58 protein-coding genes (2 of these 58 cut by a window edge) are annotated in these 56,134 nt (G+C 60.7%); 26 read left to right on the top strand and 32 right to left on the bottom strand.

Annotated features, from left to right (window positions below):
- Positions 1-842, top strand: partial view of a helicase HerA-like domain-containing protein gene (locus tag B3527_RS11640; RefSeq protein ID WP_206991362.1) — the 3' portion only. It extends 682 nt beyond the left edge of the window; 842 of the gene's 1,524 nt are visible here — the last part of the coding sequence; its start codon lies off the left edge, out of view; its stop codon occupies positions 840-842.
- A 6-nt stretch (positions 843-848) separates the two neighbouring features.
- On the opposite strand, the gene B3527_RS11645 is transcribed toward B3527_RS11640, so the two are convergent.
- From B3527_RS11645 to petA, 5 genes are all read right to left on the bottom strand, one after another.
- Positions 849-1,760: a hypothetical protein gene (locus B3527_RS11645; RefSeq protein ID WP_206991363.1), complete on the bottom strand. Its 912-nt coding sequence runs from the start codon at positions 1,758-1,760 to the stop codon at positions 849-851.
- Between the two features lie 74 nt (positions 1,761-1,834).
- Positions 1,835-2,713 carry an S-methyl-5'-thioadenosine phosphorylase gene (locus tag B3527_RS11650; RefSeq protein WP_206991364.1) on the bottom strand — a complete coding sequence of 293 codons (879 nt, stop codon included), beginning with the start codon at positions 2,711-2,713 and terminating at the stop codon, positions 1,835-1,837.
- A gap of 80 nt (positions 2,714-2,793) precedes the next feature.
- The gene (locus B3527_RS11655) at positions 2,794-3,786 is read right to left on the bottom strand and encodes a cytochrome c1 (protein WP_034810471.1); all 993 of its coding nucleotides are present in this window, start codon (positions 3,784-3,786) and stop codon (positions 2,794-2,796) included.
- Positions 3,787-3,804: 18 nt separating this feature from the next.
- A complete protein-coding gene (locus tag B3527_RS11660) occupies positions 3,805-5,262 on the bottom strand; it encodes a cytochrome b (protein WP_034810469.1) in 1,458 nt (485 codons plus the stop codon).
- Between the two features lie 16 nt (positions 5,263-5,278).
- Positions 5,279-5,818 carry a ubiquinol-cytochrome c reductase iron-sulfur subunit gene (petA, locus tag B3527_RS11665; protein ID WP_034810468.1) on the bottom strand — a complete coding sequence of 180 codons (540 nt, stop codon included), beginning with the start codon at positions 5,816-5,818 and terminating at the stop codon, positions 5,279-5,281.
- Positions 5,819-6,039: 221 nt separating this feature from the next.
- On the opposite strand from petA, the gene hemF reads away from it, so the two are divergent.
- On the top strand, positions 6,040-6,924 hold the full coding sequence (gene hemF / locus B3527_RS11670; RefSeq protein WP_206991366.1) for an oxygen-dependent coproporphyrinogen oxidase: 885 nt from the start codon (positions 6,040-6,042) through the stop codon (positions 6,922-6,924).
- 4 nt (positions 6,925-6,928) lie between these two features.
- Here hemF and B3527_RS11675 read toward each other — a convergent pair whose 3' ends face one another.
- Entirely contained in the window at positions 6,929-7,513 is a 585-nt protein-coding gene (locus B3527_RS11675; protein WP_290479976.1) for a hypothetical protein, read from the bottom strand.
- 66 nt (positions 7,514-7,579) lie between these two features.
- Between B3527_RS11675 and B3527_RS11680 the strand changes: the two genes are divergently transcribed.
- The 3 genes from B3527_RS11680 (at position 7,580) to B3527_RS11690 (ending at position 8,945) form a co-directional block, all read left to right on the top strand.
- Positions 7,580-8,128 (top strand): DUF2975 domain-containing protein, encoded by a 549-nt coding sequence (locus B3527_RS11680; RefSeq protein WP_290479977.1) that lies wholly within the window; start codon positions 7,580-7,582, stop codon positions 8,126-8,128.
- The gene (locus B3527_RS11685; RefSeq protein ID WP_290479978.1) at positions 8,128-8,334 is read left to right on the top strand and encodes a helix-turn-helix domain-containing protein; all 207 of its coding nucleotides are present in this window, start codon (positions 8,128-8,130) and stop codon (positions 8,332-8,334) included. Before B3527_RS11680 ends, B3527_RS11685 begins: the two co-directional genes overlap by 1 nt.
- A gap of 122 nt (positions 8,335-8,456) precedes the next feature.
- Positions 8,457-8,945: a TspO/MBR family protein gene (locus B3527_RS11690; protein ID WP_206991370.1), complete on the top strand. Its 489-nt coding sequence runs from the start codon at positions 8,457-8,459 to the stop codon at positions 8,943-8,945.
- On the opposite strand, the gene B3527_RS11695 is transcribed toward B3527_RS11690, so the two are convergent.
- The 4 genes from B3527_RS11695 to B3527_RS11710 all read right to left on the bottom strand — a co-directional run bounded on the left by B3527_RS11695 (position 8,935) and on the right by B3527_RS11710 (position 11,908).
- On the bottom strand, positions 8,935-10,146 hold the full coding sequence (locus B3527_RS11695; protein WP_290479979.1) for a CCA tRNA nucleotidyltransferase: 1,212 nt from the start codon (positions 10,144-10,146) through the stop codon (positions 8,935-8,937). The genes B3527_RS11690 and B3527_RS11695 overlap by 11 nt on opposite strands.
- Positions 10,133-10,618: a DUF6111 family protein gene (locus tag B3527_RS11700; RefSeq protein WP_290479980.1), complete on the bottom strand. Its 486-nt coding sequence runs from the start codon at positions 10,616-10,618 to the stop codon at positions 10,133-10,135. Before B3527_RS11700 ends, B3527_RS11695 begins: the two co-directional genes overlap by 14 nt.
- 75 nt (positions 10,619-10,693) lie before the next feature.
- Entirely contained in the window at positions 10,694-11,314 is a 621-nt protein-coding gene (locus B3527_RS11705; protein ID WP_206991371.1) for a CoA pyrophosphatase, read from the bottom strand.
- A 6-nt stretch (positions 11,315-11,320) separates the two neighbouring features.
- A complete protein-coding gene (locus B3527_RS11710; protein ID WP_242517400.1) occupies positions 11,321-11,908 on the bottom strand; it encodes a DUF1285 domain-containing protein in 588 nt (195 codons plus the stop codon).
- Positions 11,909-11,982: 74 nt separating this feature from the next.
- Here B3527_RS11710 and B3527_RS11715 point away from each other — a divergent pair, with 74 nt between their 5' ends.
- From B3527_RS11715 to B3527_RS11735, 5 genes are all read left to right on the top strand, one after another.
- The gene (locus tag B3527_RS11715) at positions 11,983-12,981 is read left to right on the top strand and encodes an AAA family ATPase (protein ID WP_290479981.1); all 999 of its coding nucleotides are present in this window, start codon (positions 11,983-11,985) and stop codon (positions 12,979-12,981) included.
- Between the two features lie 136 nt (positions 12,982-13,117).
- The gene (locus B3527_RS11720; protein ID WP_290479982.1) at positions 13,118-13,375 is read left to right on the top strand and encodes a hypothetical protein; all 258 of its coding nucleotides are present in this window, start codon (positions 13,118-13,120) and stop codon (positions 13,373-13,375) included.
- Positions 13,351-14,238, top strand: coding sequence for a DUF58 domain-containing protein (locus B3527_RS11725; RefSeq protein WP_290481910.1), 888 nt, complete (start codon positions 13,351-13,353; stop codon positions 14,236-14,238). The genes B3527_RS11720 and B3527_RS11725 overlap by 25 nt, the downstream gene beginning before the upstream one ends.
- Positions 14,235-17,096 (top strand): DUF4159 domain-containing protein, encoded by a 2,862-nt coding sequence (locus B3527_RS11730; protein WP_290479984.1) that lies wholly within the window; start codon positions 14,235-14,237, stop codon positions 17,094-17,096. The genes B3527_RS11725 and B3527_RS11730 overlap by 4 nt, the downstream gene beginning before the upstream one ends.
- The gene (locus tag B3527_RS11735; RefSeq protein ID WP_290479985.1) at positions 17,093-19,141 is read left to right on the top strand and encodes a hypothetical protein; all 2,049 of its coding nucleotides are present in this window, start codon (positions 17,093-17,095) and stop codon (positions 19,139-19,141) included. Before B3527_RS11730 ends, B3527_RS11735 begins: the two co-directional genes overlap by 4 nt.
- Position 19,142: 1 nt before the next feature.
- Here B3527_RS11735 and B3527_RS11740 read toward each other — a convergent pair whose 3' ends face one another.
- Positions 19,143-19,859 (bottom strand): hypothetical protein, encoded by a 717-nt coding sequence (locus tag B3527_RS11740; RefSeq protein WP_290479986.1) that lies wholly within the window; start codon positions 19,857-19,859, stop codon positions 19,143-19,145.
- Between the two features lie 341 nt (positions 19,860-20,200).
- Here B3527_RS11740 and B3527_RS11745 point away from each other — a divergent pair, with 341 nt between their 5' ends.
- Positions 20,201-20,734: a nuclear transport factor 2 family protein gene (locus tag B3527_RS11745; protein WP_290479987.1), complete on the top strand. Its 534-nt coding sequence runs from the start codon at positions 20,201-20,203 to the stop codon at positions 20,732-20,734.
- A 298-nt stretch (positions 20,735-21,032) separates the two neighbouring features.
- On the opposite strand, the gene B3527_RS11750 is transcribed toward B3527_RS11745, so the two are convergent.
- Positions 21,033-21,590: a hypothetical protein gene (locus B3527_RS11750; RefSeq protein ID WP_290488451.1), complete on the bottom strand. Its 558-nt coding sequence runs from the start codon at positions 21,588-21,590 to the stop codon at positions 21,033-21,035.
- A gap of 375 nt (positions 21,591-21,965) precedes the next feature.
- Between B3527_RS11750 and B3527_RS11755 the strand changes: the two genes are divergently transcribed.
- Entirely contained in the window at positions 21,966-23,915 is a 1,950-nt protein-coding gene (locus B3527_RS11755; protein WP_290480677.1) for an ATP-binding protein, read from the top strand.
- Positions 23,916-23,917: 2 nt separating this feature from the next.
- Here B3527_RS11755 and B3527_RS11760 read toward each other — a convergent pair whose 3' ends face one another.
- The 5 genes from B3527_RS11760 to B3527_RS11780 form a co-directional block, all read right to left on the bottom strand.
- A complete protein-coding gene (locus tag B3527_RS11760) occupies positions 23,918-24,589 on the bottom strand; it encodes a nitroreductase (protein ID WP_290479990.1) in 672 nt (223 codons plus the stop codon).
- Positions 24,590-24,667: 78 nt separating this feature from the next.
- Entirely contained in the window at positions 24,668-25,159 is a 492-nt protein-coding gene (locus tag B3527_RS11765; RefSeq protein WP_290479991.1) for a GNAT family N-acetyltransferase, read from the bottom strand.
- A gap of 91 nt (positions 25,160-25,250) precedes the next feature.
- A complete protein-coding gene (locus tag B3527_RS11770) occupies positions 25,251-25,895 on the bottom strand; it encodes a redoxin domain-containing protein (RefSeq protein ID WP_290479992.1) in 645 nt (214 codons plus the stop codon).
- Between the two features lie 41 nt (positions 25,896-25,936).
- Positions 25,937-28,030 (bottom strand): protein-disulfide reductase DsbD family protein, encoded by a 2,094-nt coding sequence (locus tag B3527_RS11775; RefSeq protein ID WP_290480676.1) that lies wholly within the window; start codon positions 28,028-28,030, stop codon positions 25,937-25,939.
- A 165-nt stretch (positions 28,031-28,195) separates the two neighbouring features.
- Positions 28,196-29,008: a SapC family protein gene (locus tag B3527_RS11780; RefSeq protein WP_242517403.1), complete on the bottom strand. Its 813-nt coding sequence runs from the start codon at positions 29,006-29,008 to the stop codon at positions 28,196-28,198.
- A gap of 105 nt (positions 29,009-29,113) precedes the next feature.
- On the opposite strand from B3527_RS11780, the gene B3527_RS11785 reads away from it, so the two are divergent.
- Positions 29,114-31,000: a DUF885 domain-containing protein gene (locus B3527_RS11785; RefSeq protein ID WP_290479995.1), complete on the top strand. Its 1,887-nt coding sequence runs from the start codon at positions 29,114-29,116 to the stop codon at positions 30,998-31,000.
- A 93-nt stretch (positions 31,001-31,093) separates the two neighbouring features.
- On the top strand, positions 31,094-32,797 hold the full coding sequence (locus tag B3527_RS11790; RefSeq protein WP_290479996.1) for a vWA domain-containing protein: 1,704 nt from the start codon (positions 31,094-31,096) through the stop codon (positions 32,795-32,797).
- A 1-nt stretch (position 32,798) separates the two neighbouring features.
- Here B3527_RS11790 and B3527_RS11795 read toward each other — a convergent pair whose 3' ends face one another.
- The 3 genes from B3527_RS11795 to B3527_RS11805 form a co-directional block, all read right to left on the bottom strand.
- Positions 32,799-33,146, bottom strand: a complete 348-nt coding sequence (locus B3527_RS11795; RefSeq protein WP_206991387.1) for a hypothetical protein — start codon at positions 33,144-33,146, stop codon at positions 32,799-32,801.
- Between the two features lie 97 nt (positions 33,147-33,243).
- Positions 33,244-33,579: a DUF2794 domain-containing protein gene (locus B3527_RS11800; protein ID WP_206991388.1), complete on the bottom strand. Its 336-nt coding sequence runs from the start codon at positions 33,577-33,579 to the stop codon at positions 33,244-33,246.
- 252 nt (positions 33,580-33,831) lie between these two features.
- Positions 33,832-34,467: a COQ9 family protein gene (locus tag B3527_RS11805; protein ID WP_051607847.1), complete on the bottom strand. Its 636-nt coding sequence runs from the start codon at positions 34,465-34,467 to the stop codon at positions 33,832-33,834.
- A 127-nt stretch (positions 34,468-34,594) separates the two neighbouring features.
- Here B3527_RS11805 and rpsU point away from each other — a divergent pair, with 127 nt between their 5' ends.
- Entirely contained in the window at positions 34,595-34,804 is a 210-nt protein-coding gene (gene rpsU / locus B3527_RS11810) for a 30S ribosomal protein S21 (RefSeq protein ID WP_156947899.1), read from the top strand.
- 136 nt (positions 34,805-34,940) lie between these two features.
- Positions 34,941-35,771 carry a class I SAM-dependent methyltransferase gene (locus tag B3527_RS11815; protein WP_290479997.1) on the top strand — a complete coding sequence of 277 codons (831 nt, stop codon included), beginning with the start codon at positions 34,941-34,943 and terminating at the stop codon, positions 35,769-35,771.
- A gap of 93 nt (positions 35,772-35,864) precedes the next feature.
- Here the strand turns inward: B3527_RS11815 and B3527_RS11820 are convergent, their stop codons facing one another.
- From B3527_RS11820 to B3527_RS11830, 3 genes are all read right to left on the bottom strand, one after another.
- Entirely contained in the window at positions 35,865-36,869 is a 1,005-nt protein-coding gene (locus tag B3527_RS11820; protein WP_290479998.1) for a hypothetical protein, read from the bottom strand.
- 100 nt (positions 36,870-36,969) lie between these two features.
- Positions 36,970-38,376 carry an ABC transporter permease gene (locus B3527_RS11825; RefSeq protein ID WP_206991392.1) on the bottom strand — a complete coding sequence of 469 codons (1,407 nt, stop codon included), beginning with the start codon at positions 38,374-38,376 and terminating at the stop codon, positions 36,970-36,972.
- Positions 38,376-39,341 carry an ABC transporter ATP-binding protein gene (locus B3527_RS11830; protein WP_206993276.1) on the bottom strand — a complete coding sequence of 322 codons (966 nt, stop codon included), beginning with the start codon at positions 39,339-39,341 and terminating at the stop codon, positions 38,376-38,378. The genes B3527_RS11825 and B3527_RS11830 overlap by 1 nt, the downstream gene beginning before the upstream one ends.
- A gap of 118 nt (positions 39,342-39,459) precedes the next feature.
- On the opposite strand from B3527_RS11830, the gene B3527_RS11835 reads away from it, so the two are divergent.
- Positions 39,460-39,720, top strand: coding sequence for a TraR/DksA family transcriptional regulator (locus B3527_RS11835; protein ID WP_290479999.1), 261 nt, complete (start codon positions 39,460-39,462; stop codon positions 39,718-39,720).
- A gap of 5 nt (positions 39,721-39,725) precedes the next feature.
- On the opposite strand, the gene B3527_RS11840 is transcribed toward B3527_RS11835, so the two are convergent.
- The 4 genes from B3527_RS11840 to B3527_RS11855 form a co-directional block, all read right to left on the bottom strand.
- On the bottom strand, positions 39,726-40,028 hold the full coding sequence (locus B3527_RS11840; protein WP_034815077.1) for an aa3-type cytochrome c oxidase subunit IV: 303 nt from the start codon (positions 40,026-40,028) through the stop codon (positions 39,726-39,728).
- 83 nt (positions 40,029-40,111) lie between these two features.
- Entirely contained in the window at positions 40,112-40,552 is a 441-nt protein-coding gene (locus tag B3527_RS11845; RefSeq protein WP_034815074.1) for a DUF1178 family protein, read from the bottom strand.
- Between the two features lie 12 nt (positions 40,553-40,564).
- Positions 40,565-40,822, bottom strand: a complete 258-nt coding sequence (grxC, locus tag B3527_RS11850; RefSeq protein ID WP_290480000.1) for a glutaredoxin 3 — start codon at positions 40,820-40,822, stop codon at positions 40,565-40,567.
- 30 nt (positions 40,823-40,852) lie between these two features.
- Complete coding sequence (locus B3527_RS11855) at positions 40,853-41,623, bottom strand: ComF family protein (protein WP_290480001.1); 771 nt, start codon at positions 41,621-41,623, stop codon at positions 40,853-40,855.
- Between B3527_RS11855 and B3527_RS11860 the strand changes: the two genes are divergently transcribed.
- Positions 41,622-42,536, top strand: coding sequence for a methyltransferase domain-containing protein (locus B3527_RS11860; protein ID WP_290480002.1), 915 nt, complete (start codon positions 41,622-41,624; stop codon positions 42,534-42,536). The genes B3527_RS11855 and B3527_RS11860 overlap by 2 nt on opposite strands.
- Positions 42,537-42,567: 31 nt before the next feature.
- Here the strand turns inward: B3527_RS11860 and B3527_RS11865 are convergent, their stop codons facing one another.
- The 4 genes from B3527_RS11865 to B3527_RS11880 are packed head-to-tail and all read right to left on the bottom strand — an operon-like array spanning position 42,568 to position 45,345.
- Complete coding sequence (locus B3527_RS11865) at positions 42,568-42,741, bottom strand: Flp family type IVb pilin (RefSeq protein WP_242517406.1); 174 nt, start codon at positions 42,739-42,741, stop codon at positions 42,568-42,570.
- Between the two features lie 17 nt (positions 42,742-42,758).
- Entirely contained in the window at positions 42,759-43,160 is a 402-nt protein-coding gene (locus B3527_RS11870; protein WP_034815068.1) for a (deoxy)nucleoside triphosphate pyrophosphohydrolase, read from the bottom strand.
- The gene (gene argJ / locus B3527_RS11875) at positions 43,157-44,407 is read right to left on the bottom strand and encodes a bifunctional glutamate N-acetyltransferase/amino-acid acetyltransferase ArgJ (RefSeq protein ID WP_290480003.1); all 1,251 of its coding nucleotides are present in this window, start codon (positions 44,405-44,407) and stop codon (positions 43,157-43,159) included. Before argJ ends, B3527_RS11870 begins: the two co-directional genes overlap by 4 nt.
- Positions 44,404-45,345: a peptidylprolyl isomerase gene (locus tag B3527_RS11880; RefSeq protein WP_051607846.1), complete on the bottom strand. Its 942-nt coding sequence runs from the start codon at positions 45,343-45,345 to the stop codon at positions 44,404-44,406. The genes argJ and B3527_RS11880 overlap by 4 nt, the downstream gene beginning before the upstream one ends.
- A 195-nt stretch (positions 45,346-45,540) precedes the next feature.
- Here B3527_RS11880 and secA point away from each other — a divergent pair, with 195 nt between their 5' ends.
- From secA to murB, 5 genes are all read left to right on the top strand, one after another.
- On the top strand, positions 45,541-48,288 hold the full coding sequence (secA, locus tag B3527_RS11885; RefSeq protein WP_290480006.1) for a preprotein translocase subunit SecA: 2,748 nt from the start codon (positions 45,541-45,543) through the stop codon (positions 48,286-48,288).
- A 4-nt stretch (positions 48,289-48,292) separates the two neighbouring features.
- Positions 48,293-48,796, top strand: a complete 504-nt coding sequence (locus B3527_RS11890; protein WP_290480007.1) for an AAA family ATPase — start codon at positions 48,293-48,295, stop codon at positions 48,794-48,796.
- Between the two features lie 77 nt (positions 48,797-48,873).
- Positions 48,874-49,098, top strand: a complete 225-nt coding sequence (locus B3527_RS11895; protein ID WP_034815061.1) for a hypothetical protein — start codon at positions 48,874-48,876, stop codon at positions 49,096-49,098.
- A gap of 115 nt (positions 49,099-49,213) precedes the next feature.
- Complete coding sequence (gene creD, locus B3527_RS11900) at positions 49,214-50,605, top strand: cell envelope integrity protein CreD (RefSeq protein WP_290480008.1); 1,392 nt, start codon at positions 49,214-49,216, stop codon at positions 50,603-50,605.
- A 34-nt stretch (positions 50,606-50,639) separates the two neighbouring features.
- Positions 50,640-51,590 carry a UDP-N-acetylmuramate dehydrogenase gene (murB, locus tag B3527_RS11905; RefSeq protein WP_290480009.1) on the top strand — a complete coding sequence of 317 codons (951 nt, stop codon included), beginning with the start codon at positions 50,640-50,642 and terminating at the stop codon, positions 51,588-51,590.
- Between the two features lie 15 nt (positions 51,591-51,605).
- Here murB and B3527_RS11910 read toward each other — a convergent pair whose 3' ends face one another.
- The gene (locus B3527_RS11910; protein WP_290480010.1) at positions 51,606-53,669 is read right to left on the bottom strand and encodes a TonB-dependent receptor plug domain-containing protein; all 2,064 of its coding nucleotides are present in this window, start codon (positions 53,667-53,669) and stop codon (positions 51,606-51,608) included.
- 225 nt (positions 53,670-53,894) lie between these two features.
- Between B3527_RS11910 and B3527_RS11915 the strand changes: the two genes are divergently transcribed.
- The 3 genes in view from B3527_RS11915 to ftsA are tightly spaced (each overlapping or abutting the next) and all read left to right on the top strand, a layout consistent with a single transcriptional unit that may run on beyond the window.
- Positions 53,895-54,803 carry a D-alanine--D-alanine ligase gene (locus B3527_RS11915; protein WP_290480011.1) on the top strand — a complete coding sequence of 303 codons (909 nt, stop codon included), beginning with the start codon at positions 53,895-53,897 and terminating at the stop codon, positions 54,801-54,803.
- Positions 54,791-55,669 (top strand): cell division protein FtsQ/DivIB, encoded by an 879-nt coding sequence (locus tag B3527_RS11920; protein WP_206991404.1) that lies wholly within the window; start codon positions 54,791-54,793, stop codon positions 55,667-55,669. Before B3527_RS11915 ends, B3527_RS11920 begins: the two co-directional genes overlap by 13 nt.
- Positions 55,669-56,134, top strand: partial view of a cell division protein FtsA gene (ftsA, locus tag B3527_RS11925; RefSeq protein ID WP_206991405.1) — the start only. The gene runs 830 nt beyond the window's last position; only the first 466 of its 1,296 coding nucleotides appear in the window; the start codon lies at positions 55,669-55,671; its stop codon lies beyond the right edge, outside the window. The genes B3527_RS11920 and ftsA overlap by 1 nt, the downstream gene beginning before the upstream one ends.

The following is a 56,134-nucleotide window of genomic DNA, read 5'->3' on the forward strand; positions in this document are numbered from 1 at the left end:
ATGGGCGCGGCATCGTGAACGTGCTGGATGCCACCCGCCTGATCAACAGTCCAAAACTCTACTCCACATTCCTGCTCTGGCTGTTGTCGGAACTGTTCGAGCAGCTTCCCGAGATTGGCGATCCGGACAAGCCGCGCCTCGTCTTCTTCTTTGATGAAGCCCACCTGTTGTTCGACGACGCTCCTGCGGCGTTGATGCAGAAGATCGAGCAGGTCGTGCGGCTGATCCGCTCCAAGGGTGTGGGCGTCTATTTCGTTACCCAAAACCCGCGCGACCTGCCGGAAAGCGTGCTCGCACAACTGGGCAACCGGCTGCAGCATGCCCTGCGCGCCTATACGCCCGCCGAACGCAAAGGCGTACGCGCCGCGGCGCAGTCCTTCCGCGAGAATGAGACTTTTGACACAGAGGAAGTCATCACCCAGCTTGGCGTTGGCGAGGCACTGGTCTCAACGCTGGACGCCAAGGGCGCGCCAAGCGTGGTACAATGGACCGTGATCCGCCCACCAGCCTCACGACTTGGCCCCGCAACGGACGCGGAGCGCAAATCGGTCCAGAATGCCAGTCCCGTCGCCGGAAAGTACGAGAAGTCAATTGACCGTGAGTCGGCCTATGAAGTGCTGGAAGCGCGCGAAGTGAAAGCCGCAAAGGAAGCTGAGGAACTTGCCAAGAAAGAGGCCAAGGCTCAGGCCGAGCTGGACAAGAAGAAAAAGAAAACGACCACGCGCCGTAGCTCCCGCCGGATGAGTTCGCTCGAGAAAGCGGGAAATCAGGCCGCCCGAACGGCCAGCCGGGAGATCGTCCGTTACATCCTGCGCGGCATCATGGGCACGTTCAAACGCTAGCGGGGATCAGTTGGGCAAGCGGCCGGCTTCGTCGGAGTCTTCCTCGGCATAGGCCTCGTCCTCTTCCGGCAGGTCGTCGTCCATCGCTTCAATCTCGGCCAGGGCGGCATCGACGTTTTCCGACGGCGTGATATCGGCTTCGCCCTCATAGGTGTCCTCGAAGTCCTCATCGATATATTCAGCTGCTTCGTCGGCTGCCGCGACGGCCATGACTTCCTCGGTCTTCGGCTTGCGCTTCCAGAATGGTGCATGCGGATCGGCTTTCCGGTCATACTGCATGCTGTAATATTCATGGGCGGTATGGGTCAGCGGGCGCGGCGTCAGGTGCAGACCGTACTGGCGCAGACGTTCAACGACTTCATCGCGCAGATGCATGCCCGGAAAGGAATTTGCCGAGAAGCCATGCGCTTTCATCCAGTCGCGCACGTGCCAGCTGCGCACAGTGCCCGCCTCTGAAGGACGTACACCGGCGTGCTCTTCCCACATATAGAGCGTCGCAATGCCGTTGATCGTCGCATCCATCGCGTCGTCGAGCGTTGCGCTGAGATCGCGCTTCTGGGCCAGCACCGCCCGCAATGCCATCTTGCGCGCCTCAAGTTCCTGATAGGTCGCGCCGATCACGGCGATCGCATTGCGATTGGTCTTGATCAGGGAAGCGTTTACACCGTCGAGCTGCGGATGCTGGACCGGCAGCAGGACATCTGGTCCGGCTTCCTGCGTGTCGACGATCTGGGCGACCTCATTCACCATGCGCTGGAGATTGATTCGCATCTCATGGCTGATGCCGTCGAGGGCGGAGATCGCGCCATCGCGTTCTTCATCCCTTAGCCGCCAAAGCTGCCAGGCGATCATCAATGCTGCTGCGATAAGCAGGCCGAGCCCGCCGGTGAAGAATGTGTAGAATTGCGCTTCACTCATTCTGAGATCCCCTCAACGCGTCCACCGTAAACCATGCTTCCCCCGCATGGCGACCGGTTAAGTGTTGGTAAACCTTAGCCCTTGAGCGCACGTCCTGCAATCACTTGAAGACGGTCGAGCAAATCCGGGTCGCGCGCCTGTGGCGCAGTAATCAACGCATAATCCAGACACGTATCCGTGCCGTTCGGATCCGACGTACGCTCCATTCCGGACAGGGCTTCAGCAAGCCGTACAACAGCCTTACGGGCCACCGCGCTGTTCTGGCCCATGATTTCCAGCACATTCGTCACCGATACCGCCTCGGTTTCTGCCCGCCAGCAATCATAATCGGTGACCATGCAAAGAATAGCGTAGGGCAACTCGGCCTCTCGGGCGAGCTTGGCTTCCGGCATCGCGGTCATGCCAATCACGTCGCAACCCCATTGCCGATAGAGTTTTGATTCCGCGAGCGAAGAGAATTGCGGTCCCTCCATGGCCAGATACGTGCCGCCGCGATGCATCTTTGATCCGACAGCCTCCGCCGCATCTGCTGCAAGCCCCGACAGGCGCGGGCAGACCGGGTAGGCCATGGAGACATGCGCCACCATGCCGGCTGCGAAGAAGGTTTTGTCGCGCGCAAAGGTGCGGTCGATAAACTGGTCTGCGGCGACGAAGTCACCGGGGGCGTATTCCTCTTTCAGGCTGCCGCAAGCCGAAATTGACAGGATGTCCGTCACACCCGCCGCCTTCAGTGCAGCAATGTTGGCGCGGTAAGGCACCTCGGTCGGCGTGATGCGGTGACCTCTTCCGTGGCGCGGCAGGAAGACCAGCTCCACCTCCCCTATCCGGCCGCGCACCAGCACGTCAGATGGCTTGCCCCAGGCAGTCTCGACCTGTTCCTCGCGGCGGTCTTCCAGGTCGTCAATTTCGTAAAGGCCCGAGCCTCCGATAATGCCGAGGGTCCATTTGCTCATGATCTGCTCCGGAAAAAGAAAACCCCGCCCTTGGATCAGCCAGGGACGGGGTCGTCAATTCAAGGTTCTGTCAGAACTGCCTAGTGCTCTACGTTGCGCCAGATGCGCTTGTAGGAGAACCAGAGCAGGATCGCGAGGATGCCAAAATACACCATCACGGCAAGGCCAAGCGATTTGCGGTTGGTCTGTTTCGGCTCACCTGCCCAAGCGAGGAATTGCGCAACATCATAGGCCATCTGGTCGATGGTCGCTTCGGTGCCGTCGCTATACTCGACGCGGCCCGGAACGAGCTGCGGCGGCATGGCAAGGAAGCCACCCGGAGGCGCATGGCGGGGATCGCCTTCGAATTGCGGAACCGTATCGCCCGGCATGTACGGATTGTAGTACTGGCCGGCATTCTGGATCAGGTAGCCTTCGTAATGGTCATCACCATGACCAATATGCAGCTTGGACGCGTCGATAACGGTCTGAACTTCGGCAGGCGTATCGTCGCTCGGATCATCCGGCGTGCCCCCGTCAGATGCTTCAGCGACAACGCGCTCTGAGAATACGTCCTCGTCCGGATAGCCTGCCAGCAGGCTGTACACATAAGACGCGCCATCATGGCGGGCCTTGTAGATCACTGACAGGTCTGGTGGCACAGCGCCGCCATTGGCCGCACGGGCCGCACTGTCATTCGCATATGGGCTGCGGAATGTGTCGGCGGGCGTCGCCGGACGGAAATCATAGTCACCGACTTCATTTGGCGTCGGGCTGAGGATTTCGTTCTGCGCGGCCAGAGCCTTCACATACGGGTTGTCGTTCGGGTTCGGATAGGCCTCGTCATAGAACGGGCCACCCGGATCGCCGAGGTTGCGGTAGCTGAGCAGCTTCATGGAGTGACAGGACGAACAGACTTCCTGGTACACCTGATAGCCACGCTGCAGCGAGGCCTGGTCGAACTGACCCGTCACGCCTTCAAAGGGCCAGCCCTCTTCCGGTTCGTGCGGGTGAGCAGCGCCGCCGGCAGCATGCGCTGACGCGGCGATCATGAGACCGGCAAGACCGGCAGTAAGAATGCGGAACGCTTTCATGATTTTCCCCAAAGCTCCCTATTCAGCCGGCACGGCCGACGCTGACGCCTTGTGGCGCTTCAGCACGGATTTATGGATCGATTCCGGCAATTCCTTCGGCTTCTCGGTCAGACCAAGGAAGAACAGAAGAACGAAGAAGCCGAAATAACAGAAGGTCAGGATCAGCGAGAAGTGACGGAACATGAAGGTCGGAGCCGGCACAGCCGACAGAGACGGGTTCGCGTCAGCTGGCAGGCTCTCCATGAACCGTTTCGCATCGATATAGGCTTCGCCACCACCCTTGTATTCGCTGGTCGCTTCCTGACCATCCGCCGTATAGCTGACCACCAGTTTCGGATCACCCTGCAGCGCCGGGATGACGGCATCGTCCGGGTTGGCCGCGCCGCACCAGCCGAGCAGCAGGCAGACGGCGACAAAGCCGAAGAAGAACTGCTTGGCCACCGGACGGTAGCGCATGGACTTCACTTTCGACGTGTCGAGCCAAGGCAGGATGAACAGGACCGCGATGGCTGCGAACATGAAGATCACGCCGAGCAGCTTGGCCGGGATCGGGCCGAGATCGAACGTGATGGCGCGCAGGATGGCGTAGAATGGCAGCAGGTACCATTCTGGCACGATGTGCGCAGGCGTCACCAGCGGGTTGGCCTCGATATAGTTGTCGGCATGGCCCAGCACGTTCGGTGCGTAGAAGACGAAGACGGCAAACATGATCAGGAAGATCACGATCGCGAAGGCGTCCTTCACCGTGTAATACGGGTGGAATGGCACGGTGTCTTTCGCAACGTCCTGAACCTCAACACCGGTCGGGTTGTTGTTGCCCGGCACATGAAGCGCCCAGACGTGCAGGATGACTGCGCCGGCGATCATGAAGGGCAGCAGATAGTGCAGCGAGAAGAAGCGCTGCAGTGTCTGGTTACCAATCGATGGTCCGCCGAGGATCCAGGTCTGGAGGCTCTCGCCGATCAGCGGGATGGCACCGAATAGCGACGTAATGACGTTTGCGCCGTGATAGGACATCTGGCCCCAAGGCAACATATAGCCGAGGAAGGCGGTGGCCATCATCAGAAGGTAGATGACACAGCCAAGGATCCACAGCACTTCGCGTGGCGCCTTGTAGGAGCCGTAATAGAGCCCGCGGAACATGTGAATATAGACGGCAAGGAAGAACATCGACGCGCCATTGGCGTGAATGTAGCGGAGCAGCCAGCCATACGGCACATCGCGCATGATACGCTCAACAGACGCAAACGCGCCGTCGACACTGGCCTCATAGTGCATGGCCAGGATGATACCGGTCAGAATCTGAATCACGAGACAGACGGCAAGGATGCCGCCGAAAGTGTACCAGTAGTTCAAATTCTTCGGGGTCGGGAAATTGATCGCCGTGTCCTGGGCAAACCGGACCAGCGGCAAACGCGTATCAAGCCATTTCGTGAAGGCATTGGTCGGCGTGTAGGAGGATTCGTGTCCACTCATCTGCGGTATCCTTCCCTTAAAGCGAAATGTTGATCACGGAGTCGGACACGTAATTGTAGTCCGGAACCGGGAGGTTTGTGGGGGCCGGGCCTTTGCGGATGCGGCCAGACGTATCGTAGTGCGAGCCGTGGCATGGGCAGTACCAGCCACCGAAATCGCCTGTATTGCCTTGCGCCGGACCAACCGGAACACAGCCAAGGTGGGTACAAGAGCCCGAGGTGACCAGAATGGCCGGGTTCAACGACCCGTCAGCCTTGGGACGCAGACGCGCATCATCGGTCTCGGGATCGCGCAATGTCGCGACATTCACCGAATCGGCCGCAGCAATCTCAGCCGCTGTGCGGTGGCGCACGAAGAACGGCTTGCCGCCGATCAGGACGCGGATCTCGCCGCCCAGAGGGATTTTGGACACATCGACATCCAGCGCCGAAGCGGCCTTTGTGTCAGCGGCCGGGTTCCACTGGTCAACAGCGGCCCAGGCAAACATGGCAGCGCCGCCAAAGGCGACCGCTCCAGTGGCGATGTGAATGAAATTGCGGCGATCGTCGTCGATCATCTCGCCGTGTTCGTGTGCAGGTGTGTCAGTCACGCTTATCCCGTCCCTTGCGAAGGCAGAAATCTGGGCCCGTCATACAGGAGCCCGCCCCCTTGCACATTGCGGCAAGTGGGCGCGGGTGCCTCCCCATAAACTACTATTGGCAGCGCGTTATCCTGACTTGGCGCCTGTGACAACAGGGCGCTTGCAAGTGTCGCAGTCCTCGCCCCATGTGTCGCGCCATGACAGATGGTGATCTCGAAACGAAGAAGACTCGCGCACGCGACTGGTTCAGGGTGTTGCAGGAAGACATCTGCGCGCGGTTCGAAGCGCTGGAAAATGCGGCGGAACGCCCCCTTTATTCAGGCGAACCGGGACGGTTCGAACTGACCGAGTGGAAACGCGGCGATGGCAGCGAAGACCTGGGCGGCGGCCGTATGGGCCTGATGCGCGGCAAAGTGTTCGAAAAAGTCGGGGTCCACTTCTCCGAAGTCCACGGCACATTCTCTGAAGCCTTCGCTGCCCAAATCCCCGGCGCGGACAAGTCAGATGGCCGATTCTGGGCCTCGGGCATTTCGCTGATCGCGCATCCGCGCAATCCGAAAGTGCCCGCCGCGCACATGAATACCCGCATGCTGGTGACCAGCCAGTCCTGGTTCGGCGGCGGCGGAGATCTCAATCCCCTGCTCGATTACCAGCGCGATCAAGACTTCGAAGACACGGTCGATTTCCACGCCGCCATGAAATCCGCCTGCGACACGCATCCGGGCGCCGATTTCACGCAGATGAAAGAGACCTGCGACACCTATTTCCATCTCGCTCACCGGGATGAGCCACGCGGCACGGGCGGCATTTTCTATGACCGCTTCAATTCGGGCGACTGGGACGCCGATTTCGCCTTCACACAGGAAGTCGGCAAGCAATTCGCGGAGATCTACCCGAAACTGGTCGCCCGGCGCATGAACCAGACTTGGAGCGAAGCCCAACGCGAGGAACAGCTGATCCAGCGCGGCCGCTATGTGGAGTTCAACCTGCTCTACGACCGCGGCACGACCTTCGGCCTGAAGACCGGCGGCAACGTGACGAGCATCCTCTCCTCCATGCCCCCTGTCGTGAAGTGGCCGTGAGGCCCTAGTCTGTCGCGCAATAATGTGCGTCGCCATCCGGCATTTCAATCGAGACTTTCCGCTCCTTCACAAGGGTGAAATATTCCTCATCCTGTGCCGGGCGCAGATAGATGGCGACACGGGGGTCCTTGAAGGGATTGGCACCCGGCTTCAGGCAGGGCCTCGTGGTGACGCTGACGGACAGGCTTTTCTGACCGGGTGCCTCCTTGAGGCTCAGCATATGCGCGCGGAAATCGTCCATGCGCGGCGCGTCCTTTGGGTGGATATGCAGCCGATGGATCATGAACCCTGCCTTTGCGCGCTTGTTCAGGAAACGGGTTGGCGCGTCCGGCACGGGGACAAGGTGGAACAGCTCTTCCCGGGTCTTGTTCCCCTCTTCCTGCCAGACTGACAAAACGAGCGTTGCTGCGTCCTCAGGCAAGTCGTAGTCATCCGGCGCGCGCACAGCGACCTCGACTTGGCTGGCATCCATGGTCGTCGGATCCAGCGCAGCGAGTTTCGGCAGGCTGGTCACCGGCACGCTTGCGCAGGCCATGGGCAGAAAAACACCTGCGCCGATGACGAAAATCCTTGCGATAATGGCGAACATGCAGATACCCTTCTTTCAATAACTAATTCACGTAAAACATGAATTTTTAATTGGCAAGGACGAATAATGAACACTCCCACACTCCTGCCTGACCGGACACGCCTCGTCTGCCGCGTCTTGAAATGGCTCGCACTCCTCATCCTCGTCCTGATGGTGGCAGCCTATTTCCTGCTGGACGTTTCATCCACCATCCTGGATTCGGCCTGGGAGGGCCTTCAGCCGCATGTCCGGGAGGACGTCTCTTATTCCGGGGGAAAGAAACTGCTCCTGCATGTCCTGGCAGCGATCGGCTATTTCAGCCTCACCCTGATCGTCATCGGCGCTGCGCGTGTCTTCAGCGTGTTCCAGAAAGGCGTGGTATTTGCGCCCGCCGCTGTCCGGGCAGTGCGCTTCCTGGGCCTGACCATTTTCCTGTTTGCTGCCGTGCAACTGATCCTGCCTACGCTGATGGTGCTCGGCCTGACCTATGACAATGGACCGGGTAACCGGGCACTCACACTTGGAATCAATTCCAATACCGTCATCTTGTTGATGATTGGCGCGGTGATTCTGGTAATCGGTCAGATCCTGACTCAGGCGACCGACATCGCCCATGAAAACGAGCAGTTCATCTGATGGCCATCATAGTCCGCCTCGATGTGATGCTTGCCTTGCGCAAGATGAAGTCCAAAGAACTGGCCGCGGCAATCGGCATTTCCGAGCAGAACCTGTCGCAGCTACGACAGGGACACGTCAAAGGCGTACGGTTCGAGACGCTGGACAAGATCTGCGCCGCGCTGGACTGCAAGCCGGGCGATATACTGGACCGGGACGAGGACTAGTCGCGAAATCCCGTCCGGATTTTGGGCACCGACGGAAAAAAGCGATGACGATCAGAGCATTGTGGCTCGAATTAACGTTTCGGAAATGACGAAAACTTCATTCGAAGGTATAAGCGTGGTCGATGGTCACCAGTGCGAAAGCCTTTCCCTGGGGGGCAGGGATACTGCTCCTGCTAGCGACGGTGACAGCCGCCGCAGCAGGAGCAGTGATTTCGGGCGGCAGTTCCGACCCCTGGTACGCTGCGCTCAGCAAACCTTTCCTCACGCCACCAGACGTCATGTTTGCCCTTGTCTGGCCAATTCTGTTCGTACTGATGGCGGCAGGCGCCCTGCTGGTGCTGGACCGGGCCGGTTCATTTGAACGTGCCGTCAGCCCGCTCGGCCTGTACTATTCGATGCTGGTGTTCAATGCGGGCTGGAGCCTTGCATTCTTCGGCATGAACGAGGTCGCGCTGGCGCTCGGCATTCTGGTGGCGCTTTGGCTGTTGATCGTGGCCATGATGCAGGACTTCTGGCGCTATTCGCACCTCGCCGCCTTGCTACAAATCCCCTATCTGGTCTGGATCAGTTTCGCCGGATACCTCAACGCGTACATCCTGTTCACGAATTGAGGCGCGCGACCAATTCGTCTCGAGTCAGACTGAAATCCGACGCCACCCAGCTCTGCTCCAACGCGCGCAGGACTGCGCCGACATCCGGACCGCTAAGCCCTGCTGCAAGGGCATCTGCGCCGCCCAGCGGAAAGTCCGGCTTCTGCCAGTCGACTGCCGCTGCCTTGATCGTCGTCAGGGCATCCGCTCCAGAAACCTGCGCGGCCTCGATCAAGGCGCGGTCCAGCACCGCACGTGGGCCAAAGTGGTAAAACAGACGACGCAGCGCGTCCGGTTGGACGTCAAGAACATGAGTTAGCGCAGGGTCGGCCCACTCGGCCAGTCGGCTGGCCTCGGCATTGGATAGCCGCAGATGCGCCGTGACACTGGTCACATCGCGGGCGCGACGGGGAAGCATGGCCATCAAGCGTTGCAACGGATCTGGCGCAAGGCCGGCCCCCTGCTCCACCGAAACAAGAGATGGTAATTCCGATGCGTTCGCGCCCGGCAGCACAGCTCCCAGCACGCCCGTCTCTTCCATGGCCAGCATGGCGTCGGACGGATCGGGCGCTTCCATCAGGCGTTTCAATTCCTTCCATATCCGCTCGGAAGCAATCTTTGCGAGTCCATCCTTTTGCCGCTCACATGCAGCAAGACCCTCCGCATCCATGCCCGCGCCATACCAGGCATTAAAGCGGAAGAAGCGCAGGATGCGCAGATAGTCCTCGCGCAGGCGCTGGTCTGCGTCGCCAATGAAGATCACCCGCCCATCAATGGCATCCTGCACCGAGTTCGGCACGATCTCATGCAGGCGGCCATCGGCGGCGGCGTAGATAGCATTGAGCCGGAAATCACGGCGCTCCGCATCCTCGGCCCAATCCTCGGTGAAAGCGACCACGGCGCGGCGGCCATCTGTCTCGACATCGCGGCGCAGGCTGGTGATCTCGTAGGGGCGGCCGTCATAGATGGCGGTGACGGTGCCATGCTCCAGCCCGGTCGGGATCGCGCGAATGCCGGCCGCTTCCAGCGCCGCGAGGGTTTCCTCCGGTTTTAATTGGGTCGCGATGTCTATGTCATCGACCGGCACGCCGCGCAGTTCGTTGCGCACACAGCCGCCGACGAAGCGCGCGCCACCAGGGCGCGCCACTTCCAGCGCAGCCATCACGGCGCGTGTGCCCGGCCAGTCCAGCCAGGGCGCGGTCGTCAGGTCAGTCCGTGTCATCGTCCGGCCGCACGATCTCCGGTGTGTCGGCATCGGGGTCCGGGGCCAGGATCACCGGCTCTTCCTCCCGGCGCACGGCATCTTCGGTATCCGGCGCCGTGGCGCGGATCTCTCCGGCATCATGGATATCCGTGCCGGGCCCGGTCGCGCCCGTGGCGGAACGGATACTGTCTCGCTCGCGCGGCACGCCGACATTGGTGACATCATGAACGCAAGGATAGTCGCGTGCCGGGATCAGCTTGCCATTCTCCATACGGGCCGGCTCGTGGCAGATGTCGCGTTCTTTCGGCTCCATCAGGATCAGAACGAACCAGGCCACGGTCGCAAGGCCAATGCCGCACAGGAACAGGATATTGATGGGCCATTTGCGTTTGCCCTCCTGTTCTGCATTCGACGTTGCCAGCAGGTAGAGCCCGAACACGATGAACGGGATCGAGAAGATGAATAGCTCAAAGACGATGCGTCCGGCCAAGGTGTCGTTCCCTCCGATTGTTTCACCTTAGATAAGGCGTGGATGGATTGAACAAACCCCTAAAACCGGGCCGGATCAATCGTCGTACAGTGTATGATACAGTTTCCGTATAATCCCGGCGGTCACGCCCCAGATGCGAAAGCCGCCATGCGGCATCTCGTAAAATTGCCGTTCCTTGCCCTTGTAGACAGCTCGGCCGACCTGATGGTTGGCGATATTCATCAGGAAATCGATGGGCGTTTCGAACACGTCCGCAACTTCGGTCGGGTCGGGTTTGGGCTCGAAATCGGCGGGCAGAATCCCCACGACCGGCGTGATGCGAAACATGGTGCCGGTGACATAGGGCGCGCCGCGACCCAGAACCTCCACCTCTGCCGGGTTCACGCCGACTTCTTCCTCAGCCTCGCGCAGGGCGGCGGCGACTTCGTCCACGTCGATCGGATCGATCTTGCCGCCCGGAAAGGCAACCTGTCCGGCATGATTGGCCATCGTGTCCGGGCGCAGGGTGAGCAGCGCGGTCGGACCGGATTTGCGCGGGATGACACCAAACAGCACCGCCGCCGGGCGGATTACCGCCAGTTCTTCTGGCGTCAGGAAGTCGAGGTCGCCATATTCGGTCAGCCGCCCTTCGCCATGGGGCGGGTCAAGCCGGTCTGAGACCCGCGTCAGGAAATCGTCCAGCCCGTTCCAGCTCATGCCGGATCAGGCCGCCGGTCCGAGAGGAAAGAAGACACCCTGGCTCCACACGCCCAGCATATCTGATCCGTCGGGTGCAGGTTCTGCCATATTGGCCAGTTCGTAGAAGACCGGCCGGGCAAGTTTGGCTTCGAGCTGTCCGCGCACCAATACATAGGGGGAAGGCTCTCCGGTCTCGGGATCGGTCTCGACGCGCAGCGGCGCGTCCGGCCCTGCCAGCGTCACATCGCCCAGATTTGTGACGAAGGCCAGTGTCTGTTGCGGTCCGGCCTCGCCCGCCCGCTCGACGCGCACAGCAAGGAAAGGCGCATCGGCCACATGCACGATCACTTTTTCGTAGGGCGTGACGAGCCAGACCGAACCGTCCTCATCCTTGCGCAGGATGCGCGAGAACAGCTTCACCAGTCGCTCGCGATTAATTGGGTCGCCTTCATGCCACCAACTGCCATCCGCGCGGATTTCCATGTTGATGTCAGCTGAGCGCTCAGGATTCCACAGATGAACCGGCGGCAGTTTGCCATCTACCTTGCCATCGGGAAGGATCGCTTTAAGCGTCTCTTCGAGACTGATTGTGGTTGTGGCACTGGAATTCACGTTTTGCTCCGCCATGATCCGGCCTTAGACATAGGTTTGTTTATTCAGATCGAAAACCCGGAGGCGCCCTTTTGATGGCCGATACTGACCAGGTAAGTGATGCAATCATCGCAGAAGCCGAATCCGCCGCCGAAACGCTGGCGCAGGTGAAAGCCGAAATTGCGAAGGCGGTATTCGGACAGGACCGCGTGGTCGAGTTGGCGCTCGCCGCCGTACTGGCCGGGGGCCATGCCCTGCTGATCGGCGCGCCCGGCTTGGCCAAGACACGCCTCGTCGAGGCGATGGGCACCGCGCTTGGTCTCGCCAACCAGCGCATCCAGTTCACGCCGGATCTGATGCCCTCAGACATTATCGGCTCTGAAGTGCTGGACGAAAGCCCGAGCGGGCAGCGCACCTTCCGCTTCCTCAAAGGGCCGATCTTCACCCAGCTGCTGATGGCGGACGAGATCAACCGCGCCAGCCCTCGCACCCAGTCTGCCCTGCTCCAGTCGATGCAGGAGCGCCATGTCACCGTGGCGGGTGTGCGCCATGATTTGCCGGCGCCCTTCCATGTGCTGGCGACGCAGAACCCGATCGAGCAGGAAGGCACCTATCCCCTGCCCGAGGCGCAGCTGGACCGTTTCCTGCTGAAGGTCGACGTGAACTATCCTGACCTCGACACCGAGCGCCGCATCCTGATCGAGACGACGACCGGCGATGACAATGTGGTCCGCCCGGCGCTGGACGCCGACCGGCTGATCGCGCTGCAGGGCCTCGTACGGCGGATGCCGGTGGGCGAGAAGATCGTCTCGGCGATCCTCGGCCTCGTGCGCGACGCCCGGCCGGAACAGACTACCGATGAGCGCGTCAAGCGCCTGGTCGATTGGGGCCCGTCCCCGCGCGCCGGTCAGGCGCTGATGCTGGCAGCGCGGAGCCGCGCGCTGTTGCGCGGGCGTCTGGCCCCAAGCATCGAGGATGTCGAGGCGCTCGCAGAACCCTGCCTCGGCCACCGCATGGCAATGCGCTATGACCCGACCGGCGAGGCACCAAGCCTGACCGACCTGATCAATGACCTTGCCCGGAAGGTGGCTTAGCGCTCTAGGAATGATTCCCGCCCGCGAACATCAACACGCATCCGCCTTGGTGATTGCGACTGTATGGCTTGTTTCCTGCGGGCAGCAGGCGACGCCTGCTGGAGTGACAAACTTCGATTCTTGCCTGATCATGCATATGTCAGCAATTGCTATGCTGGAGGGTGCTTCCAATGAAGCCGACGCGGCGCTGCTGGAGGCCGTTATCGCCAGCCAGAACGAACTGCTCCGGGATGACAAATTGGACGCGGACGAACTTGCCCAGCGCGCATCCACACTCTTGCACGCCTATTCAGGCGCTGCTGATGCCGCAATCGCTGAAGCCGAAGCCAACAGCACATCACCGCAGGCACTTGCCGCTGAAGCAATGGCATGCCGGAAAGCTCTGGCTCGATGACCCCGTCCGCCGATCTTCGCTCAGAAGCCGAGAGCCTTGCCCGGCAATTGCCCGGCCTGAACTTCAAGGCCGAGGCGAGCGAGGCTGCGCATATCGGCTCGGCAGGCCGTCGCCGCGCGGGCACGGGCGAGCATTTCTGGCAGTATCGCCGCTATGCGCAGGAAGACGCCGCCGACCGGGTCGACTGGCGCCGCTCCGCCAAGGGCACGGAATTGTTCGTACGCGAAACAGAACTGGAAACCGCGCGCACGGTGCTGTTCTGGAGTGATGATGCACCGGGTTTCCGCTGGAAGGGCGAGGGCGATTTGCGCACCAAGGCCGAAGAAGCCCAACTCCTGATGCTGGCCATCGGCATCATGATGTCGAAGGATGGCGAACGCATCGGCATGCTGGGCGCGGGCCGGACGGCCAGCTTTGGCAAAAAGGCCGTGGCGCGGCTCGCCGAAGACCTTGAGCGCGGCACGCATGGCCAGTTTCCCTCGCCGCCGAAATCAGCGGCAACGATTATTCTGGCGTCTGACTTTTACGCGCCGCTCGCAGACTGGCAGGCCCGCCTTGCGCCGCTTGCCGCGAAATGCCCGGAAGGCGTGCTGCTGGCGATCTCGGCACCCATCGAGGAAAGCTTCCCGTTTGAAGGCCGCACCAAGCTCAGCCGCCCCGGCACCGAGTCCGACCGTATCCTTGGCCGGGCCGAGACAATGCGTGAGGCTTACCTCCGCCGCTTTGCCGAACAGCGGGACGGATTGCGCAGACTGGCCACGCAAATGGGCTGGCGGCTGGTGACGCATACAGTCGGAACGTCCAGCCTTGAAGGCGCCGCCCGGCTGAAGGCGCAGGTCGAGACGTTCGGGGCCAAGGCATGACCTCGCTCGGCCCATTCCTGCTCGGCGCGCCGTGGGCGCTTGCCGCTTTGGCCGCGCTGCCAATCATCTGGTGGATCCTGCGGGCAACGCCCCCTGCCCCACGTCATGCGGAATTGCCGTCGCTACAATTGCTCGACGGGATCGAGCCGCAGGAAGAGACACCCGCGCGCACGCCGTGGTGGGTCTGGCTGATCCGTACGCTGGCGATTGCCGCCGCGATCCTCGGCCTGTCCCAACCCGTCTATGCGCCGGGCGCGCAGACCGAGACTGTGGAAGGCACCGGCAGTCTGCTGATCGTGGTCGACAATGGCTGGCCGTCTGCGCCGCGCTGGCCGGACCTCGTCAATGCCGCGACCGCAACGCTGGACACGGGCAATCGCGACGCGCCGGTCCATCTGTTGCTGACCGCGCCGCAACAATTCAATCCCGACCCGGCCGAGCGTATTTCCCGCGCCGACATGGGCAAGCGCTTGACCTCGCTGAGGCCGCAGGCCTGGGCTCCGGACCGCGCCGATGCGTTGCGGCGGTTGAATGACTCAAGTTTGAAGCCTGACCGCATCTTCTGGGCAAGCGACGGCTTGCAGGGCAAGGACGGCCAGGCCTTTGCCGCGGAGCTGTCAAGTTTCGCGCCGCTGACCGTCTATGCCGCAGCGCCGACGGGCCCGGTCGTGATTTCCGGCATTCGGTCGCAAACAGATTCTGTCAGCGTGACCGCCCGCCGCGCTTCCACGCGCGGCATCGCAACCGGATATGTATCTGCCATGACGATTGATGGTTCAGCCCTCGCGACTGCGCCCCTGGAATTTGCCGATGGGCAGACCGAAGCGGCCGCCGAGTTTACCATCCCTGCCGCAGCACTCGCCCGCGTTGCCCGGTTCAGCGTCACAGGCCAGCAAGGCGCAGGTACGGTCTGGCTATGGGATTCCGCCGATCGCTCACGCCGGGTGGGTCTCGTCGATGCAGGCAGCACGGCCCAGCCGCTGCTGTCGGACATGCACTATATCCGCAAGGCGCTGGAGCCTTTCGCGACGATATCCGAAGGCAGTATCGAGAACCTTGTGGCCGCGTCCCCGGATGCAATCATCTTGAGTGATATCGGGCAGATCCTGCCGCAGGATGCCGAATTGCTGCACGCTTGGGTCGAGGAAGGCGGCGCGCTGATCCGGTTTGCCGGTCCGCGCCTCGCCGCGCAGGGCGATGACCTGCTGCCGGTTGCGCTGCGCCGGTCTTCTCGCGCGCTCGGCGGAGCGCTGGCCTGGGATGAGCCGCAAGCCATGGCGGCGTTCCCGGAGACCTCCCCCTTTGCAGGCTTGCCCATTCCCGGTGACGTGCGCATCAAGCAGCAAGTGCTCGCGCGGCCGGGGCCGGAACTCGCATCGAAGACGTGGGCGCGACTGGCAGATGGTTCTCCGCTGGTGACCGCCGACATGCGCGGCGATGGCACGCTGATTCTGTTCCACACAACCGCCGGGCCGGACTGGGCCGACCTTGCCTATTCCGGCACGTTCTCGCAGATGCTGCGCCGGTCGATTGCAGCCGGACGTGGCGAATCCGTCGGCGATGCGGAGGGGGCTTACGCCCCTTTCCTGACCCTGGACGGCTATGGGCGCCTGTCGGCCGCGGGGGCCAATGCCGCGCCCTTGAAGGCCACCGATTTTGCAACGACCGAACCGTCTGAAGCTCACCCACCGGGGCTCTATCGTGGGCCAGCCGGATCGCGCGCCCTGAATGCGGGTGCCGGCAAGCGGCCGGAGCTGATCGCGAACTGGCCAATTTCGGCTCGTCTGCTGGGCGATGCCGAGGCCCGGTCGTTGCGCCTTGCAGGGCCGTTGCTGACCCTTGCTGCCGTATTGCTGGCGCTGGACCTTTTCATCGCCCTGTTCGTGGCCGGACGGCTGCGCCGGTTTGGCAAGGGCGCAGCGATGGCATGTGTGGTGGCTGGTGGCGCGCTGGTCGCGGTGCCGACACCGGATGCGGCGGCCCAACCCTTCCAGTATGAATTGTTGCCGGACGGCACCTATCGCCGAGTGGACAATAATCCGCAGACGATCCGACTGCCGCCCAACGGAAACGCGACCCAGAAGGAGATCGACGCGGCGCTGGAGATGCGCCTGGCCTATGTGGAAACACCTGACCGTTCGCTCAATGCGCGTACGCGCGCCGGCCTGTTCGGTCTGTCCAATATCCTGCGCCTGCGTACGTCCGTCGAACCGGCTGATCCCCATAGTGTCGATCTGGAGACCGACGCGCTTGAGCTGTACCCGCTGATCTATCTCAACATACCCGACTCCATGCCGCCGCTGTCGGACACTGCGATTGCCCACCTCAATACATACCTGCGCTCTGGCGGGGCGCTGGTGATTGATACGCGCGCAGGCGGAACGATTGGAACGCAGACCGATGTGACCCGCCTGGAGACCTTGCTGGAAGGGCTTGATGCACCGCCCTTGCAGACGGTGGGCGAAAACCATGTTCTGACGCGAACCTTCTATTTGCTGGACGACTTTCCGGGGCGCTATGCGCAGCGCAATCTCTGGATCGAGCAGGCGGGCGATGCCAGTGCACCGCGCGGCGACGGCGTTTCACGCCTCATTATCGGCGATGCCGACTGGGCTTCGGCCTGGGCCGTGGATGAACAGGGCCGCGACCTCTATTCCGTGGACGGCGGAGCGCAACAGCGTGAAATGGCGAGACGCTTCGGCGTGAATTTGGTCATGTATGTGCTGACTGGAAACTACAAGGACGACCAGGTGCACATCCCGGCTCTGCTGGAACGTCTCGGCAATGGCGACGAAGAGCAGCTGGATGAAAGCCCGGTCCGCCTGCCGACCCGCATTCCCGATGGAGGGCCGCAATGATTGACGCAACGCGCCTCGGCTTTGAGCCCTTTCTTGGCTGGCCGATCCTGTGGGCAGTCGTGGCGCTTGCTGCGCTGGCATGGCTCGCTTATGCGTTTCTGCGCGGCAAAGCGTGGCTAACGCGAGGGCTGGCGCTGACTTTGCTGGCTGCGGCATTATCGAACCCCTCACTCGTACAGGAAGAGCGTGAGCCCCTGCCCTCGGTGGCGGCGATCATTCTCGACCGGTCCGAAAGCATGGAGTTCGGCGAACGCAAAGCGACGGCCTCAGCGGCTTTCGCCGCGCTGAATGCTGAACTGGAAGCGGACCCATCCCTGGAAGTGCGCATCCTGGAGAGCGATCCGGGTGCGGATGGCACCAATCTCTATGGCGCGCTGGAAGGCCTGATGGCTGATGTCCCCCGCGACCGGATTGCAGGCGCCATCCTGATCACTGACGGACAGGTTCATGATTTGCCGGAACCGGACTCTGACGAACGCCATATCGGCCCTTTGCATGGGCTGATCGTAGGCGACCCCAACCGGGGTGATCGGCGCGTGTCGATTGTCGATGCCCCGGACTTTGGCATCGTGGGCGAAATGGCTGAATTGGTCGTGCGGGTGGATGATCCCGACCTGCCAGACGGTCGGCAGGTGGAGATTGAACTGTCTGTCAATGGCGGCACCCCGCGCCGGATGAATGTGACGCCCGGCGAGAATACGAGTGTACCGATCGAGATTGAACGACGCGGCGAAAATGTCATCGTGGTCGAGACGCCAGAGGGACGCGAGGAGCTGACACTGGCCAACAATCGCACGGCGGCGACCCTTTCTGGAGTGCGCGACCGGCTGCGCGTGCTGCTCGTCACCGGCAAGCCGAACCAGGCGGGCCGGGTTTGGCGCGACCTGCTCAAATCCGATCCTTCGGTGGACCTTGTCCACTTCACCATCCTGCGCCCGCCCTACAAGCTGGACTATACGCCGACCGAAGAGCTTGCCCTGATCGCCTTCCCGACCGAGGAATTGTTCGAGGAGAAACTGGAAGAATTCGACCTGATCATCTTTGATCAGTATGAGCGCCGGGGTGTGATCACCCAGTCTTACCTCGCCAATATGTCCCGCTATGTGACCGAAGGCGGCGCGCTGTTCATTGCAGCGGGCGAGCCGTTTGCCGGGCCGGGTAGCCTGGCGCGCTCGCCGTTGGCTTCAGTGCTGCCTGCCTCCCCTACGGGCGATATCTATACCGGGGAGTACACACCAGAACTGACCGAGCCGGGCCAGCGCCACGCCGTGACCATGCCGTTGGCCAGCCGCGAATGGGGCGGCTGGATGCGCTATATCGATGCCGAAGCCCAAGCCGGAGATGTGCTGATGAGCGGGCCGCGCGGCAAACCCTTGCTGATCGTGGACCGCGTGGGCGATGGCCGCGTCGGCATGTTGATGACCGATCAGATCTGGCTATGGGCGCGTGGGCATGATGGGGGCGGACCGTTTGCCGAATTGATGCGCCGCGTTGTCCACTGGATGATGAAGGAGCCGGAACTGGAAGAGCGCAAGCTGAATCTTGTGGCCGAAGGCGATACAGCGCGCGTGGAACTGCGTACGCTGCTGGATAGCGCACCGCCGCTGGTGGTCGAGACGCCGGAAGGCAGCTTCCTCGAGCCGCAATGGCGCCAGGACGGGCCGGGCCGGTTCGTGGCTGAGGCGCCGATTGACCAGCTCGGCCTCTACCGCGCCGAAGCGGGCGGGCTGGAAGCGGTCGCCCTGAATGGGCCGGCCAATCCGAAGGAATATGCAGACCTTCAGTCCACGACCGAAGTTTTGCAGCCTTTGGCCGACGCGACCAGTGGCGGCGTCTTCCGCCTGAATGCCAGCGGCACGAATTTGCCGGACATTCGGCGCACCAGCGCGCGGGGAAATTCGGCGGGCGGCAACTGGCTCGGCCTGCGAGAGCGCGGCGCTTATGCCGTGCGGTCGTCTAGCAGCCAGCCTCTGCTGCCGGGGGTGATTGCGGCGGCGCTGCTGATTGGCCTGCTGCTGCTCGCCTGGCGCCGTGAAGGGCGGTGATCTAGGGGATCACCACGCCGATCACGGCACCGACGGCGAGGCCGGAACTGGCAAACTCGGTCACCACGCCCTGATTTATCTCGCGGGCAAAACTGTCCGCGTCGGATATGTCGTAGCGCGCGTAGAGGCCGATTTCGGCCTGCTGGCCAAGTGGCCTTGCCGCGCCCAGTTCGAGGCCTGCATGGGATCGATCGCCGGACTCGTCCCCGGCATCGACAAAGCCTGCGCGGGCAAGGACGTAGGCATCCCATGCACCGGATTTCCAGGAGGGGCCGGCGGAGACTTCGGCGCCGAAATCGCCCAGCGTGGCATCGTGAAACACGGCGAGCGCCGGGCTGTAGGGCAAGTCGGACGTAAAGCTTGCGGCAAGCTCCAGGCTTTCTTCATCCTCTGTTCCCGGATAGGTCAGCCAGCTTGCCGTCAGGTCCATGCTGCCGCCCTGGATGTCGAACTGGTAGCCGATGACATAGTCGGTCTCGTCCGCGAAGGCCGCCTGGTCTGCGCCGATGGGAGTCAGGCGATAGAGCCCGCCATAAAGCGTGCCATGCGCGCCGGTTGTCTCCAGCAGGAGTTCTGTTTCCAGTGTCAGCGGGCCGATCTGTTCGCCGCGATCATGCAGCCCGCTGGAAATGGCCGCCTCGCCGATGACCCGTGTTTCTGCGAGGCTTTCGGTCACGAAGACACAAGCGCTCGCAGCCAGCAGGTTCAGTTTCAGCATGGGAGACCTCCGTCATTTTTGCCTTGTCCTGACGCAAGCAGGCGGGGCGGACAAGACGGCCCGGAAAAGTCGGCGGCGAACTGCTCCTTATGCGAATTACAGTCACTTTCACTTGCACGGAGACCTGCCCGTTCATCCGGGCGAAATCTTCAAATTTCACAGCTGTAACAAGGACTTGTCCGGTGAAGCACGTTTCGCCCAAATGCACGCTGGCGAAGGCGTGGTGACCCACTTGCCCGCCCAGTGCATATTTGGCACCGCCCCATTTCAGGCCGCTCTGACCTGTTTTACAATCCGGAAAAGCCCTGTACCTAGCAGGCAATCAAACAGGGAGCGCCGCCATGGCCGAATTGACGCTGGAACAGAAAGTCGAGGAATTGTGGGCGCGCGAAGCGATCCGGGATTGCCTGTTTCGCTATGCGCGCGGCATCGACCGGGCGGATGAGGAAATGCTGCGTTCGGCCTATTGGCCGGATGGCACCGATCATCACGGGCCTTACCAGGGCAGCGCGTCGGGCTTTGTCGACTGGGCGATGAAGACGCTGCCCTATATCGAGCGGGGCATTCACCAGATCCACAACATCCTGATCGAATTCCGCGAGGGCGGCGCGGCGGTGGAGAGCTATTTCTCTGCCTTCCAGCGCCAGCCGGGCGCCGACCGCCAGATGCAGCAATGGGACATGAAAGGGCGCTATCTCGACTGGTTCGTGAAGCGCGATGGCGAGTGGCGCGTGCTGAACCGGCTCGTCGTGTTCGACTGGACCGAGGAAATGCCGCTGCCGCCGGGCACAGAGGCCGAGCGTTTCGGCCCGCGCACGCCGATTGGCGCGAGCCATCCGGAAGATGCGGTCTATTCCTTCTTTGAGGGCAAGTAGGTTCCCTGGTTTCCTGATCGGTCATCCTTCGACTTCGCTCAGGCTTCGAGGGGTCAGACATCGCAATGCGATGTCCCCGAGAAGGCCCGAAGCGCAAGCGCCGGGCTTCTGCTCCCGGTGGCTTCATCCTTCGACTTCGCTCAGGATGAGTCAGCAAGGGAGGCGGAATGAGTCCGTAAGCCGCCTCAAGAGATCAGCTCATCCTGAGCGAAGTCGAAGGAGAGCGAAGCTCGCCGCCTGTGCCTGCGACCGGAGTCGCGGATAGCGCACCGGCAATCAGACAAAATTCAGGGACACCTCAGGACGTGTCGGGCCAGTCCGCGACGGCGCGGCTGACAAGGCCCGGCAGGGCGCTGGCCACGCTGCCCAGCTCTGCGCCGAGGCGGAAATTCCCGGTGCTGGGCGGGCAGACAGGGCGCGGCTCTTGCCTTGCCTTCATCTGCGCCAGATGGCGGGCGAGCCGTCTGGCGGTCGGTGCGGGATCTTTCAGCAGGCGTTGCAGCGCGATGATGTGCGCGATCAGCGGCGCGGCCGGGACCGGCCCGGCGACGAGCGTCTGCGCGGCCCCCTTCCCCGCAAAGGCGTCCTGCCAATCCATGAGACCGGCGGCGCGCCGCCCGGTCAGGTTGAGGCGATGGACTGGTCCATAACTGGTCCCAAAAGTGTCCGTAACATCCTCTACCGTGTCGGCAAGCGCCGGGCGCGGGGCGGAGGCCGCCGCGCCGGTCTGGCCGGGACTGGCTTGCGGCAGGGGTGGCAGGTCCAGCGCCGCCGCCATCAGGATGATCAGCCGCCGGACAATCGTCTCGATGACCTTCAGCCGCCCGCGCACCCTGGCGCGCACGCGCCGCGACACCGAGTCCGGCTCCAGATGCAGCCCGGCCTGCGCCCGCACATCCAGCACCGCGCCCTGCGCGGCTTTGAGCCCCTGTTCGATGAATGCCGCCATCCCGTTCATGCAGGAGAGTCTAGGGGCGGGAGTTATCAGACGGATTTGGGAAGTGCTGTGCCACCATCAGTGCGATAAGGTATGCGCGAACTTTGAGGGAAAGCAGCAATTTTGCAGTTTTCTTAAAGTTGGAAGCAATTCACTTTTTGGGTGACAGCATCAAGGAAGCGGTAGAAAATCAAATCAGCCGGATCTACTCATAGGAACAGCATGACATCTCTTCGACCAAATCTAGTTAAACGAATAGAGCGACTTCCTAAGCCCACCAATGTGGCGAGCGCAATGCAGCCACTATTTGAAGCCGTAAGCAATTCGATCCACTCCACTCAAGCAAGATTTGGAGATGACGTATCGGAAAAAGGGCGTGTAACGGTCACTGTAAATACCAGTCGGAACAAAAATGAGGTGTGGGCCACAGTCGAAGACAATGGAAATGGCCTTAACGAGAAAAATTGGGACGCATTCACAACCACCGACACAGACAACAAAATCGAAATCGGCGGAAAGGGTGTAGGTCGCCTGATGTGGCTGGATTGTTTCGAATCAATTCGGGTAAAATCCACTTATACAAATGACGGTTCAGCCCTAAGGCGGAAGTCATTTGATTTCGTACTCGCCCTCGACAATCAAATCAGAAATTTGAGTGATGAAGCAATCGGCGAAGAAGTTGACGTCGGCTTTTTCGTTCGCTTTACGGGACTGAGAAATAATGCCTACCGGGATAAGTTTCCTGGTCGAGATAGCTTCATTTTTCAACATTTTACTTCTCACTTTTTGCCATCTTTTATTGGAGGGCGAAGCCCTCGCATCCAAGTTATAGTTGGAAGTGAATCACGCGATTACCCGGACGCAATATCTGAAATTGTCCACCGTCAGGATGATGCTATTGATCTCGATACTGCAGAGTATGGAGTTTTGACACTCACTTTAATGGAATGCAGCAAAGTCGCGAGTTCAGATCTGAAGGGAAAACACTTCGTCCACTTCATCGCCCACGATAGAACTGTTCACTCTCAATGCATAGATGGAAAGCTTGGACTCAACTACTTCGGTGAAAACAGTGACAGGGTTTTTCACGCAATCGTCACCGGACAATTTTTAGACTCCAATGTTAATCAGGAACGAACAGCGTTCACTTTTGAAGACGCAGTTATTGAGCGGATAATCAACGACGTTTGCTCACCTGAAATCGAAGTTTTTTTGGAAGGTCCAATTTCTGAATTACGAGGGCAGCAACGAGAGAAGATAGAACAGATCACTGCAACCTATCCCTCTGTAGCTTTTGGTGCCATGGAAGAACTTCAACAGCGTGTACCATCCGGAGAGTTGAAAGAAGACGCAATATACGGGCACCTAGCCCGCGAACGCTTCAGACGCGACGAGCGCCAAGCAGAGAAAATTCGACACGTGCTGACACGACTGAAAGATACATCAGTCGAAGTGGATGACTTCTTTGACGCTATTCGGGATGCCGGATCTGCAATCGAAGAAGCTGAGCAAAAAAGTCTAGCTGAATATGTTGTGCGTCGAAAAGTCGTGCTCGACTTCATTGAAATTTTGCTCGAAAAGGTTCGTGCAGACACCAAAGATAGCTCTTATCAGAGAGAAGATGTTTTGCACTCTTTCATCTGCCCAATCCGTGTTGAGACTTTGACGGAGGGAGGCAGTCAATTTTCGGCTGCCAGCTCTCACGACCTGTGGATAGTGGACGAGCGACTGACATTCGCACAGTATTTCAGCTCAGATGTTGAGTTTAGTAAGATATCCGAGACGATGGACAGCGACGAGCGAGCGGATGTTCTAGTTTTTGATTATGTGCACGGACTACGACAAACGGAAGAACCGTCAAAAGTTCTTCTTGTTGAGTTCAAGCGCCCTGGCCGAACCAGTTACAATGCCGATGAAAACCCCCAGTTTCAGATCGAACGCTATGTCAAACAACTCCAATCTGGAAATCTCACTGACATCAAAGGCCGCCCTATTAAGTTGGACGGCAATACAATTTTCTATTGTTTCATTGTCGCTGATATCGTCGGAAAAATGGACGACTGGTCTTATTCTTGGCAAAGAACCGCGAACGGACGAGGCAGAGTATATAGACCAGACAGCGGTTTTCGAGGTTCAATTGAACTCATTAGCTGGGATGACTTGATTACTGACGCTCGAAACCGAAATCAGGCATTCTTCGATAAGGCCGGAATTTCTGGGCAAAGCTTCTTCAGTTCGGAGTAGACCTAAAACCCTCTGAACACCGCTGCTTCGTCTACGGACTTCCGTGTTGAGACGACGGCATTTGCCGGGAAGGTTTCGTCGGGCCAGCCCATGGCGACACAGGTCTGGATGACTTGGTCGTCCGGGATGCCGGCCTCTTCGCGCACGACGGGGCTCTGCATAATGCCTTGCGAATTGATCACGCAGCCGAGCCCGCGCGACCAGGCCGTGTTGACGATGCAATTGACCACGCCGCCGCAATCAAAGGGCGGGATGTCGCCGCCGGCCAGCGCCTTGTCATAAGTGATGACGATGGAGACCGGTGCGTCGAACTGGCGGAAGCCGCGCAGCACCCAGTCCATGCGCTTTTCCTTGTCGCCGCGCTCAATGCCCATCGCCTGGAAAAGCTGGACGGCGATCTCGACCTGGCGATCCCGGTGGACGCCCGCATAGGGCGGGCCCATGCGAAACTCGCGGCTGTCGGGCACGCCGGCGACATTGCGCTCGACATTGCCCTTGCGGATCCGGTCCAGCACCTCACCGGCCACGACATAGAAATTCCAGGGCTGGGAGTTCATCGAGGTCGGCGCGCGCATGGCGATTTCGAGGATTTCGCGGATCAGCTCTTTCGGCACCGGCTTGTCGAGATATCCGCGAATGCTGCGGCGTGATTTGACGACGTCATCATAATTCATGGCCGGGGCCTCCCTTTGATCTTTTGTTGCATGAGCCCTAGCGCCCCTGCCCCAACGTCAAAGAAGCGGGAAGTGTGGCTAGGCGGCGGTGACGCGGCCGGAAAGCTGGCTGGCATCGCCCGCAAGGCTTTTCACCATGACGCGGGACTGGTCCTGAGGGCCGGGGAAGATGAGCTGGTGCTTTGGCGTGACGGTAAAGCCGATCTCGCCGAAATAGGCGGGCGCGCCGATCAGGATGGCGGCGGGCCAGCCCGCGGCCTTGCCGGCCTCAAGTGCTTCGCCCGTGACACTCAGGCCAAGGCGGCTGCCCCGGTGGGAGGGGCCAACGGCGACCGGGCCATAGAACAGGGCACGGTCAGCCTGCGGGCCTACCTTCAGGGGCCAGACACGGCAGACGGCAATCACCTTGCCATCCAGCACGGCGACGCGGTTGATCTCTGGCAGGGAACGGGAATATTCGCGCAGCCGCTCGGCCGTCTTGGCAAAATGGCCCGAACCGAAGGTGCGCGCGAAGAGGTCTTCGATCGCATCGGCGTGTAGGTCTGGCGTTTCGGGCACAATCTGAAGCATGGCGAGCGCGTGTACGGCGCATTGCCACCCGGTTCAAGCGACAGTTTCTTCCTGCGCCGATTTGGACGCAGTGGGTTTGCTGTATCCCTCGTCAGTATTTGACAGAGCAGCCATAGGGTTTGGAACTGGCGACTTCGACCGGTTCGCCCGCAGCCACGCTCTGCATGGCGGCGGAGACGTAATTGGTGGCAGTCTCGATGTCGGAAACGCGCGCCGACGGCGTGTCGTCAATCGCGCCCTGATAGGCGATCATGCCGTCGGCCGTGATGAGGAACATGTGCGGCGTGGTCTTGGCCTTGTAGAGGCGGCCAATGTCTCCGCTCTCGTCAATGATGACATGCTCAGGCGTCGCGCCGCGCCCTTCATTCATGTCGAGGATTTCCGCGCCGGTGCGGTGGCCCTGCTTGCCGGGGGCCGAGGAGATGATGGACAGCCAGACGACATCGCTCTCGGACGCATCCGTCTGGAGGCCCTGCATATTGGCAGGCGGCACGGCATAATGTTTCTGCACGAACGGGCAGCCATCATTGGTCCATTCCAGGACGACCCGCTTGCCGGCATAATCTGACAGGGAGACGGTCTCGCCGGTGGCGGTCGTGCCGGTGAAGTCCGGGGCGATCATGGGCTCGCTTGCATCGGGGGCGGCCTGGGCCGTCGAGGCGATCAGGGCGCCAGCGCTGAGTGCCACAGCGGTGGCCATGCCAGCAGCGAGAGAAAAGTTGCGTCGGCTCATCATGATGCGGGATCCTCCAATATGTCGTGGAGTTCGCATCATGCTCACTCAGACGTGACAAGTCCAATCACAAGCTTTTGAGACAGCACTTCCGGCAGGATTTCCGGCTCGGTCGCCCCGGCGGCATACCAGAGATACATCGGCACGCCCGCCCGCTGGCGCCGTTTCAGCTCCTCGGCAATGACCGGGTCCTTGCGGGTGAAGTCCGCCACGAGAAAAGCCACATCATGCGCGGCAAAAGCATTCTGGACGGCTTTCGATTTCAGCGTCGTCGCCTTGTTGAGCTGGCAGGTGGCGCACCAGGTTGCGGTGAAGTCCACGAAGACCGGGCGCCCCTCTGCAGTGAGTTCCGCAACGCGCTGCGGGCTCCAGGCTTCGGTTTCATATTTCTCCGCATACTGGGCGTTGCCCTCCCCTGCCGCCACCGACGAGTTCGCCGTCAGCGCGGGATAGACAAGCCCCGCGATCACCGCGATCGCGGCGACTGCCTTGGCGAGCGCGCCCCCGCCGCGTTTGGCCAGCCAGATGCCGAAGGCGATCAGCGTGCCGCCCGCCACGGTCCATGCAACCGCCGCCGGGCCAGAGACCGCACCAAGCGTCCACAGCAGCAGCGCCGCAGTCAGGAACATCGGGAAGGCGAAGAACTGCTTCAATGTCTCCATCCAGCGCCCCGGCTTGGGCAGCAGGCGTGACAGGCCCGGCACGAAGCTGAGCACCAGATAGGGCAATGCCAGGCCAAGCCCCATGGCGAGGAAGACAATCAGGACCGAGATCGCCGGACGATCCAGCACCGCGCCAAGCGCGGCGCCGAGGAAGGGCCCGATACAGGGCGCACCCACCACAGCGGCGAGCACGCCGGTAAAGAAGGCGCCCATCGAGCCACTGCGCGAGGCGAGGCTGCTGCCGGTATTCTGGATCGATGTGCCAAGCTCGAACATGCCAAGCAGCCAGAGGCCGATGACAAACATGATCAGCGTCAGCACGGCAACGGTTGGGCCGTTCTGCAGCTGGAAGCCGAGATTGGCCGTGCCGGTAGCTTCGCGGATCGCGATGATGGCGGCGGCAAGCGCGGCAAAGGAAAGGAGGACGCCGCCCGTATACCAGAGCCCGTGGCTGCGCACTTCGCTTTCATGGCCGGACGCGACCGCATGCACCATGCCCATCGCCTTGATGGAGAGCACCGGAAGGACGCAGGGCATCAGATTCAGGATCAGGCCGCCAATCACCGCCGCCAATGCGAGCGCGATCAGGCTTTTGCCACCTGCGCCGGACGATGCCGACCGGGCGGCGATGCCCGCCGTATTCTCGAAGACGCTCCCCTGATCGGCGGCAATCGTATAGCCGGCACGGTCTCCGTCCGGGGTCTCGACGACGACAATGCCCTCAAGTGCTGCTTCCAGGCTGTCATCGGCGGGCGTGAGGCTGAGCGTGGCCCCATCGCTTCCAAAACTGATCGGCTGGTCTGCCGGGTGGCTGATTTCATGGCCAAAGGGGTAGAACCGGATGTTGGAGCCGGGATCGAAGCCGCCTTCGGTTTTCAGGCTCAGCTTCCAGAGGCTGCTGCTGGCGTCGATACGCGCTTCGCCATCAAAATCACGCGGCGCTTTCGCGATCCATTTGCTGATCAGCATGCCATCTTCGATGTGCGGCTCGCTGGGGCCGACGGGCAAGGTCAGGCTCACTTCGGCGGTTTCGGGAATGCAGATTTCTTCGCAGATCAGATAATCAGCGAGGAGATTGAGCTGCACGCTGCCCATCGCATCGGCGGGAATGGTCAGCGGAAATGGCAGGACAAGGCGGTCATCATAGCCATAATCCATGATCTCCCCTTCCACGACCGGCAGCAGATGAGGAATGGGCCAGACAAAGGGGCCGATGGAGGCTTCGGTAATGTCACTGCCGTCCAGCACATCGACTTGCGGCGGCAGGCCAGCATCCCCGGCATTGCGCCAATAGACATGCCAGCCCGCATCGAGGTCCATCTTGATCGCGGCATAGAATGTTTCACCGGGCTCAACGCGTTCGCGTTCGGTAATCAGCTCGACCATGGCCCGGCCCCCATCGACGGGCTGGGCGTAGGCAACCGGCATCATCGCGATCAGGGCGGCGAGAAACGGCAGGGTGAGAGCTCTGATCATGAGAGGTCCTTTAGGCGGCATATGTACTGGTGTGCCCGTATGCCTGCGATTGGTCGCAGAATGAAGGGCCTCGCTCAAACGTGATGACACAGTGACCATGGCATGGCGCGCAAGAAAAAAGCGGCTCCGGATGGAGCCGCTTTTCCTGTTCGATGGGCGTGAAGCCTAGTTGACGGGCGCTGCGACCGCCTCGGTCGCCTGAATGCGAACCGCGCGCTGGATCACGACCTGCCAGTTCATCAGCGAAATCAGGTGCGCATAGATTGCGCCGAGGGCACCATTGCTGCGCAGTTCGAGGAATTTCTCGGTTGGCAGCGCGTTCAGCTTGTCTTCGGAAACGGCCCAATAGTCAGCGATCTTCTGCTGTTGGCCAACCGGATTGCCCTGATTGTCGCGCGGCTGGAAGGAAACCGTCTTCTGCTCCAGCAGATCCATATCCTTCAGGATGCGACCGAATTCGACGGTGGCCTGACGCTGGCGCTCGAATTCCTTACAGAATTCAATGGCGTCATTGGTGAATTTGCTCGGCTGGCCGTTTTCGAAGAAAGGCACTTCCGGCTGGTTGCTGACCATCGGCGCGGCGCGGTCGACGCACAGGACCAGACGGTCTGAGCCTTCATCAGACGCAAAGACGAATGGATAGCGGCGCACAAAGGCCGGCACGTAATGGTCGTCAGCCACGAATCCGTTATTGTCGACATACAGGTTCTGGCCCTGACGGATGCCCATCACGGCAACTGGTGTGCGTTCTTCGCCGACGAAGATCAGCGGGTAAAAACTCGCCGCTCTTCCGAATTCGGAAACCGTTACCGGTACAGCATGGGACTCCCGCAGGAACGCGAAAGGTTGTTCGATCTGTTTGACGCCAAGGCCAGCATGAGCTTCTGCAGACAGCGGCTGAGGCTGCTTGTAGAACATCACGGTGCCGGAAAGGTTCGGCTGTCCGCCCGCTGGCGGGGTTGCAGGTGTTGTGTTCACGTTGGAGACTCCCGAAATTGTTGCCGGATCGTTACCGGAAATAGCCACAGCCCACAACACCCCAAAGCGTGGGAACTACAGTCAGGAAAAGGTCATATTTCTCCAATGAAACTGCGCTTCCCAGCCTCAATGCGATCTGTTTTCCAAGGCGCTTTCAGCGGACTGGCTGTCCTGTCGCTGGCGGCTGCCTGTACGCCGGCTGTGGACGATGCGGGCACACCCCGCCGGATTGCGCGCCAGGTTGATGATCTGATGGCCTCGATTGCCGCGAATGAACTTGCTGACAATCCGGAAATGGCGACCCGGCTGGGCCTGTCCGAGGACGCCACCGGGTATGATTTCAACGCCTATCTCACCGACCGCTCCCAGGCCGCGTTTGAGCGGACACGTGTCAAACGGCTCGAAATCCTCGAAGCCTTGCTGGCCGCGCCGCGCCCGGTCGAAGGCGGGCAACAGGCCCGGCACCTCGACACGGTTATCCAGGCGTATGAGACCGCGGAATCCCTGTTTGTCGCCGGTCATGGCCAGACCGGTCTTGGCCACGCCTATCCCTATGTCGCCGATCATATGCGCGGGGCGTATATTGATGTGCCGGACCTGCTGACCGGCGCGCATCCGTTTGGCACCGCTCAGGATGCGCGCGACTATGTCAGCCGACTGGCGCAGCTTCCCGGTGCGTTGCAGGACGAGCGCCGCCGTCTTCAGGCTGATGCCCGCGCCGGCATCGTGCCGCCCGTATTCGTGCTGGAGCGTATGCAAACACTGGCGGAAACAATCGGCGCAGGGCCCGCCGAGGCACATTTGCTGGTCACGACCTTCAACAATCTCGCCTCAGGCGCGGATGGCCTCAGCCTGCAGGAGCAGACAGAACTCGCCGCCCGCGTCGACGCGCTTGTGCGCAATGACGTGCTGCCTGCCTATGCCGAGTTCGCCGCCGCGCTGGAGGCGCTGATGGACGACGCGCCGGAAGAGCCCGGCGTCTGGCAACTGCCCGGCGGGGATGTCTATTATGACGCCGCCCTGACGGCCTATACGGATGAAGGGATCACCGCCGGAGCCCTGCACGCACAGGGCTTGGCCGAAGTGGCCCAACTGACCGAAGAATTGATGGCCGCGCTGGAGGCACAGGAATTGGTTGAAGGCACGCTGACCGAACGGCTGGCGGCCCTGTCACTACTCGAAGGCCAATTGTACGAAGACACGCCGGAAGGGCGCGAGGCCCTGTTGGCACGCATGCGGACGCATATGGTTCGCGCAGAGACGAACATGGCCGAAATCATGCCCGGCATGCCGCGGACGGGCGTGACGATCCGTGCCGTGCCGGATTTTCTGCAAGCATCTGCCCCATCGGCCTTCTACAGCGCGGCCCCGGCCAATGGCTCGGCCCCGGCCCAGTTCGAGATCAATCTCAGTGATATGACGGACTGGCCGGACTTCATGCTGGCGACGCTGGTCTTCCACGAGACGATTCCGGGGCACCATCTGGAAAGCGCTCTCACCGCAGAGACCGCCAACCTGCCTTTGATCCGTCAGATGATCTGGAATGTAGCCTATGGCGAAGGCTGGGCCGTGTATGGCGAAATCCTCGCGCATGATCGCGGCCTGTACACGGACGATCCGCTGGGCCGGATCGGGTTCCTGCAGTCCATGTTGTTCCGCGCTGCACGTCTCGTGGCCGACACGGGCATGCATCGAGACCACTGGACCCGCCAGCAGGCAATCGACTACCTCGCTGAGACGACCGGGCAATCGCCAGAGGCCATGGCCCAGGAAGTGGACCGCTATGCCGTCTGGCCCGGACAGGCAGCGGCCTATTGGGTGGGCGCGCAACGCATACTGGATCTGCGCGAACGGTCCCAACGCGTGCTCGGCCCCGATTTCGATCTGGCAGAATTCCACGCCGTTGTTCTTGGCGGCGGACCGCGCCCCCTCTCCCTGCTCGAACGAGATGTGGAGCGCTGGTACATTTCGAAAGTCGACCTGTCGAACTAGGCTTTTTGCCACAAACTATCCGGGCTTCGCCTTATTGACGCCATGCGCGGCTTACCATTCTGTCACCTCAAGGACGCAATGAGGAGGGACATCATGCGCATGCGAGGAATGGTTCTGGCCGGAGTGGCCGCCGCCGCAATACTGACAGCTTGTGAAACGAGTGAGACCGGTCAGGCAGGCGACGCGGAGTTGCAAACGGTAACTGTCACGGGCAGCCAGCAGGACTCATCCGCGCCGCCCCCACCGCCCCCTGCTCCGCCACCGCCGCAAATGGTGATGGAATCCCGGGCCATGGTCGGCAAAGCAATGGCCGCACCAGTGATCCTGGCGCCCGCACCCGAATTCCGGGACCAGTATGAGGATGTCGAGCAGAACCCGGTCAAGCTGGTCAGCGAAGAACCGGTCTCGACCTTCTCGATTGATGTCGACACGGCCTCCTATGCCAATGTGCGGCGCTTTCTGGAAGACGGCATCCTGCCGCCCAAGGATGCCGTGCGCATCGAGGAGCTGATCAATTATTTCGACTATACCTATCCCCAGCCCGCCGAAGGCGAGGCCCCCTTCTCGACCCAGGTGAATGTGATGCCCTCACCCTTTGCAGAGGGACGCGAGCTGATGCAGATCGGCATTCAGGGCCGGGACATAGACCGCGATGCCCGCCCGCCCATCAATCTCACCCTGTTGATGGACGTGTCGGGATCCATGTTCTCCGACGACAAGCTGCCGCTGGCCAAGCAGGCCATCAAGCTGATGCTGGAGGAGATGAAGCCAACCGATACGATCGCCATCGTCGTCTATGCGGGCGCCGCCGGGGAAATCCTGGAGCCGACACCGGTCAGCGAGAAGCGCAAGATTGTTGCGGCGCTGGAAGAATTGAAAGCCGGTGGCTCTACCGCGGGCGGTGAAGGCCTGCGCCTTGCCTATTCGCTGGCCGAACAGGGCCTGAAGGAAGATGCCGTCAATCGCGTCATGCTGCTGACCGATGGAGACTTCAATGTCGGCATTTCCGACCCGGAACAGTTGGAGGATTTCGTCTCCCGCAAGCGCGAGACCGGCATTTACCTGTCCGTGCTCGGCTTCGGGCGCGGCAATTACAATGATGCGATGATGCAGAAGATCGCCCAGACCGGAAACGGCACGGCGGCCTATGTCGATACGCTGAGCGAAGCGCGCAAGATTCTGGCCGATGACCTGTCGGGCAATATCTTTCCGATTGCGGATGATGTGAAGATCCAGGTGGAGTTCAATCCGGCGCGCGTCGCCGAGTATCGCCTGATCGGCTACGAGACCCGTATGCTGGACCGGGAAGACTTCAACAATGACAAGGTCGATGCCGGCGATATTGGCGCGGGCACGAGTGTCACCGCGATCTATGAGATCACGCCGGTTGGCTCAGACGCCGCTCAGATCGATCCGCTGCGCTATGGTGACACGGATACGTCGGCCAGCGATCCGTCCGGGGAATATGCGTTTGTGAAACTGCGCTACAAGGCCCCCGGCGCGGAGGACTCCATCCTGCTGGAGCGTCCTGTCACCCTTTCCGACCGTGTGGCCAGCACAGCCGCCGCCCCGCAATGGGCGCGCTTTGCCACGTCGGTGGCAGGCTATGGCGAGATGCTGAAAGGGGGAGAGGCCCTCGGCACCGGTTTCGGCTGGGAGGAAATCCGAAATCTGGCGAATGGCGCCAAGGGCCCGGATGAATTCGGCTATCGCGCGGAATTCGTACAACTGACCCGGCTGGCAGAAACGGCCGAAGCACAGGCCGCCCTGAACAGGCCGGGTCAGGAAATCGAATAGATCAGGCCGCGATGGGTGCGGCGTCGGCCCGGCTGCGATCCGTTACGCAGACCGGGCTGAAGCCGGCCTCGATATCGTTCACGATCAGGCGGCGCGTGCGCGCATCGAATTCCGTGGCGAGGAAGACCGCCCGCGCGCCGTAGCGTTCGGCATCGGCGAGTGCCCAGATTGGCTGGACGTCGTTTGGCTTGCCCGACAATTCAATCGTGCGGATGATGCGCCATCCATATGTGTCCGGAGCGGCAAACAATGCCACGCCTGCCGTGCGCGCCCAAGGCGCATCCAATGGAACGCGTTTGAAATCCCAGGCTTTGCCTGACCGTCCCCGAAATCTTACGTCGATACCCATGTTCATGCTCCGTTCTGATGAGCATGTTCCTATAATGTTCCAGAACGTTCCGCAAGAATTTTTTAGTTAACAGCGTGTTAACGCATTCGATCGAATTTCACTCAATGACGCGGAAACGGCTGCGGTCGAAAACGCGCAGGACTTGCGACAGTTCGCGGCCGCGGCGCAGCACCTGACCGGCCTGTCCGTAGACCACATACTGGCCCTGCATGTTTGCGAGATGGGGCTGTTTCTCGATCCGCCAGGTGGGGTTTTCGGCGTGTCGCCTGAAAATGGCAAAGATCGCGACGTCCTTGTGCATGCCAATGGCATAGTCCCTTGCCTTGCCGGCCATGACCAATCGGCCATAGACGTCGAGAATCGGTTGGAGTTCGGTCTTGTGAAAAGCGATTCGCGGTTCCGGGGGCGTTATCCGGTGCGTGTTTTCAGCCATTTTTCCCTTTCTGGTTTCTCCTGAGACGCGAAAAGGTGGCTGGTAAGCTCGCCTAACCGCGATTTAATGCAAAACGGGGGTAATTGGGGCAGTTTTGCCATGTTTACGCCTTGCGTCCGCCCCCGACGACAATCATCTTCTAATTGTCGGACGGAGGTGTTCAGCAGACACCCCGGACCCATCAGCCCCCCCAGCCCCCTGGGGCGTTTGTTCAGCTTCTGTCCGACAACTTACCCTTCCCTGACAATTAACCTACGCCTTCGTGGACCCATTGGGCCGCGAGACCGGCAATACGTCAAGCAATGGCTTGGCAATTCGCCCGAGATTCCGGCCGATGCCCGAGGCAAGGCTGAGACGCCGGTCGATATAGGTATCGAGCTGTTCATCCGACGGCTGGTCGAGCCAATACATGATGATCGGCGGGATCACCGCCGCCAGCAGGCCGCGCTTGGAATAGCGATTGTAATCCTCTGATGTATCGCCCGCCTCGTCCCAGACCATGTCTGCGATGCGCCAGGTCCGCTGGACCGCAGAGGCCGCGCCCCAGGGCAGCAGGCCCCGAACGGCGGCGCGGCGGACCGCTTCCCGGTTCGGCTCCAGCGCAGCAAGCCATGCCAGAACACCCGCCTTTACGCGCGCGGGCGTCTTGAGGGCCGAGATATCCTGATCCGCAAGCGCCTCGCGAGCCGCCTGCCCCGCCCGGTCAAAGAAGGCGTCAATCAAGTCGGGTACGCCATTTGGCGCCGCCAGCGCCTGTTCGCCCTCGCTGAGGCCTGCCTGTTTGGCGGCCCTGGCCGCTGTGGCCTCTGTCCAGCCATCGAACGGCACGTCCGGCAGCATTGCGTCCAGCCAGCGGAACCTAAGGACTTCGGACGGTGTTTGTGTCATAACTGAACCTGATGGCTTTAAGGGCTTGGCCAATCGGCCAGAGCCGTGATATAGGCCCCGCTTCCGAGGTCTGTAGGCCTCAACCGAATTGAATCGGGGCGACGCCCCTAACGAATGGAGAAGAACAATCGTACAGATCGTCGTCCGCGATAACAATGTCGAGCAAGCTCTGCGCGCGCTGAAGAAGAAAATGCAGCGCGAAGGCCTGTTCCGGGAAATGAAGGCCCGTCAGTACTTCGAAAAGCCATCCGAGAAGAAAGCTCGTCAGCGCGCTGAAGCGGTTCGCCGCGCCCGCAAGCTGGCTCGCAAGCGCGCCCAGCGCGAAGGCATCGTATAGACGCCTCTCCGGATTACCGGTTTCCATAAAAGCCCTGCCAGTTCGCGCTGGCGGGGCTTTTTGCTTTCGGAGTTGATTTGGAGCGTGGTCGCGATCAAGATCATCGCCATCGGCAAGCTGACAGTCAGGCACGCACATGACCCTCAATGAACAGATTGCTGCGCACTATCGCCACGGCGATTTGCTGCAGGCAATCGAGGACGGCCTGTCGAATCTTGGACTGGGTCCAAACAGGGTCACGGTCGACGATTTGGGACCGGTTGACGAATTTCATATTGGTGGCCGCATCGCCAGCACGCACTTTCTCGACCAGCTTGATATCAATGCAGGCATGACAGTGCTGGATATCGGGTGCGGCCTTGGCGGTGGGGCGCGGTTTGCGGCGGCCACTTATGAGGCTCAGGTCACAGGCATTGATCTCACACCGGAATATGTGGAGACGGGTCAGGTGCTGTGCGATTGGGTGGGACTGTCCGACCGGGTGTCTCTGAGGCAAGGCAGCGCATTGTCCATGCCCTTTCCTGATCGCGAATTCCAGCGTGCCTACATGATGCATGTCGGCATGAATATCGACGCCAAGGAGGCCCTGTTTGCCGAGGTTCACCGTGTCTTGGACTCAGGTGCGCGGTTCGGCATTTACGATATCATGCGAACGGGCGAAGGCGACCTGGCCTATCCAGTGCCATGGGCCGGCAGTCGCGACACGAGCTGGCTCACTGGGCCGGAAGGCTACAGGAAAGCGCTTGAGGCAGCCGGGTTTGAGTGTCTGACTGAGAACAACCGGGGTGCTTTCGCACTGGATTTCTTCCGCAAGATCCGGGAAGCCAACGCGACCCGTGGCGGTCCGCCACCGCTCGGGCTTCACACATTGATGCAGCACAGCACAGCCGAGAAGGTAGGAAACATGGAGGCAAATATCGCCGCAGGCCTCATCGCACCTGTCGAAATGATTGCGGTAAAAGGCTAAAGCGCGCTGCGCCGACAGCAACAGAGATTCAAGCAGTCGGGGCTTTTTTGTTTTTGGGGCGACCGCTTTCGGCGTCGGAGGGGATATTATCTATCAACCAGAGGCATCTTCTCGCAAAACAAAACGCCCGCGCTCAGCGACCGACGGATATGGGTCAGTTTCTAACTGTCTAGCAATTTCGAGTTCAAATTCGGTGAGGTTACCTTTCTTGGTGATAAGTCCGTCACCAGCAACCCTGCGGACAGAAGCTGCCGGATCGTTAGCCGCCGCTTCGATTAGCTGAGCCTCAGATAGTGCGTGATCGATTGAGCGGATCGATAGTTTTGGCTCTTTCTCTCGTTCTCCGAGAGATTTGTCAGTCCATCGCCACTGCCACCCCACCAGCCAAACCGCTTGTCGTTGGATGAGCATTCGGTGAGCTAAAGCGCGAACAGCAGGTTGTACTGCCTGCTTTGCCAGTCGAGGTAAGAACTTATCCAATGCGGGACGCCGACTTGCTTGTCGAAGAATTGTGGCAGCGGGACCGCTATCGGCCCTTTCGATTGTATCAGCTAAGCGCGACGCAACGGATTCGCGGTCCGTGATAGTATCCAAGACTTGAAGGTCGCGGTCTTCCAATCGCCCCCATGTGGACCGAACTGGCAACAATACCCAAGCAACGGACACGACAATCTCGGTATCCGATTCGGCCAAAACCTCTTTGACAGCAATTCTAGCGGCCTCTCTTACTTGAGGAACCCAGTCGTTTAATCTGCGCAGCAGAATGGCCAGTAGAAAAGCGGTTGGTGCTCCGGATTTAATTGTTCGAAGCGATCTCTCGCGTCGGAATCCATCGCCACTAAACAGATCAAACCAAGGAAAGACGAAGCGGTGATCCTTTCGTTGTTTCCATAACTGACGTCGACCGAGCTCGTATTGCGCTTTATATATTATCGACCTTATTTCGCTCTCGCATTGGGCGATGTGCTTCAAATTTATTGAGTTGGTCTGTTCTACAAATGAGGCAAGCGCATCATCATCTAGCTTCCCTTTGAGAATTGATGCGGCAACGTTGAACACTGCGTCGTGCAGGGGAGGCGATAACTTGAACTTCGACATGACCTAAAGAGCTATGTAGCACTATGCTGTAGCAGGGAAGACTCGGATGCTTGGGTATTTCCCCTCCTGCCCCAAAGAAGACTAAAGCGTGGACTTCGCCCTAAACCGCCTTCCCTTTCAGGCCGACCATCCGCTTGAGCATGCCGCCCATGTCGCCGATGCCGGCGCCGTGGACGGCGCCTGCGCGGTAGACCTTGGTGGACAGCCACAGGATGAGCAGGGCGAACCCGGCCATCAGGCCCATCTGGGCGAGCACTTCCCAGAGCGGCGGATCATGCGGCATGCGCAGGATCAGCAGGAAGGGCGTGAAGAACGGAATCCATGAGGCGATGTCGACCAATGGAGAGCCCGGATCCTGAAAGGCGATGAAGATCGCGAACATGGGTAGCATGAGCAGGATCATCATTGGGCTGAGCAGGGTCTGCGCTTCCTGAATCGTATCGCAAAGCGAACCGAGCGCCATGAAGATCATGCCGTACATGATATAGCCGAGAATGAAGCTGATCAGGCCCGGCACGATGATGGCCGGATTGGCAAGCGTCGCCAGGAATGGCTCGATAATGCTGCCAACACCCGGAATCTGTGTCGCGACCAATGTGCCGCCCGCAAAGGCAAACAGGCCCCAGGACAGCATCATGGTGGAGGTGACCGCGAACACGGCGAGCATCTTGCCTGCCAGCAATTCCGGCAGCTTTACCGAGGTCAGCAGTGTGTCGAAAATCTTGTTCGAGCGCTCCTCGATCGTGCCCATCAGCAAGTACTGAATGATCGAGAACACCATCAGCCAGAGGAAATAGGCGAGCCCGCCCGCGACGAACATCGGCGCGCGGTCGGCCATCGTCACTTCGGCGCCGGTGGCATCCTGTTCCTCGATCGTGCGGATACGGCGTGCCGGCACGTCAAAGGCCGCATCATCCACGTTCTGGAGGAAGTCTTCGCCAAGCCCGGCTTCGTTGAGCGCATCGCGGCGGGCAAGGCGCAGCATGGCATCCTGGGCGAGATAGCGCAGCTGGTCGACATTGACGTCGTCGCTCCAGTATTCGAGCTCGCCGCCATCTTCGGCCAGCACAAAGGCCGCAAAGAGCGGCTTGTCGCCGAGCGGACCGGAGACCAGTTTTTCACCGAGCAGATAGGGTCGCAATCCGTCAATGGAATCTGCGGGCGCGGGCACCGGGATGAATTTCCGGCTGGCAATGCTGGCTCCTTCGGCGGCGGCGCGGGCTTCATCCTCGCTCATGACGGGCAGGTCCAGCTGTTCGGCAAGTTCGCTTGTACGTTCCGCATTGGCCATTTCCCGGCGCTGGAACTCGGCTTCGATCGCCTCGGCATAGATGCCACCCGGCTCGATGACGGCATAGTAGCGCACCGGCGAGGATTGCGCCGCAAAACTGGCGAGCGCCGCACCGATGATCATGAAGAGCGGCACAGCCGCCAGGCTCAGCCAGAAGCCCCAGGCCTTTACATAGCCAAGATAGTCCCGGCGAAAGATCAGCAATATGTTGCGCATCAGGCGGCCTCATCTTCTGCAAGCGATGCGGCCAGAGCGGCTGCATCTGCCTCGCCCACCAGCGACACGAACACGTCGCGCAGGCGGGCCTCTTCGGGCGCAAAGCCGGTAATCGGTGCGCCGGCCTCAATTGCGGCGCGCAAGGCGTCCTGCGCCTCCCGGCCCGGCGGCAGATCGATCCGCCAGGTCTCGCCATGTCCGGCATCTGTCGTGCGGACCGCCTCGAACCCTTTCGGGCCGAGTGCGCTCGACAGATCAAACCCGTTCTCGACGGAAATCCGTGCCCCCTGCCCCAGCGTGGCAAAGGCCTCCTTCAGCGTTCCGTCCAGAACCTTGCGCCCCCGCGCCATCATCACGATGCGGTCGCAGAGGCGTTCGGCATGTTCCATGACATGGGTGGAGAACAGGATGGTCGCGCCGCGTGCATGCTCGGCACGGACAAGATCTTCAAGGGCTTGCTGGTTGACCGGATCAAGGCCTGAAAAGGGCTCATCCAGGATCAGGAATTTGGGCCGGTGCGCCAGCGTGGACAGGATCTGGACCTTCTGTGCCATGCCCTTGGACAATTTCGAGATGCGCGCGCGGCTGAATTCCTCAAGGCCCGCAGCGCTGAGCAGTTCGTCAGCGCGCGTCCGCGCATCATGCGCTGACAGGCCCTTCAGGCGCGCAAAATGGCTGATCGTGTCGCGCGCGGTCATCTTCTTGTACAGGCCGCGCTCTTCCGGGAGGAAGCCGACCTGCTGAAGCGCGCGGACATTCGGCCGCGCACCGAACAGTTCCACCTCGCCTGAATCCGGCTCCATGATCCCGAGTCCCATGCGCAAGCTGGTCGATTTGCCAGCGCCGTTCGGGCCGAGAAAGCCGATGATCTGGCCGTCCGGCACTTCAAGGGACAGGTTGTCCACGGCGGTAAATGTCCCAAACCGCTTGGTGACAGAGGTCATGATCAGGGGCGATGAGGGCATCGGCATGGCGTCCTTGTAGGCAATCGACGTCAGGTCGTTAGTGTTTGTCGATATGGATTACCCTCAATCGCCCGAAACGCCTTGCCAAGCCCTTAAAGGAGTCGCAGCATCATTCCAGATGAAGACGATGCCTCCCCTTTCAGGACTGGATCGCCTGACAAAAGATGCAGGTGCTGACGGAATCCGGCGCCCGCCTGGTTCCCTTGAGAAATACGCAGAACAGTTGGCCCGGATCGAATCCGCCCTCGCCCGCATGGAAGCGGGGCGCTATGGCCTATGCACAGGATGTGACGCCAGAATCCCGCTGACACGGCTCAAGGCTGATCCGGCCATCGCGACATGCGCCGATTGCAAGGAACCGGAAAACCTGTCGATCTGAGTGTTCTAAAGGACGAGTCCGAACAGTGCGATGAACAGCTGGACGACCAAGGCCAGCACCACCATCAGCACGACAGTGGCCATCCAGCGGCCACCCAAATTCATGACCAGACCGGAGACAATGCCGAATACGGTCATCAGGCCGAGGGCAATCATCCAGTTCATGCCAATGGCAACGGCGAGCGTTGCATAGCCGACGGTCAGGATGATGAGCAGGCTGCCCCAGATGCTTCCCACCATGAAACCATCCCAAGTCGCCTTCTGGGCGCTGATGTCCATGTCTCCACGATGATATTCACTGGCAGCCATTTAGGGCACTCCCCGTCAAAAACCTTGTGACCTGCGTAATATATCAGGGCGAAGCAGGGTCAAGCGCGTCAAAGCGCTCCAGTTCAGTTTAGTTGCTTGTTCGATTTGGGCCGCTTGGGCGTCATTGCCCGTGGCAAGGGCGCTGCGGGGATACCCTCTTCACGCAGGGCTTCGGATTCTTCGGCAGAGGTTTCGCCCCAGATCGGCCGGTTGTCGGTCTCGCCATAGAACATCGAACGCGCCTCGTCTGCGAAGCTGTCGCCGACATAGTCGAAGTTGCGCGAGACGTGGTCGCGTGCCTTCGCAAGAAATTCCCGCGCCATCGCCGCCTCATCCGGCGCGGCCTTGCGACCGTCGGATGTACGCACAGACGGCGCCATGATCTGTTTGACCACATTCTCGCCGCCGCACATCGCGCAGCTGACAAGGCCCCGGCTGGACTGGTCGTCAAACGCCGAAGACGACGCAAACCATGCCTCGAAGTCATGGTCGCAATCGGAACAGATAAGCGCGTAACGGATCATGGCTGCCGCGGATTATGCGCCGAGCAGGGAATCCAGCTTCCCGGCCTTTTCCAGTGCCATCATGTCATCACAACCGCCAACATGTTTCTCGCCGATAAAAATCTGCGGGAAGGTGCGACCGCCCCCAGACCGTTCGACCATTTCGGCTTTTTTCTGCGCATCCATTCCGGCGTCGATTTCATTGAAATTGACGTTCTTGGATTTCAGCAGGGAGACGGCGCGCGTGCAGTAAGGACAGAACTGGCGCGTATAGATTGTGACATCAGCCATTGAGGGGCTCCTGAATAGTTTCTTCCGGTTTTATATGGTGACATCCGTTTCCCGCACAACGCGCGCAAGCACCAGCACGTCGACTTGTCGCGCGCCTGCCTGTTTCAGGGCACGCGTGCAGGCAGACAGGGTCGCACCCGTCGTCAGGACATCATCCACCAGCAGGATACGCTTGTCGTGCACATGGGTTGCAGCGCGGTCGGAGACTTTGAATGCCCCCGCCACATTGCGACGGCGAGCCTTCGCGCTGAGCCCACCCTGAGTGGGCGTGCGGCGGCGGCGTTTCAGGACATCGACGCGGCAGGACAGGTCGGCACGGCGGGCAATACCCTGTGCCAGCCAGGCTGACTGGTTGAAGCCTCGACTGACAAGGCGCGTATAGTGCAGCGGCACGGGCACGATCAGATCGGCTTCGGCGACCAGTTGCCCCCCCGCCCGGTGCATCCAGCCGGTCATGACATGCAGCCCGTCCCGGCGGCCGGATCGTTTGAGGTCAAGCACGATGCGGCGACTGGCGGCCTCATAGACGAGCGCCGCGCGGGCCCGGTCCCAACGCGGCGGGCGGGCGATACAGGGCGCACATTGCGCCCCTGGCCCAAGGTCCAGTTCCATTGGCCGGCCACAGCTTTCGCAGACAGGATCGGAAAGGAACCCGATGGCGGCGAATTCGGACGGCGAGAGCGGCCCCTTGCCTGCGCCGCGCTGGCCACTGACGAGGGAGCGTTGGGGCCAGAGAAATTCAGCCGCGCCGCGCATTAGCCCCTTTGCCATGCGGGCCCGGTGGTCCATATCGCTGCTCATGCCTTCCCCGGTCCCCCCGAATTCTGCGCCGCCCCGCCTGTTCGACCGCGAACGGGTGGCCCGTAATCGCAGCCGGGCCGCAGCCAGTTTCAAAGAATATGACTTCCTGAAAGCGCGCGTGTCGAGCGATATCGCGGACCGGTTGGCGGATACGTCTCATTCCTTTGATCGCGCCTTTGATCTCGGCGCACATGATGGCCAACTCGCCAAACTGCTTCAGGCCAGCGACCAGGTCGGGTCTGTCGAAGCCGGGGATATATCCAGCGGCATGGTGGCGCTCAGCCGGGCCGGCGGTCTGAACGCAGAGCAGGTGGATGAAGAGGGCCTGCCATTTCCACAGGCCAGCCTGGACCTGATCGTGTCGGCCCTGTCCCTTCATTGGGTGAATGATTTGCCCGGTGCGCTGGTGCAGATCCGTCAGGCGCTGAAACCGGACGGCTTGTTCCTGGGCGCGCTATTCGGTGCGGGCACGCTGAGTGAGCTGCGGGCCAGCCTGATGGAGGCGGAAACGGAACTGACCGGCGGCGTCGCGGCACGTGTCTCCCCCCTGCCCGGCCTGCGCGATATGGCGAGCCTGATGCAACGGGCCGGCTTCGCCCTGCCAGTCGTTGACCGCGATCAGGTTGTGGTCCGGTACGGATCACCGATGGGCTTGCTAGCCGATTTGAAAGGTATGGGCGAGCGGGCGGCATTCGCAGCCGGGACAATGCGGCCCCTGCCGCGCCGTGTGCTGATGCGTGCCATGGAAATCTATGCAAATGACTATAGCGATCCGGACGGGCGTGTGCGCGCAACATTTGAAGTGGTGCATATGTCTGGCTGGAGCCCGGCAGACTCCCAACCCAAACCGCTAAAACCCGGAAGCGCCAGGGTCAGCCTCGCCGACGCTGTACGAAATCACAAATCTTCCTGACGTCTGGTCGCAAGACCTGACGAGTGATCGATCAGGACATTTCCGTTTCAACGGTTGTGAATGTCTGGTTGATGGATGTGGCCACGGCCACGAGGCCGCCCATGATCGCAACGGCGATCAGTCCTACCAGAAGTCCGTATTCCACGGCGGTTGCGCCCGTATCGTCACGCAGGAAGCGGCGTATCATTGTATTCGAGGCCATCATGTTCGCTCCGAGTCTGTCTAGTTACCCGAGAGCACGTCAAACAGGGGAATGTCTGCCGCAGGCGCCGGATAGAGATGAAGGTCCGATGATCTGACCCAGGCCAAGGCCTGTCCTTCCCTGGGCGAAAGCTCGCCTTCCCAACTCTCCGTTGAGAACAATGGCATCAAAAGGTGAAAATCTGGATAAGCATGACTGGCAAAAGTGATCGGTTTCAGAGAGGTCTCGTCCACCATGATGGAGAGTTCTTCCTGTAATTCCCGCACCAGCGCCCGCTCTGGCGTCTCACCTGTCTCGACCTTTCCGCCTGGGAACTCCCAGAGGCCCGCCATCGGTTTGCCAGCGGGGCGTTGAGCCAGCAGGATACGGCCTTCGGCATCATAGAGCGCAGCGGCGACCACAAGCACCATTCTACGCGTCATGTACGATAGGCTCCGTTGATGTCGACATAGCCATGCGTCAGGTCGCAGGTCCAGACCGTGGCAGACGCCTCGCCCACGCCGAGGTGGACACGGATGGTGAATTCCGGCTGGGCAAATACCCCGCCGGCGGCTGCTTCGCTATAGTCCGGCATGCGCCCGCCCGCAGAGGCAACCTGGACATCATCAAACCATATGGCGAGCTGGTCCATGTCTATCGGCTCAAGCGATTTGCCAACGGCCATCACGATCCGTCCCCAATTGGCGTCTCCGGCAGCCATGGCCGTTTTTATGAGGGGCGAGTTGGCAATCGAACAGGCGACCACCTTTGCGGAGGTTTCCGACACTGCGCCTTCGACCGTGATTGTCACGAACTTGCTGGCCCCTTCCCCGTCCTTGACGATGAGGTGGGAGAGGTCGAGGCAGACCTGCTTCAAGGCGGTGGCGAATTCGGCGAAACGGGGATCGTCCCGTGTGGCGATCTCGGCCATGCCGTTGGCGCCGGTGGCGAATACCATCAGTGTGTCGGATGTCGACGTGTCGCCATCCACCGTGATGTTGTTGAAGGTCTGGTTCGTTACCTCTTCTAACAGACCTTGCAGCAGGTCTGGCGCGATGGCGGCGTCAGTGAAAACATAGGCCAGCATGGTCGCCATGTTGGGCGCGATCATGCCCGAGCCCTTGGCGATGCCGGCCAGATTGACGTTCACGCCGTCAATCTTGGTCGCAAGCCCTGCGCCCTTGGGAAAAGTATCAGTCGTCATGAAGGCGCGTGCCGCGGCTTCCCAGTCAGGAGCCGAAAGCTTGCCCGCAAGATCGGGCACGAACGCGCCGACATAGTTCGGGTCTGGCAGGGGTTCGCCAATCACGCCGGTCGCTGCGAGGAAACATTCCTGTTTTTCCACGCCCAGCGTATCGGTCAGCGCCTTGAGGGTTGCCTCGTTCTTGAGAACGCCCTTGGCACCGGTGAAGGCATTCGAGTTGCCCGAATTTGCGATCAGGGCCCGGGCCTTGCCGGCACCTGACTTCAAGGCCTCCCGGCACCAGATGACATCCGCCGACGCGGTATGAGACAGCGTGTACACGCCGGCGCAGTGGGTACCTTCCTCAAAGCTGAAGAGGAACACATCATCGCGCGTCATGCCACGTGCCGCATAGAAGCCGCGCGAACCGGTGGCCGCGCGCACACCCTTGACGACCGGCAGGTCTGGAAAGCGAGCCGGGGCGAAGGGAGATGGGGTCAGTTTCAAAGTTCACGTCCTTGTTCATCAGATGCGGGCTGCTCTTTGAGGAGATCGCCGTCGCTTTCAAGCGAAAGTGCGGCATCCGGGACAATGTTTGTCGATTTCTCGCCCTTTTCGATCTGCGCTTCGGTGCGCAGGCGTCGCAAGATCTTGCTGACCTGGTTGAGCGTCAGGAAGGTCACGATCTCCGGCCGCATCTCGGCGCGGGTCTTGGGTGGGCTGGTTCGGCGATCCTTCACCTTCAACAGGTGCCAGCCATCGGCAGACAGGAAGGGTTCAGAGACTTCGCCGACCTTTGTGTTGGCGATCACGACCGGGAACGGATCTGCCATATTGTTTGGCGCGACATAGCCCAGGCCCCCATTCTCCATGCGCGTGGTGGTATCAAGCGAGTTGGAGACGACGAGGCTTTCAAACGTGGCGCCGTCCTGAATTTGCTGATGAAGTGCCCGGGCCTCTTCCTCGGTTTCAACCAAGATATGCGCGATCGAGACTTCGTCGTCCTCCTGCTGGAGGGCGACCTGCTCCTTGTACATGGCCTCGATGCTGTCCTCATTCACTTCAGACGCAACCAGGCTCTCCACGAGCAGATTTCCGAGAATACGTTCGCGCGCAACTTCAAGCCGGCGCTCTGCTGCGGCGCCCTTGTCGAGCCGGCGGTTCAGCGCCTCTTGCGCCATCAATTTCTGGTCGATCAGCTGGTCCAGGACCAGATCGTAGTTTTCGTCGCCGGGGCCGAACGCGTCGCCCGGTGAAATCAGGCCGCGCGCAACGGCCTCCAGCTCAACTTCGCTGACATAAATCGGATCGCCATTCACCGTGACGGCAGCTGCGGCCTCGACCTGAATGACGGGTTCTTCTTCGACTGGCCGGTTGCAGGCGGGGACCAATAAAAGCGCGGAAGCGGCAAGCAGTGCAGGCAAAGCGCGGGGAAAGGGCTTCATAAGCAGCACGGTAAAGTCTCCTTTAGGCTGAGGGCGCTGCATTGACACCCCAATGCGGCGTTCTTAAGTCTGACCCGAACGCTGGTCGAGGGGTTTCAGCCAGCGAGTGTGCTGTGGGAGAACCCACAAATATTCTGCCGGTTCCGCTGTCAGGATTAGAGTTTTGTCGCCCCAGATCAATTGGTGCTACCTGATATGCTTTCTGTTGCCCGCAAGATTTTCGGTTCAGTTAATGATCGCAAGCTGAAGCCGCTGCACGCGCGCGTCAACCGGATCAACGCGCTCGAGCCGATGATGGAGGCGCTCTCCGACGAAGCCCTACGCGGCAAGACGGACGAATTCCGCAAACGCCTCGCCGATGGCGCCACACTCGACAGCCTGCTTGAAGAAGCCTTTGCGGTTGTCCGCGAAGGCGCACGACGCTCGCTCGGCATGCGCCATTTCGACGTTCAGTTGATGGGCGGCATGGTGCTGCACTCCGGCAATATCGCCGAGATGCGCACGGGTGAGGGCAAAACACTGGTCGCGACGCTGGCGGTTTACCTGAACGCGCTTGAGGGCAAGGGCGTTCACGTCATCACGGTCAACGACTATCTCGCCAAGCGCGACGCCGAGTGGATGAGCCAGGTCTATGGCTTCCTTGGCATGTCGACCGGCATCATTGTTCATGGCATTTCCGACGAGGAGCGCCGCAAGGCCTACGCGTCTGACATTACCTACGGCACGAACAACGAGTTCGGATTCGACTATCTGCGCGACAATATGAAATACTCGCTGGACCAAATGGCCCAGCGCGAACACCATTTTGCCATCGTCGACGAAGTCGACTCCATCCTGATCGACGAAGCGCGCACGCCGCTGATCATCTCCGGCCCGACCGATGATCGGTCCGAACTCTATATGGCGCTTGATGCCCTGATGCCGCGCCTGACGGATGAGGATTACGAACTCGACGAAAAACAGCGCTCGGTCACGTATACCGAAACCGGCACGGAAAAGATCGAAGGCTGGTTGACCGAGGCCGGCACGCTGGAAGGCTCCATGTGGGAGCCGGCGAACATCTCCATCGTCCACCATGCCAATCAGGCATTGCGCGCTCACAAACTGTATGCGCGCGACAAGGATTACATCGTCAAAGACAGTCAGGTTATGCTGATTGACGAATTCACGGGTCGCATGATGGAAGGCCGCCGCCTGTCAGAAGGCCTGCACCAGGCCATCGAGGCCAAGGAAAAGGTCGACATCAAGCCGGAAAACCAGACCCTGGCGTCGATTACGTTCCAGAACTATTTCCGCCTCTACAGCAAACTGGCCGGCATGACCGGTACGGCGCTGACAGAGGCCGACGAATTTGCCGATATCTACAATCTCGGTGTCATCGACCTGCCGACGAACAAGCCGATCCAGCGGATTGATGAGGATGATGTCGTCTACCGCACCGCAAGTGCGAAATATGCCGAGATCGTCAAGGACGTCCGCGAGTGTCATGCCAAGGGTCAGCCGGTCCTGCTCGGCACGGCGTCGATCGAAAAATCCGAAGTCCTGTCGAACCTGCTGACGACCGCCAAGATTCCACACAAAGTGCTGAACGCGCGCCACCATGAGCAGGAAGCCCAGATCGTGGCCAATGCCGGTGTGCCGGGCGCCATTACCGTTGCCACCAATATGGCCGGACGCGGTACCGACATTCAGCTCGGCGGCAACTTCGAAATGCGCGTTGAACAGGAAAAGGCCGAACAGGAAGCCAAGCTTGGCCGCGAACTGACCGAAGGCGAATTGTCCCTGCTGACCAGCCAGATCAAGGCCGACATCGAGGTCAAGAAAAAGCGGGCGCTGGACGCTGGCGGCCTCTACGTTCTGGGTACCGAGCGTCACGAGAGCCGCCGGATCGACAACCAGTTGCGCGGCCGAACAGGCCGTCAGGGTGATCCGGGTAAGTCCAAATTCTACATTTCCATCGAAGACGACCTCATGCGCATCTTTGCGGCAGAGCGGATGGACAATGTTATGCGTCGCCTTGGCATCAAGGAAGATGAGGGCATCACTCATCCCTGGATGAACAAGGCGATGGAAACATCGCAGAAGAAGATTGAACAGCGAAATTTCGAGATCCGGAAGAACGTCCTCAAATATGATGACGTGATCAATGATCAGCGTAAGGCCATCTTTGAGCAGCGCATGGAATTCATGCGCGCCGAGAATGTCTCCGACACGATCATTGATATGCGCGAAGACGTGATCAACGGCCTGATCGCCCGTACCATGCCCGAGAAGGCCTATGCCGAGCAGTGGGACATGGATGGGCTGGCCGAAGCCCTGCGCAATGATTTTGCCGTGGACATGCCTGTGAAGGATTGGGCCGCCGAAGAAGGCGTTGCCAATCAGGAAGTGGCCGAGCGCGTCCACAATGGAATCGCCAAAGTCTATGAGGCGATCACAGAGCAAGTCGGTCTTGAACAGATGCAGCGGATTGAAAAACAAATCCTGCTTCAGGTCCTCGACATGCGTTGGCGCGAGCATCTCCAGATGATCGACCAATTGCGGTCAGTGATCCATCTGCGCTCCTACGGTCAGCGCGACCCGCTGAACGAGTTCAAGGAAGAAGCCTTCAACTTGTTCTACAATTTGCTGAACGAGTTGCGCGCGACCGTGACCCGCTCACTGATGCATATCCGGGTTCAGACACCGGAAGAAAAACAGCAAGCGCAACAGCGACGCCCTGTGCCGCAAGCGCCGGCGCCTGTTCCGCCAATGCGCGAAACGCATCTTGATCCGGATACGGGCCATAATGAGATGTCGAGCGACGATACGCCGCCGCCCGGACCAGCCCTGCATCAAGCAGAGGAAAGCTGGGCCAGCACGCCCCGCAACTCCCCCTGCCCATGCGGCTCCGGCAAGAAGTACAAGCATTGCCACGGCGCCCTGACCACGCAGAAGGCCTAGTCCTTTGGCCCGGCTCATCGTGCTGTCGGGCTTGCCGGGCTCCGGAAAATCTACGCTTGCGAAAGGCCTGAGTGACCTCTCAGGCGCTATCCTTCTCAGGGTCGACGTATTCGAGCAGGATTTGCGCAACGTCAATAGCAGCGATTTTGATGTCGGCGCGCAAGGATACCAAATTGGCTACGACCATGCCCGGCGCCATCTTCTGGAAGGCAAAGACGTAATCGCCGACGCCGTTAATGCGGTGGAACCGGCACGCGAGGGCTGGAGAGCCATCGCTCAGGAAACAGGCACGCGCGTCATCGAGATCGAAATTGTGTGTACGAATGAAGACGAAGCCGCCATGAGGCTGCGCACTCGTGAGACGGGCATCGACGGCTTGCTGCCTATCAGTCTTCAAGAACGCCGCGAGCGTATCTGGGAGCCGAACCCCCAGATTTCAGGAACAGTCGATACGGCTGGCCGACCGATTGCAGACTGTGTGGATGATCTTTTCCACCTCGTAAAATAGATCGGGTAAAGCGCTAAATCGGAACCTCGTAGTAAACGCCGCGTTCACCCTGATGAATACTCTCAAGGAGACTCATCATGGGCCGCACGCTCACCGCCATCATCGCTTTCCTCTGCGTCGCATTCGTGATCGCACTCGGCTGGTTCTATCTGCAGGAAGGCTCATTCGAAGGCGCTGGCGCGCGCATGGACGCGACGCTGGAAGATCTGCCCGAGGAAACATCCGAATTTGCGAATGAAGTGTCTGATGCGGCCGACGAGATTTCCGACGAGCTGGATCAGGATGGATCGCCCAACCGGTAACCACGTCACAAGATGACCGCAATGTAACCTTGGACTGGCCCCGGCTGCGCCCCACCTCCGCCGCGACCAGCGGGTCATAAACCGTGTCTCCAATCTTTTTTTGGGGATCCCAAACATGACCGATACGTCTCAACCTCCATCGCCGTTCGCGAGCCTTGTGCCGCAACGGTCCGTCGGCCTGAAATTGTTGCTCGTCTGCGGACTTGCCCTCCTGATGGCCATTCCCGCCCTCTTCATACATTCCGTGGTCCAGGATCGCCGCATGGGCGCGGATCGCGCGCTTGCCGACGTCAGTGAAATGGTCGGAGGCCAACAATCCGTGCTGGGACCGGTCTTGTCCGTACCCTATTCACGCACCCTCGGCCCAAGGCACAATGAACTGGTTTACGGCTATGTGGTCGCTTATGCCGATACCGGCACCGCCTCGGCCGATGTGGATGTTCAGATGCGTACCCGCGGCATTCACGCCATCCCTGTCTTCGATGCCACGATCAGCATGGACGCTGTATTCGATCCGGCGGCCTTGCGCGCCGCCTTGCCCGACGACGCCACCCCGATCTGGTCGGATGCCAGGGTCTATCTCGGGGTCTCGGACACGCGCGGCATCCGGGATGCGATCACCGTCACAGCGAATGGCACGGACTTGGCCATCGAACCAACGCCCTATTACGCGTCCAATGCCGGCAAGTACCAACCTGTGCCGCCCTCCGGTGTGACCCTTGCGGGCGGCCATATTGCTGGTCTCGAAACTGCCACATCACCGATCGCTTTGACCTCCAACATGCGCCTGTCCGGGGCCGAACGCCTATCCATCGCGCCATTTGCAAAGGATACGCGGGTCGACCTTGTGAGCAATTGGAATGATCCCAGCTTCCAGGGCGGCGTACTGCCCGAGCGCCATACGGCAGGCGACGGCCAGTCGGAAGGCTTCGAGGCGCATTGGCGCGTGCCCTATCTGGCCCGCGGCATTGCCGGCGCAGGGGCCAATCTCGACCTTAGCGAACTGACAGAATGGAACCGTCGCGACATGGCTGTCCGGTTCATGAAGGAAGGCAATCCCTATCAGAGCGTCGAGCGCGCGTTGAAATATGCCGTCATGTTTGTCGGCTTCGTTTTCCTCGCCTACTTCCTGTTCGAAGTGACCAGCGCCGCACGCGCCCACCCCGCGCAATATGTCCTGGTCGGACTGGCACAGACGATCTTCTACATCCTGCTGCTCGCCATGTCGGAGCGTATCGGCTTTGACGGAGCCTTCCTGATCGCCGCAAGCATGACCGTGCTGCTGACCGCCGCCTATGCGGCCAGCGTATTCCGCTCACGGCTCTATGGCCTGCGCGCGCTGGCCATCCTGTCCGGCATCTACACGCTGATCTATGTGCTGATGCGGGCCGAGAGCCATGCCCTGCTGGCGGGCGCTCTGGCAAGTTTCGCGGCCATCGCACTGACCATGTACATGACCCGCAACATTGACTGGTATGGTGAGCGGACCTCCGCCCCCGCTGCTTGACATGGAGGGGGAAGTGCCCGAACGCCTAGGCCCTATGATGACGACACTTCCCCCTGTTCGCGGCAAGCTGCTGAAGGACGCGAACCTCGCGCCCTATACCTGGTTCCGGGTGGGCGGGCCGGCCGACTGGCTGTTCCTGCCCGAAGACGAAGCCGACCTTGCCGGCTTCCTGAAGACGCTCGACCCGGCCATTCCGGTGACCGTACTCGGCGTTGGCTCGAATGTGATCGTGCGCGATGGCGGCATCGAGGGCGTGGTCATCCGCCTGATGGGAAAATACTGGGGGAGTGTGGAAGCCGGGGACGATTTGACCCTGACAGCGCGGCCGGGTGCACTGGACCTGTCCGTCGCCAAGACTGCCGCCCGGCACGGCATCAGGGGGCTGGAGTTCCTGTCCGGCATTCCAGGATCGCTCGGCGGGGCGACCCGCACCAATGCCGGGTGCTATGGTCAGGAATTGCGGGACGTGCTGGTCGGCCTTGAAGGCTACCTGCGCGATGGCACCCATATCGCCTATCGCGGGCCGGGCCGGGCCGGCAACCTGCCGGAAGCGCAGTTTTCCTATCGACACAGCGACCTGCCCAATGACCTGGTCGTCACCAAGCTGACCCTGGAAGGCAGCGGCACAGGCGCACCAGACGCGATCCTTGCAGAAATCGAAGCCCTACAGGCCCGCCGGGCCGAGACGCAGCCGATCAAGGACAAGACATCCGGATCCACGTTTGCGAACCCCGACCCGCCCGGCACGCCAAACCAGCGGTCCGCATGGAAACTGATTGACGCTGCGGGCTGCCGCGGCCTGAAGGTCGGCGGCGCACAGGTTTCGCCAAAGCACTGCAACTTCCTGATCAATACCGGCGATGCCACAGCCGCAGACCTCGAAGCGCTGGGCGAGCTTGTTCGCGCGCAAGTATGGGACTCTCAGGGCGTAAAGCTGCGCTGGGAAGTGCGCCGCATCGGCCGCATCAAGCCTCCCCTCCCCTGATCGGGCACCGCGAACCTAGAACTTGCCTTCCAGCTGGACTGTGAAGATCGGGCCGAAATCGCGCGCGCGGTCTTCAACGCGCACGACATTGCCAAGGCGATTGGTGTCGTACAATTGCCGGCGGAACGTGTCATTCTGGTTCGCGACGTTCCCGATCATGGCCTGACCGGTCATGCCCCAAAGATCCTTGTGCTCGACATAGGCGAACCCAAATCCTGGGCGCGCCCCTTCCTGCCCTGTCTCGGACAGGCGATAATACGGATTGCGTTCCCAGCGCTCGAACCCGACACCCCAAGCCCAATCCGTTCTCGGAACATCCTGGCGCATCTCGGCGAGCATCCAGTATTTCGAACTGTCGTTGATCGGCCTCACCTCTCCGGTGAGCGGGTCGGTCACTTCCGACTCGAAATACTCGCCTTCAAAGGACAATTCCGCGCCGGCAAAACCGACTTTGTCGAATTTCAACGTGGCGTCCCACTCCGCTCCGACCCGCCAGGCCGAGTCGAGGTTTCCGGGACCGTCGCCCGTCCCGATGGGTACACGGTCAACAATGTCCTCGATATCGGAATAGAAGACTTCGAGCGTCGCGGCGCCCCAGCCGCCATAATTCTTCTCGGCCTGGGCGCTCAGTCGCCAGCTCTGCTCAGGAACGATTTCAGGATTGCCATTCTCGCCGTTCCCGGCACTCAGATTGACCGATGAGACAAAATCGAAAAAGTCCAGCTGCCCCACTTCCCGCTCAAGGCGTGTGACTAGTTTCAATGACGGATCCACCTGCCAGGATAGGCTGGCGAAGCCTTTGGGGCGGGTGAAGGTCCGCACATTGGACGCATCGCCGGACTGGGAAAGTTCCGATATTTCGGCGCCCATGGAAACTTGCCCGGTCACTGAGGGGGAAAGCCGGCGACCATGCGTCACGGAGACTTCTCCGCGCTGTTCCTCAACTCGTGAATTCGCGTTCGGCAGAGTCTGCAGCTCCAGCGGACTGCCACCTTCGGAACTGGCAAGAGAAGATTGCTGATCCAGATAGTTGAAGGCTCCCTCCAGCGCGAATTGCCAGTCGTTTCCATTCTCAAATGCAAGACCATACTCCGTCCGGAGAATATATTCGCCCTCTTCAATATCGCGCGTGAACAGGCTTTCGGAAATATCCGTCCCATCAACATTACCGCGGAATACGCGGTCAATGATGGGGCTGTCCTCTCGGCGAACCAGGCCGATTGCCTTTAGCCGGCCCGGCCCAAAGCCAAATTCATAATCGCCACCGACTTCCACGAACACTTCATCCTCAGCGCCCTCATACAGGCGCCGCCCCTCTGGCCCGTTAACCGGAAAGAGTTTCGAGGTTTCTTTCCTGTCTGGCTGGAACAGTGTGGTCTTTGCGTTGAGATTTCCGATAGCCCCCGAGGCTGGCGTCCAGCCAACCGATCCGGATACGGAGACATATTCGGCGGCATAGGTAAAGTCTTCCTCACGGCGCTGTATCAGGTCGCCGAAGCCGTCGGTGACAAATTCAGGACCGTTGGAGGCGCCGCGCTCCGGGCTGCTCTCAGCCTCGAATGACCAGCTGATATCCCCCTGCCCGCCGGATAGTGTGAGATTGAGGCCGTTGTAGAAGGGCGGGAGGTTGTCACGGAACCGGGCACGCCAGCGCCAAGTGCCTGAGACCGCCCCATCTCCATTGGTGATGACATTCACGACATGCCCGGACAGGCCGGCAATTTCAAAGGCTGACGCATCGACCAGTTCGAGCCGCACAACGCTGGAGGCGGATATCCGGTCCAGCGACTCGGTCGCCCCATTGGACTTTCCAGATACGCGCTGACCATTGATCAGCACATTCCCACTGGCCTGACCAAATCCGCGAGAGCCGTCATCATCGCCCTGGATCGAAAATCCCGGAATGCGCGAAACCATTTCGAGCGCCGTGCGCGGTGCATACTGACTGAAATCGTCCATCGTGTAGATGGTTGCACCGGGTGTGGTTTCCGGTGCCATATCCGCCACAGCCGACAGGGCGATGAATGATGTGGCCAAGCTGAAGCATGCACTGGCGGCAAGCCGTGTGAAAGGGATCACGCTGCGTATCCTCCCCGCAGATGTCTGGAAAAAATCCGGTGTCTCACCACCGCGTCTATGTCGAATATCGATATTGACTACATACGTAGTCTAAATATGGCAACAGGCCCAAACCTATATTTTTTGTCATCCTGCCGAGAAAAGGTTTTGTAGCTGCCACGCTAAGGCCGCTTTAACCCTGCAGACGCGATGTATAGTCAGAACGCCAGCTTGCAGGAAAATCTCATGAAACGTGTTGCCGTGATCTATGGAGGCTGGTCGTCCGAGCGGGACGTGTCGCTCACCTCGGGCAAGCAGATGGCGAGTGCGGCGCGCACGGCCGGGTATGATGTTGTTGAAATTGATGCCGGACGTGACCTCGCTGCGCAACTGACCGATGCGAAACCGGACGCGGTGCTGAATGGCCTGCACGGACCTTGGGGCGAGGATGGGTGTGTGCAGGGCGTACTGGAAGTGCTGGGCCTGCCCTATTCCCATTCGGGCGTATTGTCCTCGGCGCTCGCCATGGACAAGCTGAAGTCGAAAGCGGTCTTCCGGCAGGCGGGCATTCCGATTGCGGAAGACAAGCAGGTCACCCGCGCAGAAGCGGCTACCGCGCATCCTCTCAAGCCCCCTTATGTGATCAAGCCGGTCGCGGAAGGATCGAGTTTTGGCGTGCTGATCGTACGCGAGGGTGCCAATGGGCCGGCCAAGGAGCTGACCGGGCCGAACTGGCATTATGGCGACCATCTGATGGCCGAGGAATTCATCCCCGGCCGTGAGTTGACCGTGGCCGTGCTGGGCGACCGAGCACTGGCTGTCACAGAGATCACGACCTTAAGAGACTATTACGATTTTGATGCAAAATATGAAGCTGGTGGATCGCAGCATGTGATCCCGGCAGACCTGCCTGCCCCTGTGACCCAAGCCGCAATGGAATTTGCGCTGAAGGCACACCAGGCGCTCGGTTGCCGGGGCGCGACGCGGTCCGACTTTCGCTATGACGACAAGAGAGACCGGCTCGTGATCCTGGAAACAAATACACAACCCGGCATGACGCCCACCTCGCTTGTCCCCGAACAGGCCGCTTTCGTTGGTATGTCCTTCGAACAGCTGGTCGCCTGGATGATCGAGGATGCTTCATGCCAAAGGTAACCCGCAATCAGACTGTGCCAAAGTCCAAGAAGAAGGCGAGCCGCCGCCCTGCTGTCATCGTAGATGAAGTGACGGGTGAAGAGGTTCGCGTTTCGTCCGTCGTCTTTGGTTTTGTCATGCTTGTGGCGATTGTCGTGGCAACCGCTGCCTGGATGGGCGGCTCGATATCCCAGGTCGAGAACCGCTTTGCCAGCTTCATGGACGACACGGCGCGCACGGTCGGCATTTCCGTCAATGACGTGTCCATCATCGGCCTGGAACAGGATCCGGCCCTCGCACAGGATATTCGCGCCGCCGCCATGATCGAGCCCGGCGAGAACATGTTTCGCGCAGACCCGCATGTCATCCGTCGCCGGGTCGAAGGCACCCACAAGGTGCTGAATGTGCGCGTCCATCGACTCTGGCCCGACCAGGTCGTAATCATCGCGGACGCCGCCGAGCCGGTTGCGCTGTGGCATGACGGCAAGGCATGGACTGTCGTGGACGGTCTGGGTCGCGTCATTCCGGATGCCCGCGCCGATGACCACAAGGACCTCATCCGTCTGGCGGGTCGCGGCGCCGCCAAGGCCGCCCCGGCCCTCGTAACTGCCCTCAAAGCTGAGCCGGACGTCGCGCCGCGCATCGCGATCGCTACCCGCATCAATGATCGCCGCTGGGACATGCGTCTTGTCTCCGGCGCAACGGTCCGCATGCCGGAAGATCACCAGATGGTGGCTGCGCTGGACAGCCTGTCGACCCTGCAGGTGCGCACAGCGCTGATGCAGCGCCCGCTAGAGACCATCGACCTGCGCAATAAAGGCCGGGTCTATCTGGACCCGGTGAACGATCCTGACTTCACAGCACGCAAAGAGGCGGCCCGGAGCTGATGGCAAACGTTCAGGCCCGGCGTAAGCCTCTTGTGGGGTCGCGCACGTCCAGCCCCGTTGCGGCGCTGGACATCGGTTGTTCGAAAATCACGTGCCTGATAGGCCGAAATGACGGCACCGGCCCCCGCAATTTCCAGATCCTTGGCGCAGGGCGCCAACAATCTCGCGGTTTCAGTGGCGGCACGATCACCGACATGCAGGGTCTCGAACGCTCGATCCGTCTGGCCGTCGAAGATGCCGAGCGCGAAGCGGGCGAGCAGATCAATCAGGTCATGCTGGGCATAACGGGGCCGAAACTGAATTGCCAACTGGTCACCGCGACCACCGAGATCGGCGCCCGCGAGGTGACCCCCAAGGACATCCGCCGGGTTCAGGCTCAGGCCATGGCGCAGATCTCAACCAAGGGCTCCGATGTGCTTGCTGCCTGGCCGGTTGCCTATCGCGTGGATGCGCAGGAAGGCGTGC

Source organism: Hyphomonas sp. UBA4505 (assembly GCF_002388685.1).
GTDB lineage: Bacteria > Pseudomonadota > Alphaproteobacteria > Caulobacterales > Hyphomonadaceae > Hyphomonas.

Bases quoted from the DNA above. Each gene is read 5' to 3' on its own strand.
- B3527_RS11645 (WP_206991363.1), bottom strand. From the start codon at position 1,760: ATGAGTGAAGCGCAATTCTACACATTCTTCACCGGCGGGCTCGGCCTG.
- B3527_RS11650 (WP_206991364.1), bottom strand. From the start codon at position 2,713: ATGAGCAAATGGACCCTCGGCATTATCGGAGGCTCGGGCCTTTACGAA.
- B3527_RS11655 (WP_034810471.1), bottom strand. From the start codon at position 3,786: ATGAAAGCGTTCCGCATTCTTACTGCCGGTCTTGCCGGTCTCATGATC.
- B3527_RS11660 (WP_034810469.1), bottom strand. From the start codon at position 5,262: ATGAGTGGACACGAATCCTCCTACACGCCGACCAATGCCTTCACGAAA.
- petA (WP_034810468.1), bottom strand. From the start codon at position 5,818: ATGATCGACGACGATCGCCGCAATTTCATTCACATCGCCACTGGAGCG.
- hemF (WP_206991366.1), top strand. From the start codon at position 6,040: ATGACAGATGGTGATCTCGAAACGAAGAAGACTCGCGCACGCGACTGG.
- B3527_RS11675 (WP_290479976.1), bottom strand. From the start codon at position 7,513: ATGTTCGCCATTATCGCAAGGATTTTCGTCATCGGCGCAGGTGTTTTT.
- B3527_RS11680 (WP_290479977.1), top strand. From the start codon at position 7,580: ATGAACACTCCCACACTCCTGCCTGACCGGACACGCCTCGTCTGCCGC.
- B3527_RS11685 (WP_290479978.1), top strand. From the start codon at position 8,128: ATGGCCATCATAGTCCGCCTCGATGTGATGCTTGCCTTGCGCAAGATG.
- B3527_RS11690 (WP_206991370.1), top strand. From the start codon at position 8,457: ATGGTCACCAGTGCGAAAGCCTTTCCCTGGGGGGCAGGGATACTGCTC.
- B3527_RS11695 (WP_290479979.1), bottom strand. From the start codon at position 10,146: ATGACACGGACTGACCTGACGACCGCGCCCTGGCTGGACTGGCCGGGC.
- B3527_RS11705 (WP_206991371.1), bottom strand. From the start codon at position 11,314: ATGAGCTGGAACGGGCTGGACGATTTCCTGACGCGGGTCTCAGACCGG.
- B3527_RS11715 (WP_290479981.1), top strand. From the start codon at position 11,983: ATGGCCGATACTGACCAGGTAAGTGATGCAATCATCGCAGAAGCCGAA.
- B3527_RS11720 (WP_290479982.1), top strand. From the start codon at position 13,118: ATGTCAGCAATTGCTATGCTGGAGGGTGCTTCCAATGAAGCCGACGCG.
- B3527_RS11725 (WP_290481910.1), top strand. From the start codon at position 13,351: ATGCCGGAAAGCTCTGGCTCGATGACCCCGTCCGCCGATCTTCGCTCA.
- B3527_RS11730 (WP_290479984.1), top strand. From the start codon at position 14,235: ATGACCTCGCTCGGCCCATTCCTGCTCGGCGCGCCGTGGGCGCTTGCC.
- B3527_RS11735 (WP_290479985.1), top strand. From the start codon at position 17,093: ATGATTGACGCAACGCGCCTCGGCTTTGAGCCCTTTCTTGGCTGGCCG.
- B3527_RS11740 (WP_290479986.1), bottom strand. From the start codon at position 19,859: ATGCTGAAACTGAACCTGCTGGCTGCGAGCGCTTGTGTCTTCGTGACC.
- B3527_RS11745 (WP_290479987.1), top strand. From the start codon at position 20,201: ATGGCCGAATTGACGCTGGAACAGAAAGTCGAGGAATTGTGGGCGCGC.
- B3527_RS11755 (WP_290480677.1), top strand. From the start codon at position 21,966: ATGCAGCCACTATTTGAAGCCGTAAGCAATTCGATCCACTCCACTCAA.
- B3527_RS11760 (WP_290479990.1), bottom strand. From the start codon at position 24,589: ATGAATTATGATGACGTCGTCAAATCACGCCGCAGCATTCGCGGATAT.
- B3527_RS11765 (WP_290479991.1), bottom strand. From the start codon at position 25,159: ATGCTTCAGATTGTGCCCGAAACGCCAGACCTACACGCCGATGCGATC.
- B3527_RS11770 (WP_290479992.1), bottom strand. From the start codon at position 25,895: ATGATGAGCCGACGCAACTTTTCTCTCGCTGCTGGCATGGCCACCGCT.
- B3527_RS11775 (WP_290480676.1), bottom strand. From the start codon at position 28,030: ATGATCAGAGCTCTCACCCTGCCGTTTCTCGCCGCCCTGATCGCGATG.
- B3527_RS11785 (WP_290479995.1), top strand. From the start codon at position 29,114: ATGAAACTGCGCTTCCCAGCCTCAATGCGATCTGTTTTCCAAGGCGCT.
- B3527_RS11790 (WP_290479996.1), top strand. From the start codon at position 31,094: ATGCGCATGCGAGGAATGGTTCTGGCCGGAGTGGCCGCCGCCGCAATA.
- B3527_RS11795 (WP_206991387.1), bottom strand. From the start codon at position 33,146: ATGGGTATCGACGTAAGATTTCGGGGACGGTCAGGCAAAGCCTGGGAT.
- B3527_RS11800 (WP_206991388.1), bottom strand. From the start codon at position 33,579: ATGGCTGAAAACACGCACCGGATAACGCCCCCGGAACCGCGAATCGCT.
- B3527_RS11805 (WP_051607847.1), bottom strand. From the start codon at position 34,467: ATGACACAAACACCGTCCGAAGTCCTTAGGTTCCGCTGGCTGGACGCA.
- B3527_RS11815 (WP_290479997.1), top strand. From the start codon at position 34,941: ATGACCCTCAATGAACAGATTGCTGCGCACTATCGCCACGGCGATTTG.
- B3527_RS11820 (WP_290479998.1), bottom strand. From the start codon at position 36,869: ATGTCGAAGTTCAAGTTATCGCCTCCCCTGCACGACGCAGTGTTCAAC.
- B3527_RS11825 (WP_206991392.1), bottom strand. From the start codon at position 38,376: ATGCGCAACATATTGCTGATCTTTCGCCGGGACTATCTTGGCTATGTA.
- B3527_RS11830 (WP_206993276.1), bottom strand. From the start codon at position 39,341: ATGCCCTCATCGCCCCTGATCATGACCTCTGTCACCAAGCGGTTTGGG.
- B3527_RS11835 (WP_290479999.1), top strand. From the start codon at position 39,460: ATGAAGACGATGCCTCCCCTTTCAGGACTGGATCGCCTGACAAAAGAT.
- B3527_RS11840 (WP_034815077.1), bottom strand. From the start codon at position 40,028: ATGGCTGCCAGTGAATATCATCGTGGAGACATGGACATCAGCGCCCAG.
- B3527_RS11845 (WP_034815074.1), bottom strand. From the start codon at position 40,552: ATGATCCGTTACGCGCTTATCTGTTCCGATTGCGACCATGACTTCGAG.
- grxC (WP_290480000.1), bottom strand. From the start codon at position 40,822: ATGGCTGATGTCACAATCTATACGCGCCAGTTCTGTCCTTACTGCACG.
- B3527_RS11860 (WP_290480002.1), top strand. From the start codon at position 41,622: ATGCCTTCCCCGGTCCCCCCGAATTCTGCGCCGCCCCGCCTGTTCGAC.
- B3527_RS11855 (WP_290480001.1), bottom strand. From the start codon at position 41,623: ATGAGCAGCGATATGGACCACCGGGCCCGCATGGCAAAGGGGCTAATG.
- B3527_RS11865 (WP_242517406.1), bottom strand. From the start codon at position 42,741: ATGATGGCCTCGAATACAATGATACGCCGCTTCCTGCGTGACGATACG.
- B3527_RS11870 (WP_034815068.1), bottom strand. From the start codon at position 43,160: ATGACGCGTAGAATGGTGCTTGTGGTCGCCGCTGCGCTCTATGATGCC.
- B3527_RS11880 (WP_051607846.1), bottom strand. From the start codon at position 45,345: ATGAAGCCCTTTCCCCGCGCTTTGCCTGCACTGCTTGCCGCTTCCGCG.
- secA (WP_290480006.1), top strand. From the start codon at position 45,541: ATGCTTTCTGTTGCCCGCAAGATTTTCGGTTCAGTTAATGATCGCAAG.
- B3527_RS11895 (WP_034815061.1), top strand. From the start codon at position 48,874: ATGGGCCGCACGCTCACCGCCATCATCGCTTTCCTCTGCGTCGCATTC.
- creD (WP_290480008.1), top strand. From the start codon at position 49,214: ATGACCGATACGTCTCAACCTCCATCGCCGTTCGCGAGCCTTGTGCCG.
- murB (WP_290480009.1), top strand. From the start codon at position 50,640: ATGATGACGACACTTCCCCCTGTTCGCGGCAAGCTGCTGAAGGACGCG.
- B3527_RS11915 (WP_290480011.1), top strand. From the start codon at position 53,895: ATGAAACGTGTTGCCGTGATCTATGGAGGCTGGTCGTCCGAGCGGGAC.
- B3527_RS11920 (WP_206991404.1), top strand. From the start codon at position 54,791: ATGCCAAAGGTAACCCGCAATCAGACTGTGCCAAAGTCCAAGAAGAAG.